This is a genomic window from Streptomyces sp. NPDC007264 (assembly GCF_042869095.1).
Lineage (GTDB): Bacteria > Actinomycetota > Actinomycetes > Streptomycetales > Streptomycetaceae > Streptomyces.
In genome coordinates, this window is sequence record NZ_JBIAFD010000016.1 from 54,526 (window position 1) to 108,854 (window position 54,329).

The 54,329-nt window shown below is 72.9% G+C and carries 54 protein-coding genes (2 of these 54 only partly in view); 21 read left to right on the forward strand and 33 right to left on the reverse strand.

Going from position 1 to position 54,329, the window contains the following annotated elements:
- The 3 genes from ACFYMU_RS25210 to ACFYMU_RS25220 all read right to left on the reverse strand — a co-directional run.
- Positions 1-3, reverse strand: partial view of a hypothetical protein gene (locus ACFYMU_RS25210; protein ID WP_388377284.1) — the beginning only. Its footprint begins 297 nt before the window's first position; 3 of the gene's 300 nt are visible here — the first part of the coding sequence; its start codon is at positions 1-3; its stop codon lies off the left edge, out of view.
- Positions 4-96: 93 nt separating this feature from the next.
- Positions 97-1,695: a cation acetate symporter gene (locus ACFYMU_RS25215; protein WP_388377287.1), complete on the reverse strand. Its 1,599-nt coding sequence runs from the start codon at positions 1,693-1,695 to the stop codon at positions 97-99.
- Positions 1,689-2,096 carry a DUF485 domain-containing protein gene (locus ACFYMU_RS25220; protein WP_388377289.1) on the reverse strand — a complete coding sequence of 136 codons (408 nt, stop codon included), beginning with the start codon at positions 2,094-2,096 and terminating at the stop codon, positions 1,689-1,691. Before ACFYMU_RS25220 ends, ACFYMU_RS25215 begins: the two co-directional genes overlap by 7 nt.
- A gap of 759 nt (positions 2,097-2,855) precedes the next feature.
- Here ACFYMU_RS25220 and ACFYMU_RS25225 point away from each other — a divergent pair.
- Positions 2,856-3,506: a DedA family protein gene (locus ACFYMU_RS25225; RefSeq protein WP_388377291.1), complete on the forward strand. Its 651-nt coding sequence runs from the start codon at positions 2,856-2,858 to the stop codon at positions 3,504-3,506.
- Positions 3,507-3,508: 2 nt separating this feature from the next.
- Here the strand turns inward: ACFYMU_RS25225 and ACFYMU_RS25230 are convergent, their stop codons facing one another.
- Positions 3,509-4,042, reverse strand: coding sequence for a gamma carbonic anhydrase family protein (locus tag ACFYMU_RS25230; protein WP_388377295.1), 534 nt, complete (start codon positions 4,040-4,042; stop codon positions 3,509-3,511).
- 73 nt (positions 4,043-4,115) lie between these two features.
- Here ACFYMU_RS25230 and ACFYMU_RS25235 point away from each other — a divergent pair, with 73 nt between their 5' ends.
- The gene (locus tag ACFYMU_RS25235) at positions 4,116-4,946 is read left to right on the forward strand and encodes an acyltransferase (protein ID WP_388377298.1); all 831 of its coding nucleotides are present in this window, start codon (positions 4,116-4,118) and stop codon (positions 4,944-4,946) included.
- Position 4,947: 1 nt separating this feature from the next.
- Here the strand turns inward: ACFYMU_RS25235 and ACFYMU_RS25240 are convergent, their stop codons facing one another.
- Entirely contained in the window at positions 4,948-5,805 is an 858-nt protein-coding gene (locus tag ACFYMU_RS25240) for an EamA family transporter (protein ID WP_388377301.1), read from the reverse strand.
- A gap of 93 nt (positions 5,806-5,898) precedes the next feature.
- Between ACFYMU_RS25240 and ACFYMU_RS25245 the strand changes: the two genes are divergently transcribed.
- Positions 5,899-6,471, forward strand: coding sequence for a helix-turn-helix domain-containing protein (locus ACFYMU_RS25245; protein WP_388377305.1), 573 nt, complete (start codon positions 5,899-5,901; stop codon positions 6,469-6,471).
- A 114-nt stretch (positions 6,472-6,585) separates the two neighbouring features.
- On the opposite strand, the gene ACFYMU_RS25250 is transcribed toward ACFYMU_RS25245, so the two are convergent.
- Positions 6,586-7,740, reverse strand: coding sequence for a cation diffusion facilitator family transporter (locus ACFYMU_RS25250; protein ID WP_388377308.1), 1,155 nt, complete (start codon positions 7,738-7,740; stop codon positions 6,586-6,588).
- Between the two features lie 64 nt (positions 7,741-7,804).
- Between ACFYMU_RS25250 and ACFYMU_RS25255 the strand changes: the two genes are divergently transcribed.
- Positions 7,805-8,194 carry an ArsR/SmtB family transcription factor gene (locus tag ACFYMU_RS25255; protein ID WP_388377311.1) on the forward strand — a complete coding sequence of 130 codons (390 nt, stop codon included), beginning with the start codon at positions 7,805-7,807 and terminating at the stop codon, positions 8,192-8,194.
- Positions 8,195-8,368: 174 nt separating this feature from the next.
- Here ACFYMU_RS25255 and ACFYMU_RS25260 read toward each other — a convergent pair whose 3' ends face one another.
- A complete protein-coding gene (locus tag ACFYMU_RS25260) occupies positions 8,369-8,923 on the reverse strand; it encodes an NADPH-dependent FMN reductase (protein ID WP_388377313.1) in 555 nt (184 codons plus the stop codon).
- Between the two features lie 148 nt (positions 8,924-9,071).
- Here ACFYMU_RS25260 and ACFYMU_RS25265 point away from each other — a divergent pair, with 148 nt between their 5' ends.
- From ACFYMU_RS25265 to ACFYMU_RS25275, 3 genes are all read left to right on the forward strand, one after another.
- Positions 9,072-9,731 (forward strand): TetR/AcrR family transcriptional regulator, encoded by a 660-nt coding sequence (locus ACFYMU_RS25265; RefSeq protein ID WP_388377316.1) that lies wholly within the window; start codon positions 9,072-9,074, stop codon positions 9,729-9,731.
- Between the two features lie 142 nt (positions 9,732-9,873).
- Entirely contained in the window at positions 9,874-10,284 is a 411-nt protein-coding gene (locus ACFYMU_RS25270; protein ID WP_388377318.1) for a hypothetical protein, read from the forward strand.
- Positions 10,265-11,275 carry a cation diffusion facilitator family transporter gene (locus tag ACFYMU_RS25275; protein WP_388377321.1) on the forward strand — a complete coding sequence of 337 codons (1,011 nt, stop codon included), beginning with the start codon at positions 10,265-10,267 and terminating at the stop codon, positions 11,273-11,275. Before ACFYMU_RS25270 ends, ACFYMU_RS25275 begins: the two co-directional genes overlap by 20 nt.
- A 41-nt stretch (positions 11,276-11,316) precedes the next feature.
- On the opposite strand, the gene ACFYMU_RS25280 is transcribed toward ACFYMU_RS25275, so the two are convergent.
- From ACFYMU_RS25280 to ACFYMU_RS25290, 3 genes are all read right to left on the reverse strand, one after another.
- A complete protein-coding gene (locus tag ACFYMU_RS25280) occupies positions 11,317-11,499 on the reverse strand; it encodes a hypothetical protein (protein WP_388377323.1) in 183 nt (60 codons plus the stop codon).
- A 672-nt stretch (positions 11,500-12,171) separates the two neighbouring features.
- Positions 12,172-12,834 carry a protein-L-isoaspartate(D-aspartate) O-methyltransferase gene (locus ACFYMU_RS25285; protein WP_388377325.1) on the reverse strand — a complete coding sequence of 221 codons (663 nt, stop codon included), beginning with the start codon at positions 12,832-12,834 and terminating at the stop codon, positions 12,172-12,174.
- Between the two features lie 208 nt (positions 12,835-13,042).
- Positions 13,043-13,450 (reverse strand): CoA-binding protein, encoded by a 408-nt coding sequence (locus ACFYMU_RS25290; protein WP_388377328.1) that lies wholly within the window; start codon positions 13,448-13,450, stop codon positions 13,043-13,045.
- 163 nt (positions 13,451-13,613) lie between these two features.
- Here ACFYMU_RS25290 and ACFYMU_RS25295 point away from each other — a divergent pair, with 163 nt between their 5' ends.
- The 5 genes from ACFYMU_RS25295 (at position 13,614) to ACFYMU_RS25315 (ending at position 20,073) form a co-directional block, all read left to right on the forward strand.
- On the forward strand, positions 13,614-14,297 hold the full coding sequence (locus tag ACFYMU_RS25295; protein WP_388377331.1) for a hypothetical protein: 684 nt from the start codon (positions 13,614-13,616) through the stop codon (positions 14,295-14,297).
- Positions 14,294-14,848 (forward strand): SixA phosphatase family protein, encoded by a 555-nt coding sequence (locus tag ACFYMU_RS25300; RefSeq protein ID WP_388377334.1) that lies wholly within the window; start codon positions 14,294-14,296, stop codon positions 14,846-14,848. The genes ACFYMU_RS25295 and ACFYMU_RS25300 overlap by 4 nt, the downstream gene beginning before the upstream one ends.
- A gap of 126 nt (positions 14,849-14,974) precedes the next feature.
- Positions 14,975-15,613: a YigZ family protein gene (locus ACFYMU_RS25305; RefSeq protein ID WP_388377337.1), complete on the forward strand. Its 639-nt coding sequence runs from the start codon at positions 14,975-14,977 to the stop codon at positions 15,611-15,613.
- A 265-nt stretch (positions 15,614-15,878) separates the two neighbouring features.
- Positions 15,879-17,042 carry an exonuclease SbcCD subunit D gene (locus tag ACFYMU_RS25310; RefSeq protein ID WP_388377340.1) on the forward strand — a complete coding sequence of 388 codons (1,164 nt, stop codon included), beginning with the start codon at positions 15,879-15,881 and terminating at the stop codon, positions 17,040-17,042.
- 37 nt (positions 17,043-17,079) lie between these two features.
- Positions 17,080-20,073 carry an AAA family ATPase gene (locus ACFYMU_RS25315; protein ID WP_388377343.1) on the forward strand — a complete coding sequence of 998 codons (2,994 nt, stop codon included), beginning with the start codon at positions 17,080-17,082 and terminating at the stop codon, positions 20,071-20,073.
- 7 nt (positions 20,074-20,080) lie between these two features.
- Here the strand turns inward: ACFYMU_RS25315 and ACFYMU_RS25320 are convergent, their stop codons facing one another.
- On the reverse strand, positions 20,081-20,527 hold the full coding sequence (locus ACFYMU_RS25320) for an Lrp/AsnC family transcriptional regulator (RefSeq protein WP_388377346.1): 447 nt from the start codon (positions 20,525-20,527) through the stop codon (positions 20,081-20,083).
- Positions 20,528-20,709: 182 nt separating this feature from the next.
- Between ACFYMU_RS25320 and ACFYMU_RS25325 the strand changes: the two genes are divergently transcribed.
- Together ACFYMU_RS25325 and ACFYMU_RS25330 are read left to right on the forward strand one after the other, a co-directional pair.
- Positions 20,710-21,225, forward strand: coding sequence for a rhodanese-like domain-containing protein (locus tag ACFYMU_RS25325; protein ID WP_388377617.1), 516 nt, complete (start codon positions 20,710-20,712; stop codon positions 21,223-21,225).
- Positions 21,226-21,275: 50 nt separating this feature from the next.
- Positions 21,276-21,791, forward strand: a complete 516-nt coding sequence (locus tag ACFYMU_RS25330) for an immunity 21 family protein (RefSeq protein ID WP_388377349.1) — start codon at positions 21,276-21,278, stop codon at positions 21,789-21,791.
- Between the two features lie 129 nt (positions 21,792-21,920).
- Here ACFYMU_RS25330 and ACFYMU_RS25335 read toward each other — a convergent pair whose 3' ends face one another.
- A complete protein-coding gene (locus tag ACFYMU_RS25335; protein WP_388377351.1) occupies positions 21,921-23,615 on the reverse strand; it encodes a DUF885 domain-containing protein in 1,695 nt (564 codons plus the stop codon).
- Between the two features lie 54 nt (positions 23,616-23,669).
- Positions 23,670-24,173: an Lrp/AsnC family transcriptional regulator gene (locus ACFYMU_RS25340; protein ID WP_388377354.1), complete on the reverse strand. Its 504-nt coding sequence runs from the start codon at positions 24,171-24,173 to the stop codon at positions 23,670-23,672.
- A gap of 60 nt (positions 24,174-24,233) precedes the next feature.
- On the opposite strand from ACFYMU_RS25340, the gene ACFYMU_RS25345 reads away from it, so the two are divergent.
- Entirely contained in the window at positions 24,234-25,460 is a 1,227-nt protein-coding gene (locus ACFYMU_RS25345) for a trans-sulfuration enzyme family protein (protein ID WP_388377357.1), read from the forward strand.
- Between the two features lie 96 nt (positions 25,461-25,556).
- Here ACFYMU_RS25345 and ACFYMU_RS25350 read toward each other — a convergent pair whose 3' ends face one another.
- The 3 genes from ACFYMU_RS25350 to ACFYMU_RS25360 form a co-directional block, all read right to left on the reverse strand.
- Complete coding sequence (locus ACFYMU_RS25350) at positions 25,557-26,987, reverse strand: GNAT family N-acetyltransferase (RefSeq protein ID WP_388377360.1); 1,431 nt, start codon at positions 26,985-26,987, stop codon at positions 25,557-25,559.
- Between the two features lie 307 nt (positions 26,988-27,294).
- Positions 27,295-28,881, reverse strand: coding sequence for an alkaline phosphatase D family protein (locus tag ACFYMU_RS25355; protein ID WP_388377363.1), 1,587 nt, complete (start codon positions 28,879-28,881; stop codon positions 27,295-27,297).
- Between the two features lie 151 nt (positions 28,882-29,032).
- Positions 29,033-29,863: an alpha/beta fold hydrolase gene (locus tag ACFYMU_RS25360; protein ID WP_388377366.1), complete on the reverse strand. Its 831-nt coding sequence runs from the start codon at positions 29,861-29,863 to the stop codon at positions 29,033-29,035.
- A 224-nt stretch (positions 29,864-30,087) separates the two neighbouring features.
- On the opposite strand from ACFYMU_RS25360, the gene ACFYMU_RS25365 reads away from it, so the two are divergent.
- A complete protein-coding gene (locus ACFYMU_RS25365) occupies positions 30,088-30,846 on the forward strand; it encodes a GntR family transcriptional regulator (RefSeq protein ID WP_388377369.1) in 759 nt (252 codons plus the stop codon).
- Between the two features lie 127 nt (positions 30,847-30,973).
- On the opposite strand, the gene ACFYMU_RS25370 is transcribed toward ACFYMU_RS25365, so the two are convergent.
- A complete protein-coding gene (locus tag ACFYMU_RS25370) occupies positions 30,974-32,131 on the reverse strand; it encodes an ROK family protein (RefSeq protein WP_388377372.1) in 1,158 nt (385 codons plus the stop codon).
- Positions 32,132-32,295: 164 nt separating this feature from the next.
- On the opposite strand from ACFYMU_RS25370, the gene ACFYMU_RS25375 reads away from it, so the two are divergent.
- Positions 32,296-32,739: a hypothetical protein gene (locus ACFYMU_RS25375; RefSeq protein WP_388377375.1), complete on the forward strand. Its 444-nt coding sequence runs from the start codon at positions 32,296-32,298 to the stop codon at positions 32,737-32,739.
- A gap of 101 nt (positions 32,740-32,840) precedes the next feature.
- Entirely contained in the window at positions 32,841-33,812 is a 972-nt protein-coding gene (locus ACFYMU_RS25380; protein WP_388377378.1) for a hypothetical protein, read from the forward strand.
- On the opposite strand, the gene purB is transcribed toward ACFYMU_RS25380, so the two are convergent.
- A complete protein-coding gene (purB, locus tag ACFYMU_RS25385) occupies positions 33,706-35,148 on the reverse strand; it encodes an adenylosuccinate lyase (protein ID WP_388377381.1) in 1,443 nt (480 codons plus the stop codon). The genes ACFYMU_RS25380 and purB overlap by 107 nt on opposite strands.
- 414 nt (positions 35,149-35,562) lie before the next feature.
- On the opposite strand from purB, the gene ACFYMU_RS25390 reads away from it, so the two are divergent.
- Positions 35,563-36,534 (forward strand): hypothetical protein, encoded by a 972-nt coding sequence (locus ACFYMU_RS25390; protein ID WP_388377383.1) that lies wholly within the window; start codon positions 35,563-35,565, stop codon positions 36,532-36,534.
- 73 nt (positions 36,535-36,607) lie between these two features.
- Here ACFYMU_RS25390 and ACFYMU_RS25395 read toward each other — a convergent pair whose 3' ends face one another.
- On the reverse strand, positions 36,608-36,757 hold the full coding sequence (locus tag ACFYMU_RS25395; RefSeq protein ID WP_388377386.1) for a hypothetical protein: 150 nt from the start codon (positions 36,755-36,757) through the stop codon (positions 36,608-36,610).
- A gap of 148 nt (positions 36,758-36,905) precedes the next feature.
- Between ACFYMU_RS25395 and ACFYMU_RS25400 the strand changes: the two genes are divergently transcribed.
- Positions 36,906-37,802: an aminoglycoside phosphotransferase family protein gene (locus ACFYMU_RS25400; protein ID WP_388377389.1), complete on the forward strand. Its 897-nt coding sequence runs from the start codon at positions 36,906-36,908 to the stop codon at positions 37,800-37,802.
- A gap of 213 nt (positions 37,803-38,015) precedes the next feature.
- Here ACFYMU_RS25400 and ACFYMU_RS25405 read toward each other — a convergent pair whose 3' ends face one another.
- The 14 genes from ACFYMU_RS25405 to bioB form a co-directional block, all read right to left on the reverse strand.
- The gene (locus tag ACFYMU_RS25405; protein ID WP_388377392.1) at positions 38,016-38,825 is read right to left on the reverse strand and encodes a class I SAM-dependent methyltransferase; all 810 of its coding nucleotides are present in this window, start codon (positions 38,823-38,825) and stop codon (positions 38,016-38,018) included.
- Positions 38,822-39,838, reverse strand: a complete 1,017-nt coding sequence (locus ACFYMU_RS25410) for an aminotransferase class I/II-fold pyridoxal phosphate-dependent enzyme (RefSeq protein WP_388377394.1) — start codon at positions 39,836-39,838, stop codon at positions 38,822-38,824. The genes ACFYMU_RS25405 and ACFYMU_RS25410 overlap by 4 nt, the downstream gene beginning before the upstream one ends.
- Entirely contained in the window at positions 39,835-41,175 is a 1,341-nt protein-coding gene (locus ACFYMU_RS25415; RefSeq protein WP_388377397.1) for a radical SAM protein, read from the reverse strand. Before ACFYMU_RS25415 ends, ACFYMU_RS25410 begins: the two co-directional genes overlap by 4 nt.
- Before the next feature lie 278 nt (positions 41,176-41,453).
- Entirely contained in the window at positions 41,454-42,293 is an 840-nt protein-coding gene (locus tag ACFYMU_RS25420; RefSeq protein ID WP_388377399.1) for an SGNH/GDSL hydrolase family protein, read from the reverse strand.
- A 221-nt stretch (positions 42,294-42,514) separates the two neighbouring features.
- Positions 42,515-43,528, reverse strand: coding sequence for a hemolysin family protein (locus tag ACFYMU_RS25425; protein WP_388377401.1), 1,014 nt, complete (start codon positions 43,526-43,528; stop codon positions 42,515-42,517).
- Positions 43,525-44,859: a hemolysin family protein gene (locus tag ACFYMU_RS25430; RefSeq protein ID WP_388377403.1), complete on the reverse strand. Its 1,335-nt coding sequence runs from the start codon at positions 44,857-44,859 to the stop codon at positions 43,525-43,527. The genes ACFYMU_RS25425 and ACFYMU_RS25430 overlap by 4 nt, the downstream gene beginning before the upstream one ends.
- A gap of 154 nt (positions 44,860-45,013) precedes the next feature.
- The gene (locus ACFYMU_RS25435; protein ID WP_388377406.1) at positions 45,014-45,439 is read right to left on the reverse strand and encodes a GNAT family N-acetyltransferase; all 426 of its coding nucleotides are present in this window, start codon (positions 45,437-45,439) and stop codon (positions 45,014-45,016) included.
- A 63-nt stretch (positions 45,440-45,502) separates the two neighbouring features.
- The gene (locus tag ACFYMU_RS25440) at positions 45,503-46,393 is read right to left on the reverse strand and encodes an LLM class F420-dependent oxidoreductase (RefSeq protein WP_388377409.1); all 891 of its coding nucleotides are present in this window, start codon (positions 46,391-46,393) and stop codon (positions 45,503-45,505) included.
- Between the two features lie 46 nt (positions 46,394-46,439).
- Positions 46,440-49,007 (reverse strand): ABC transporter permease, encoded by a 2,568-nt coding sequence (locus tag ACFYMU_RS25445; protein ID WP_388377412.1) that lies wholly within the window; start codon positions 49,005-49,007, stop codon positions 46,440-46,442.
- Between the two features lie 4 nt (positions 49,008-49,011).
- Positions 49,012-49,821 carry an ABC transporter ATP-binding protein gene (locus ACFYMU_RS25450; RefSeq protein ID WP_388377415.1) on the reverse strand — a complete coding sequence of 270 codons (810 nt, stop codon included), beginning with the start codon at positions 49,819-49,821 and terminating at the stop codon, positions 49,012-49,014.
- A 325-nt stretch (positions 49,822-50,146) separates the two neighbouring features.
- Positions 50,147-50,833 carry a class I SAM-dependent methyltransferase gene (locus tag ACFYMU_RS25455; RefSeq protein ID WP_388377418.1) on the reverse strand — a complete coding sequence of 229 codons (687 nt, stop codon included), beginning with the start codon at positions 50,831-50,833 and terminating at the stop codon, positions 50,147-50,149.
- A gap of 101 nt (positions 50,834-50,934) precedes the next feature.
- On the reverse strand, positions 50,935-51,651 hold the full coding sequence (gene bioD / locus ACFYMU_RS25460) for a dethiobiotin synthase (RefSeq protein WP_388377421.1): 717 nt from the start codon (positions 51,649-51,651) through the stop codon (positions 50,935-50,937).
- 1 nt (position 51,652) lies between these two features.
- Positions 51,653-52,933 carry an adenosylmethionine--8-amino-7-oxononanoate transaminase gene (locus tag ACFYMU_RS25465; protein WP_388377423.1) on the reverse strand — a complete coding sequence of 427 codons (1,281 nt, stop codon included), beginning with the start codon at positions 52,931-52,933 and terminating at the stop codon, positions 51,653-51,655.
- Entirely contained in the window at positions 52,926-54,119 is a 1,194-nt protein-coding gene (gene bioB, locus ACFYMU_RS25470) for a biotin synthase BioB (RefSeq protein WP_388377425.1), read from the reverse strand. Before bioB ends, ACFYMU_RS25465 begins: the two co-directional genes overlap by 8 nt.
- A 146-nt stretch (positions 54,120-54,265) precedes the next feature.
- On the opposite strand from bioB, the gene ACFYMU_RS25475 reads away from it, so the two are divergent.
- On the forward strand, positions 54,266-54,329 hold the 5' portion of the coding sequence (locus ACFYMU_RS25475; RefSeq protein WP_388377428.1) for an 8-amino-7-oxononanoate synthase. Its footprint extends 1,064 nt past the window's final position; only the first 64 of its 1,128 coding nucleotides appear in the window; its start codon is at positions 54,266-54,268; its stop codon lies off the right edge, out of view.

Consider the following 54,329-nt stretch of genomic DNA (forward strand, 5'->3'; position numbering starts at 1 on the left):
CATGGTGGTCCTTTCCGAGGGGTGCGCCGCGGCACCCGGTCCGCCCTTCTGTCGGGGCGCCGGATGCCGCGGCGGCGGTCGGAGGGGGCCCTGCCGTCAGTGCCGTCCCGCACCGACCAGCGAGCGGACCTCGAACTCCTCGTAGTCGTCGGCCTCCTGCCGCGAACCCGTGACACTGCCCACCCAGCCCAGCAGGAAGCCCGCCGGGATCGAGACGATGCCCGGGTTCTGCAGCGGGAACCAGGCGAAGTCCGCGTCGGGGTAGATGGAGGAGGGCGCGGAGGAGAACACGGGGGAGAACACCACGAGGAGCACGGAGACGATCAGGCCGCCGTAGAGGCTGAGCAGTGCGCCCCGTGCGGTGAAGCGGCTCCAGAACAGCGTGTACACGAGGGCGGGCACGATGGCCGACGCGGCGATGGCGAAGGCGAGGAACGCCAGGCTCGCCGCGCTGATCTCCCACGGCAGCAGGGCGAGCAGCATGCCCAGCACACCGATGAGGACGGCGGCCATCCGCGCCACACCCAACTCCTGGGCCTCGGTGGCCTGGCCCTTGCGGAGGACCTCGCCGTAGAGGTCGTGGGCGAGCGAGGTGGCCGCGGCCAGGGTGAGCCCGGCCGCGACGGCGAGCAGCGTCACGAAGGCCAGGGAGGAGAGCAGCGCGGTGAGCACGCCGCCGCCGATGGACTGCGCGAGCAGCAGGATCGCCACGTCGCCCTTGGAGTCGACCTGGGTGATGCCGTCCCGGCCCACGACCGCGGTGGCGCCGATGCCCACGATGCCCGCCGCCAGGCAGACGAAGCCGATGAGGCCCATGCCCCAGACGACCGAGGTGCGCAGGGTACGGCTGGTGCGGGGGGCGAGCAGACGCATCACCACGTGCGGGAGTCCGGCGAGACCGAGGACGATGGCCAGTTCGAGGCTGAGGAAGTCGAGCTTGCTGGTCATGCCGCCGCCGTAGCGCAGCCCGGACTCCAGGAAGCGCTGGCCGGCGCCGCTGTTGCGGGCGGCGGTGGACAGCAGCGCGTCGAGGTTCCAGTGGAAGCGGGCCAGCACGATGACCGCGGTGATCGCGATGCCCGCCAGCAGCATCACGGCCTTGATGATCTGGATGAAGGTCGCGCCGGGCATGCCGCCGAGCGCGGCGTACACCACGACGATGCCGCCGATGACGAGCACGCACAGGGTGCGGGTGGTCTGGCTGGGCTCACCGACGAACTGCGACAGCAGGGCGACGCTGCCGCTGAACTGGGCGACCAGGTACAGGGTGGTGAGGACCAGGGTGCAGACGGACAGGGCGATGCGCACGGGCCGCTGGAAGCGGGGCATGCGCAGGGCCATCGTGTCGCCGATCGTGAACCGTCCGGTGTTGTGCAGCGGCTCGGCGATGAGCAGCAGCACCATGATCCAGGCGACCGTGGTCCCGCTCAGGTAGAGGAGGCCGTCGTAGCCGGTGAGGGCGACGAGGCCCGTGCTGCCGAGGAGGGTCGCCGCCGACAGGTAGTCGCCGCACATCGCCAGGCCGTTGCGCAGCGGCGACATGTTCCGGTTCCCGAGGTAGAACTCGCTGATCTCGTCGCGCTGCGGAGCCATCAGCAGCGCGGTGAACAGCGTGACCACGACGACGGTCACGAAGAGGATGAAGGTCAGTTGCAGGCTGAACCGGTTGATGGCGCCTGCGGAGATCGTCACCACGAGCGGGACCGTCCCTCCTGCGGGGTGGTGGGCCGGCCGGGCTCGGCGCGGTCCAGATCGGCGCGCAGTCGGCGCGCCACCGGGTCGATCTGCCGGCGCATGTGCGCGGTGTAGCGCCACACCGTCACCGCCATGATGGCGAACTGAGCGAAGCCGATCGTGAGGCCGAGGGTGATGTGGCCGGCCAGCCGGAAGTTCATGAGGGGGGAGACGAAGTGCGACAGCAGCACGTACAGCAGAAAACCACCCACGACGACGGTCGCCGCCGTGGTCCCGAAGGAACGGAAGGCCCCGCGTATCGACTGGAATTCGGGGTGCCCGTGCAGGGACGCCTGCCGCGTGGAATCGCCGCCCGGGGGCGGTGGAGACCAGTTGGCGTGTTGCGGTGGATAGCCACTCATTGACGCACCTTCTTTGCTGCGTTGTACCGCGCTCCGGGCGTCGGGCCATGGGCCGGTCGGCTTTGGAGCACACGGAAAACCGAGCCGTCGTCGGGTCAACCCGCAGAAAGGCTCAAGGAGAACTTCTGGGTGCCGAAGCCGGGCTTGTATGCGGACTCTGTGGGGGGTTCGTGACGCCCCCGGCCTGCAAATTTGATAGGTCGGGGCAGCCCTGCCGGAGGGGTGTCGACGGGGCCGGATGCGGAGTATGGCAGTGGTGACCTTGAGCAATCAACTGCCTGCGGGAGGTGTGTATGTGAGCACTCTCATAGCGGATTTTCCTAGATCATTCTGAACCTCTCGCGCCGGCCGCCGGCGTGCCGTGACCGCTTCACGGATGGCTTCGGACCTTGTCGGCCGCTTTGCCTTTCTCGTTCACTTCGTTGAGGGGGGAGCGCCGGCGGCCGTGGTTTTGCAGCCCGCCCCGGGCCGCCTTTCGGCCTGGCGTGTGCTCCGCATCGGTGCCGTGTTCAACGATCGAACGCGGCGCATCGGGCGGTCGGCCGCTCTCTCCGCCGGGCCGGGCGTCGAGGGCGGCACCCCCGGGCGTTCCGGCCTCGTCCGGCGCACGTCCCGGCCTCGTCGTGAACGCCCGTGCGACCGGCGGTCCCCGTCCCGCCGCACCGACCGGGTAGGCTGCCCGACGGGTGCACGGGGACAGCGCACACCGGGCCGTCGAGCACGGCGCGGGCCACGCACGGCGAACGGGAGGAAGCGGCGGTGCACGTCCAGGAATGGCTCGACACGGTTCCCGCAACCGCCGTCTACGCGCTGGTGGCCCTGGTGATCGGCCTGGAGAGCCTGGGGATCCCGCTCCCGGGCGAGATCGTCCTCGTGTCGGCCGCGCTGCTGTCCTCCCAGCACGGCGGCATCAACCCGGTGGTCCTGGGCGCCTGCGCGAGCGCCGGCGCCGTCATCGGCGACTCCATCGGCTACGCGATCGGCCGCAAGGGCGGACGCCCGCTGCTGGCCTGGCTCGGGAGGAAGTTCCCCAAGCACTTCAGCGAGGGCCATGTCGCCACCGCCGAGCGGTCCTTCGAGAAGTGGGGCATGTGGGCGGTCTTCTTCGGCCGGTTCGTCGCCCTGCTGCGGATCTTCGCGGGGCCGCTGGCCGGTGTGCTCCGGATGCCGTACTGGAAGTTCCTGACCGCCAACCTCCTGGGCGGCGTGATCTGGGCGGGCGGCACCACGGCGGTCATCTACTACGTCGGCGTGGTCGCCGAGTCCTGGCTGAAGCGGTTCTCGTGGCTGGGACTGGTGGCGGCCGTGCTGGTCGGGCTCGCCTCGATGCTGGTCGTCAGGCGCAAGGCCAAGAAGGCGGCGGCCGAGCGGGCCGACGCCGAGCCGGAACCCGTCACGGCCGCAGAGTGACTTCAGGGACGCCGGTGCGCCTCGCGGTGCGCCCGTGCCAGATCCGCGTACAGCGTGCCGTTGAGGGTGATGCCCTCGCGCTCCTCGTCCGTCAGCTGCCGCTTGACCTTCGCGGGTACCCCGGCCACGAGTGAGCCCGGCGGTACCCGCATGCCCTGCGGTACCAGCGCCTGGGCGGCGACGAGCGAACCGGCGCCGATCATCGCGCCGTTGAGGACCGTGGCCCCCATGCCGATCAGGCAGTCGTCCTCGACCGTCGCCCCGTGGACCACGGCGTTGTGCCCGATCGACACCCGCTCCCCGACGGAGATCGGGAATCCCGGGTCGACGTGGAGGGTGCAGTTGTCCTGGATGTTGCTGTCGGCGCCGATGACGATCGGACCGCAGTCGGCGCGCAGCACCGCGCCGTACCAGACGCTGGCGCCCGGGCGGAGCGTCACCTCCCCGATCACCACGGAGGTGGGCGCGGTGAACGCCTCGGGGTCCACCTCGGGGTCCTTGCCGCCTATGCCTGCGATCAGCGCCTGATGCGTCATTGCCGTCTCCTCGTGGTCGCTCCACCGGCACCGTACGGCATCGGTGGGGTGAAGATCACAGCGGAAGGAGCTCATGGTGGCGCTCGGCGCTGAGTACGGTGAGCGGGTGCTCCGAAGCAAGAACACGTTCTCGTCATGGCGGCGCGGCCTCGTGCAGCGGGCCGTCCATGCGGGCTGGGCCTGGGTCCAGCGCGCGGGGTCCGTGACGGCGGAGCACCCCGGCCGCTTCCGGTTCGGTGCGATGGGAACAGGTACCAGACTCGCCTTCCCGCTCGGCACCGTCTTCGGCGAGCCCTGGATCCGGCTCGGCGCGCACTGCATCATCGGCGAACAGGTCACCCTGACCGCCGGGCTGATGCCCGACCTCGACCTCGGCCCCGACCCCATCCTGCGCATCGGCGACGGCGTGGTCCTCGGCCGCGGCAGCCATGTCATCGCCGACACGACGGTCACCATCGGCAGCGACTGCTATTTCGGCCCGTACGTCTACGTGACCTCCACCAACCACTCCTACGACGATCCGCACCAGCCCATCGGCAGGCAGTGGCCGCGGATGGAGCCGGTGGACATCGGCCCGGGGTGCTGGATAGGGACCGGCGCGGTGATCCTGCCGGGCGCGAGGATCGGACGGAACGTGGTGGTCGCGGCCGGTGCCGTGGTCCGGGGGACCGTCCCGGACCACGCGGTCGTGGCCGGGGCGCCCGCCCGGGTCGTGCGGCGCTGGACGCCCGACGTCGGCTGGCAGCCGCCGCTGCGGACGCCGGCCCCGGTGCCGATCCCCGACGGCACCACCCCCGAGCAGCTGCTGGCCCTGTCGGAGCTCGACGAGGAGACCGTCGCCCGGCTCGCCGAGTGGGACGGGGACGGCGCCGCGCCGCTCGCGGAGCTCGACGCGGAGTCGTGAGTCAGCCGGTGGCGAGCAGCACCGTGCCGACCAGGGCGAGGCCCGCGCCCGCCGCCTGCACGGCGCGCAGCCGCTCGCTGAGGAAGCCGCGCGCGGCGAGCGCCGTCACCACCGGGTAGAGCGAGGCGAGGACGGCGGCCACCGTGACCGGGCCGTGCCCGGCGGCGATCGCGTACGTGCCGTTGGCGGCGACATCGGCGAGCCCGACGAAGGCGAGTGCGGGCAGCGATCCCCAGGGCAGGCCCGCGTCCGGCCATGCCGGGGCGCCCCGGCGCACCGAGACGTGCAGGGCGACGCCGCCCGCGGCCACGTTGGCCACGCGCATCACGAAGAGCGCGAGGAACAGCCCGGTGACCGAGGTGGACGCCTCCGCGATCAGCGCGAAGACCGTGCCGAAGCCGAGCGCCGCGACGAGCGTGAGCAGGATGGTCCGCCGATGCACCGGTGTGCCCCTGAGCTGGGGCCCGCCGGCGAGGACGACCCCGGCGACCGCGACGGCGATCCCGGCGGCCTGCAGCAGGCCGGGGCGCTCCCCGAGGGCGAGCCCGACGCCGACGGGGACCGTCACGCTCAGCGTGGCGAGCGGGGAGACGACGCCCATCGGGCCCCGGGCGAGCGCCTCGTAGAAGGCCAGCAGGGCGACCGGTCCGATCAGCCCCGCCGCGAGCGCGAACCACAGCCGCGGGCCCGCCTCGCTCCAGCCGCCGGTGGCCACCACGAGCGCGCCGAGCACGGCCGCGGCGACGGTCTGCGAGACGACGACCACGGTCAGCGCGGGCATCCGCCGTGTCAGCAGCCCGCCGCCGAAGTCGGCCAGACCCCACAGCAGGCTCGTGGCCAGGGCGAAGAGTGCTGTCACGGGCTGCCTCGCAGTACAGTGCGGTGAACGATCGGGTGCACCACACCATAGTTCAGTCGAGTAAACCCTGTCATATAAAATATTGGACGGAATGTGTCGGACCTCGACCTGCTGACCCAGTCCCTGGCCCGTAACGTCAAGCGGTGGCGCACGGAGCGGGGCTTCACGCTGGAGACGCTCGCCGGCCGCGCCGGAGTCAGCCGCGGCATGCTCATCCAGATCGAGCAGGCCCGCACCAACCCGAGCATCGGCACCGTCGTCAAGATCGGCGACGCGCTCGGCGTCAGCATCACCACCCTGCTCGACTACGAGCAGGGCCCCACCGTCCGGATCGTCCCGGCCGACCAGGCCGTGCGCCTCTGGCACACCGACGCGGGCAGCTACAACCGCCTCCTCGCGGGCACCGAGGCGCCGGGCCCCCTGGAGATGTGGGACTGGCGGCTGATGCCGGGCGACCGCAGCTCCTCGGACCCCCACCCCGCCGGCACCGTCGAACTGGTCCATGTCACCGCCGGCGAGCTGACGCTCACCGTCGACGGCGCCGAGTACCGCGTGCCCACCGGTGCGAGCGCCTCCTTCGAGGCAGGCACCCCGCACACCTACGGCAATGACGGTGACGTGCCGATGGAGATGGTGATGGCGGTCTCGGTGCCGCCCGTGCGCTGAGCCGCCCGTGCGCTGAGCCGTCCGGCCGCCGCCTGCGCCGTGCTGTCGGCGTGGGCTCATGCGCGCAGTCGCCGCGGCGTCCGGCGCCGGGGCCGGGTCGGCGGGACCGGCCCCTCAGGGCCGGGTTCCGGCGTGGTGGGCCAGGGTCAGATGCGGATCCGTCCCGCCCGGTGCCGGGGCCGGGTCGGCGTGGACCAGGGCGGCGGTGAGCCGGGGGACCGCGTGCATCAGGGCGTGTTCGGCGTCGACCGCGATGTCGTGCGCCCGGCGCACGCTCACCTCGCCGTCGACCACGACCGCCACCTCGGCGCGCAGGCGGTGCCCGATCCAGCGCAGCCGCAGCTCGCCGACCTCACGTACGCCCGGCACCTCCCGCAGCGCACGCTCGGCCCGGTCCACCAGTGCCGGGTCGACGGCGTCCAGCACCCGCCGGAACACCTCGCGCGCCGCGTCCCGCAGCACCAGGAGGATCGCGGCGGTGATCGCCAGCCCGACGAGCGGGTCGGCGGCGTTCCAGCCGAGCGCCGCGCCGCCCGCGCCGACGAGCACCGCGAGTGAGGTGAATCCGTCCGTGCGGGCATGCAGCCCGTCGGCGACCAGCGCGGCCGAGCCGATCGCGCGCCCGACCCGGATGCGGTGGCGGGCGACCCACTCGTTGCCCGCGAAACCGACGACGGCCGCGGCGGCGACGGCGGGGAGGTGCTGCACGGGGCGGGGGTCCAGGAGGCGTTCGACCGCGCTCCAGGCGGTGAAGGACGCCGACGCGGCGATGGTCAGCACGATCACGATCCCGGCGAGGTCCTCGGCGCGGCCGTATCCGTAGGTGAAGCGGCGCGTGGCCGCGCGGCGGCCCAGCACGAAGGCGATGCCCAGAGGTACCGCGGTCAGGGCGTCGGCGGCGTTGTGCACGGTGTCGCCGAGCAGTGCCACCGACCCGGAGATCACCACCACGACGGCCTGCGCCAGTGCCGTCGCCCCGAGCACCGCGAGCGAGACCCACAGGGCCCGCATGCCCCGCGCGGACGACTCCAGCGCCGAGTCGAGCTTGTCCGCGGTCTCGTGGGAGTGCGGGGTGAGGAGGTGGCGGAGGCGGGTCAGGGGGCCACGGGAGTGCGCGTGCACGTGGTCGTGGTGATCGTGGCCGGGGGCGTGAGCGTCGCCGTGATCGTGATGGTGGCCGTGCGGGGGGTGGTGCGGGCGCGGGTGCTCGTGGCCGCCGCCGGTCGGCAGTGCCCGGCCGTGCTCGTGGCCTTCGTGGTGGTGTCGCATCCGGAGGGCCCCTTCCGCCGTGTGGCCGTGGACGCGGTCGCGTCCACAGGGCCATTATGTGCGTATGAGCGCACGCATGCACCTATCATCTGCACACCGTGTGCAGTCGCGCACCGACGGCACCGCCGAGGACCACCCCCGTCGCCCGGGCGAGGAGCAGTTCGCGCTCGCCGCCGAGCTGCTGGCCCTCCTCGGTGACCGCACCCGCCTCGCCCTGCTGCACGCCCTGACGGGCGGCGAGGCCGATGTCTCGACGCTCACGGAGGCGTGCGGCGCGGCGCGGCCCGCCGTGAGTCAGCACCTGGCCCGGCTCCGGCTCGCGGGCCTGGTCGACGCGCGCAAGCAGGGTCGCCGCGTCTTCTACTCGCTCCGCGACGGCCATCTGCGCCGGGTCGTCGACGAGGCGCTCAGTCTGGCCGACCACCGGCTCAGCGGCCGTCCGGCGCACGACTGACCGCGGGCCCGGCCCGGTGTGTGGCTGACCGCGGGCCCGGCCCGGTGCGCGGGGCGCACCGCCCGGTTGCCGTCGTGCGCCGCGGACACGGCTGTGGGCCAGGACGGGAGGTCCTGGCCCACAGCCGTGCCGGATGCCGCAGGTGGGCCGGGCGGTGCGCCGGGCCCCGGAAGGTCAGGCGGCGGGCGCGGCCTCCGAGAGCTGGGCGATCACCTTGGTGATGCCCTCGACGACCTCGGAGTCGTCGGCCGGGTGGGTCTCGGCGAAGCGGGTCACGGAGCCGGGGATGGACAGCTTGGCCTCCTGGAGGACCGAGGCGCCGGCGATGCCCAGGGACTTGCGGGCCTCGTCCTGCGCCCACACGCCGCCGAACTGGCCGTACGCCGTGCCGACGACGGCGACCGGCTTGCCGGTCAGGGGTGCGGCGCCGTAGGGGCGGGACAGCCAGTCGATCGCGTTCTTCAGGACGGCCGGGATGGTGCCGTTGTACTCGGGCGAGAAGAGCAGCAGGCCGTCCGCCTCGGACGCGGCGCTGCGCAGCGCCGTCGCGGCCTGCGGCGCGGCGCCCTCGACGTCGATGTCCTCGTTGTAGAAGGGCACGTCGGCCAGTCCCTCGAAGAGCGACACCTCGACGCCTTCGGGGGCGTGCTTCGCCGCGGCCTCGGCGAGCTGGCGGTTGTGGGACCCGGCGCGAAGGCTGCCGACCAGGGCGAGGATGCGTACGGACATGGCGAGAACTCCCAGGAATGTATGCGTAGCGGAAAGGGCTGAAGCGGACCGGATGAGTCCGTTTAACGTTCTACCACCTTAACCGGACCGCGGTCCACATCATAAACGGACCGGGGTCCGATTTTCTTCCGGGCGCTACGCTGAGCCCATGACCGAGCCGCTCCCGCCCCGACTCGCCCCCCAGGAGGACCGGGGGGATCCGACGGATCTCGCCCTCATGCCGACGGGTGGGACGCCCCATCTGCGCGCCGACGCCGCGCGCAACCGCACCCGGCTGCTCGAGGTCGCCACCCGTCTGGCCGCCGAGCACGGCATCGCGAACGTGAGCATGGACGCCATCGCCTGTGGGGCGGGAGTCGGCAAGGGCACCGTCTTCCGGCGGTTCGGCGACCGCACGGGCCTGCTGGTGGAACTGCTCAGCCACCACGAAGAGCAGTTGCAGGCCGCGTTCTTCTCGGGGCCGCCGCCGCTGGGTCCGGGTGCGCCCGCCCCGGAGCGGCTGCGCGCCTTCGGCACGGCGGTCATCCGTCACGAGCACGCGCACCGGGACCTGTATCTGGCCGCGCACAGCGAGCCCGGGCGGCGCCGCGCGAACCCTCCGGACCAGTTCCGGCTGGCCCACCTCCGCATACTGCTGCGCGAGGCCCGGGTGGAGGGCGACATCGAGCTCATCGCGTACACGATGCTCGGCTACCTGGAGACGGTGCTGGTCGACCACCTGCTCTCCCATCGCGGGATGTCCCTGGAGCGGGTCGAGGCCGGCTGGTGCGACCTGGTCGGGCGGTACACCGGCCGATGTCCCGGCTGACGCGGACTCCCGGTGCCCCATGACGGCCGTCCGGTGGGTGCGGTCCGGTGCGGTCCGGTGCGGTGCGGTGCGGTCCGGTCCTGTGCGGTGCCGTGCGGTCCGGTCCCGCGACGGTCGTGTGACCGGTGACCGCCTTCGCCCGATGACGGTGCGGCACCCGGCCGATGTGGAACACCGCTCGGTTCCGGCGGTCCTTGTCGGCCAGGACGCGCCGCCCCTGTTCTCCTCGCCGTCCGACCCCGACGGCGACTCCTCCGGCACGGTTCCCGACACCGAGGCGGTGGCCCGGGCCCGGGAGGCACGGCGCGCCGAGGTCGCCTTCGCCGGTTCGCCGAGCCGCCACCGCCTGGCCGGGCGCTCGGCGTACGACGCGCGGGCGGACTCCGGCGCTCCCTTCGGTGTCATCACGTTCGCGCAGGTCAGCGCCGTACTATCGGACATGACAACGGTCACCGGTGCAGCCTTTGCCCGGCGGCACCGCCATGCGTTTCACTGCGGTCGAGGCAACCGATCCGAGGGGGAAGGCAGCGCACATGCACGCTCACGGTCATGAGCACGACCCGGGCGGCCACGCCGGGCACTCCCACGGCGTGGCGGCGGACACCGACCGCCGCTGGCTGGCGGCCGCGCTCGGCCTGATCGCGGTGTTCATGACGGCCGAGGTGACCGTGGGCGTCGTCGCCGGTTCCCTGGCCCTGATCTCCGACGCGGCCCACATGCTCACCGACGCCGCGTCCATCGTGCTCGCCCTCGTCGCGATGAGGCTCGCCGCCCGCCCGGCCCGCGGCGGCTTCACCTACGGACTCAAGCGCGCGGAGATCCTCTCCGCCCAGGCGAACGGCCTCACGCTGCTCCTGCTGGGCGCCTGGCTGGCGTACGAGGCCGTGCGTCGGCTCATCGACCCGCCGCAGGTCGCGGGCGGACCGATGCTGGCCACGGCGCTCGTCGGCATCGTCGTGAACGTGACGGCCGCCTGGTGCATCTCGAAGGCCAACCGCACCTCCCTGAACGTCGAGGGCGCCTACCAGCACGTCCTGAACGACCTGTTCGCCTTCATCGGCACCGCGGCCGCCGCGTTCGTCGTCCTCCTGACCGGGGCCGACCGCGCCGACCCCGTCGCCACCCTGGTGGTCGTCGCCCTGATGGCGAAGGCCGCGTACGGGCTGCTGCGCGACTCCGGCCGCATCTTTCTGGAGGCGGCGCCCGCCGACGTCGACCCGGACCTGCTCGGCGACCGGCTCGTGGCCCGGCCGGACGTCGTCGAGGTGCACGATCTGCACGTCTGGCAGATCACCTCAGGCCAGGCCGCGCTGTCCGCCCACGTCCTGGTGGAAACGGGCGGCGACTGCCACGCCGTACGGCGGGACCTGGAGCAACTCCTGCGTCACGACTACGGCATCACCCACACCACCCTTCAGGTCGACCACGCTCCGGAACAGGTCCTGCAGGTGGCCCTGCCGGGCGACCGGACCGGGGCCGGCGACCCCGGCCACTGCGAGGCACCCCACGGCCCGGTCCACCGGGAGGAGCCGCACCCCCACTGAGGGCGAGGCCGTCGCGCCCGCGCGGTCACCGCTTCTTGCGGTCATCGCTTCTTCCAGAACGCCATGAGGTCCGCGAGAGCCCTGATGATCTCGGGGCGCTCCGACGCCTCCGCCCGGCGCAGGCTGATGGCCAGGGAGAGGAGGATCATCACCACGAACAGGCCGATGGTGCAGAAGAAGAGCTGCGGCGCGGCCACGGCCACTTGCTCCAGTACGGTCCACATGTGCCGCCTCCCGGAAGGTGTCAGCCGCTGCTTCCGAGAGACTTCGTCACGGTGCGAAGATCACGGTGCGAAGACCTCGACGAAGACAGGCGGACGCCTCTGATCACGCAGCGCCCGCCGACTGCGAACCCACATCCTCGAGGATTCCTCGTCCAGATCGGTTGATCTTCGTGGTGCTCTGTGCGGGCTGGGGACGCCGGGCCTCGGTGCCCGTGCGTCGGTCCGTCGCGATACCGAGCGGCGCAATCCCGGAGGAGGGGCGCTCCGACCGTTTCCGCCACTGGTCGGCAAGATGCGGGCCCGCACGTCGAGCGGCACGATGCCCGTGACCGCGTCGTCCTGCTCCGCGAGTGGGCGCGGACGGCGTCATCGGGTCCGGCGAGCTCGGCGCCTGGGCGGTCCATCTCATCGACGCCGGCGGAGACGGGGGCGAACTCCTCGTCGCCGCCTGACCAGTTACTTACCGGTATCAAGATATCCGCGCGGGCCACGCCGACCGGCCCGACCCGCACATCCGTTCACCCGTAAGGGCGCTTGCCGCCCACCCGTACGGGTAAGTCGCGCGCATGTGCGCCGTGCCGGGGCGACCACGCTCGCGGGGCTGCGGCACGCCGGACGGCGCCGTTCCCGGACGGGGGCGGGGGCTCCCACGGGCGGAAGCCCCTGCGGCCCTCAGGCGGAGTCCGTGTCGTCCGGCGGAAAGCCGTACCGTCCCTGCAACCGGACGAAGCACGCCCCGGTCAGCACCCGCCGCTCCTCGAGCCCCGACGCCGTGCGCACGAAACACACCACCCGCTCGTGCCCGCCCGGTCCGATCGGCTGCACGAGGCGGCCGGACGGCCGTACCTGCTCCACCAGCGGCGCGGGAACCTCCGGGAAAGCGGCCGACACCACGATCCCGTCGTACGGGGCCCGGTCCGGCACACCGCCGCTGCCGTCACCGACCCGGAGCTCCACGTTCCGCACGCCCTGCCGCGCGAGGTTGTCCCGCGCCCGCCGGGCGAGGTCGGGCCGCACCTCGACGCTGACCACGTCGGCCGCCAGCCGGGCCAGCAGCGCGGTCTGGAAACCGAGCCCCGTACCGACCTCGAGGACGTGCTCGCCGCCCTCCAGACCGAGGCCCTCGATCATCATCGCGGACAGCGACGGCTGCGTCGTGACCTGCCCCTCACCGATCGGCACGGGTACGTCCCGGTAGGCGGTGGCCGCCCGGTCGGCCGGGACGAAGTCGGCGCGGGGCGTCGTCCGCACGGCCTCGAGCAGCCGCTCGTCCCTGATGCCCACTGCTCGCAGGGCCCGCACGAGATCCTCGGGCCCGCTGGGTACGGAGTCCACGGCGGTTCACCTCACCGCCAGCCTAGGCCCAGGGCCCAGTGCCGTGCCGGGCGTCGCGAGACGGTGAACCTCTCCGGTCACGGCAGCTGAGCGGCCGTGCGCGGCGCGACCTCCTTGCGCGCGTCGTCAGGAGACCGCCGGGGCTCCGCTGCGCACGAGAGGTGGCCCGGCCGAGCGGTGCCGGAGAGGACACCGGCGGCCGGCGTGGTTACCCGAGCAGCGGGATCTCGACGGCCGGGCACCGGTCCATGACCATCTCGAGGCCCGCGGCGCGGGTGCGCGCGTACGCGGCCTCGTCGATCACGCCGAGCTGGAACCAGACCGCCTCGGCGTTCCTGGCCACGGCCTCGTCGGCGACCGCGCCGGCGAGTTCGCTGTTCACGAAGACGTCCACGACGTCGATGTCGAAGGGGACGGCCTCCAGGGACGGGTAGCCCCGTTCGCCGTGGACGGTCTCGGCCTTCGGGTGGACCGGCACGACGCGCTTGCCGAAGCGCTGGAGGACGGCCGCGACCCCGTGGGCCGCACGGCGCCGGTTCGTGGACAGGCCGACGATCGCCCACGTGTCGCCCAGCTCGGTGAGGATCTTGCGGATCGTTGCTGAGTCGCCGTACACGGCCGTTCTCCCTCGATGTCCCGCGGCGCGGCACTCCCGCGTCGCCTGCTGTGGGAGCCAACAGCGGCCGGGAGGGGGCGATTCCCCGGCAGACGGCGCGCGTCCGTCCGGAACGGCACCCTCCTCCCTGCGCGGGGGGCCCGGCACGCCTACGCTCACCTCTGTGCTCCGTATCACCGACGCCCGCAGCGGCGAGCCCGTCGACGTCCGCCCGGGCCTGACCCGCGTCCACGCACACGTGGCCGGGGCCGACACCTCGGCCCTCCGGGTGCTGCTGGTGGCCGATGCGCTGGCCCGAGCCCTGGAACTCGGCGGAACGCCCGTCGTCACGGTCGCCGCGCCCGCCGCCGCGCTCCGGGAGCGCGCCGACGACCTCGGCATCCGCCCCGGAGAGCCGGACGCGCCGGGCGTCGGACGGGCCCTGCACGTCGTCGGGGCGCAGGGCGGCGCGCCCGACGGTGTACGCGTCGAGGTCGCCCCGGCGACCGGACCCGCGGGCACCTCCACGCCGCCGTCCGCCCTGCGCCTCGCCCTGCTCGCCACCCCACGCGGGCTTCCCGTCGACCTGGACACGGGCACCTTGTCCGACGCCCGGGACACCCTCGTGCGCTGGCGCATGGCGGTCGCCTCCTGGGCGACCCGCCCCTCCAGGCCCATCCCCGAGCAGGTACGGCGCGACCTGCGCGCGGCCTGGGAGGACGACCTCGACGTGCCGGCCGTCCTGGAGGTGCTGCGGCGAGTGGAGGGCGCCGACGACGTACCGGACGGGGCGCGCTTCGAGACGTTCGCGCACGCCGACCGGCTGCTCGGTCTCGACCTCACCCGCGACATCGGGGCCAGACCGTGATCACCCGCCCCGCCGCGGGCCCGCTGCGCCGACTCGTCGTCCTGCGGCACGCCAAGTCCGCCTGGCCCGCCGGTGTCCCCGACCAGGAACGGCCGCTCGCACCGCGCGGCCGCCGGGACGCCCCGGCCGCGGGGCGCGCGCTCGCGGAGACGGACTGCCTGCCCGACCTCGCGCTGTGCTCGACGGCCGTCCGCGCCCGCCAGACGTGGGAGCTGGCCTCGGCCCAGTGGGGCACACCGCCGCCGGTGCGGCTGCAGTCCCGGCTGTACGCCGCCGATGTGCCGGACCTGCTCGACTCCGTGCGCGAGGTGCCCGCACCCGTGAGGACCCTGCTGCTCATCGGGCACAACCCCGGCCTCGCGGACCTCGTGCTCACCCTCGCCGGGGACGGGCTCGACGACACACTGGAGCGGGTCCGCGCCAAGTTCCCCACCTCCGCGATCGCCGTCCTCGCCTGGCACGGCAGCACCTGGGAGGCGCTCACCCCCGGCGCGGCACTCCTGACGGACCTGATCGTGCCGAGGGGCAGGAAGCCGAAGGGCGCCCCGTAGCGGCCTCTTGCCCCGCGTCGGGCCGCTCGGCCACCCGGGTGACCAGGGTGCAGGCGAGGACGGCGGTGACGGCCGAGGGCCCGGCCCGGATGCCCCACGCGTCCGGGCGCCGCATACGCTGGCCCGATGCAGGACGAGTACCGCACAGTCGCCCGCGCGGGCGTGCACGAGACCGACGTCAACCGCTCCCGCTTCCTGTGCGCCCTCGCCCCGGCCGCCACGGAGCAGGAGGCCCAGGACTTCATCGCGGGCGTCCGCAAGGAACACGCCGACGCCACCCACAACTGCTACGCCTATGTCATCGGGGCCGACGCCGCTATCCAGAAGGCGAACGACGACGGTGAACCGGGCGGCACCGCGGGCGTCCCCATGCTGCAGATGCTGCTGCGCCGCGACATGCGGTACGTCGTCGCCGTCGTCACCCGGTACTTCGGTGGCGTCAAACTCGGCGCGGGCGGACTCATCCGGGCCTACGGGGGAGCGGTGGGCGAGGCGCTCGACACGCTCGGCACGGTCACCCGGCGCCGCTTCCGGCTCGCCACGCTGACGGTCGACCACCAGCGTGCGGGCAAGGTGCAGAACGACCTGCGGTCCACCGGACGCGAGGTGCGGGACGTGCGGTACGGGGAGGCCGTCACGATCGAGATCGGGCTGCCGGACGCCGATGTGGACGCGTTCCGGGCGTGGCTCGCGGACGCCACCGCGGGCACCGCCGGCTTCGAACTGGGCGGGGAGGCGTACGGTGACGCGGACTCAGGACGGTGACGGTTCCCGGGCCGGTTTCTCCCCGTGACGGTTCCCGGGTCGGTTTCTCCCCGTGACGGTTCCCGGGTCGGTTTCTCCCCGTGACGGTTCCGGCGTGGGCTCTCCCCCGTGCCGCACCGCGTCGGGCTCGTGGAACCGCCCGGGGCGGGTGAGCCCTCCGAATCGGACATGCCCGGCCGGGCGGCGCCGCCCCGTGCGCCTGGGCGCGGCCCGGTTCGGGAGTGACCGCCCGTGATGTCGGACCCGGCCGTTAGTCTCGGGGATCATGAGGCTGCTGCACACTTCCGACTGGCATCTGGGCCGGGCGTTCCACCGGGTGGACATGCTCGGCGCCCAGGCCGAGTTCATCGCCCACCTCGTCGCCACCGTGCGCGGGCGGGGCGTGGACGCGGTGGTCGTGTCGGGGGACGTGTACGACCGCGCGGTGCCGCCGCTCCCCGCCGTCGAGCTGTTCGACCACGCCCTGCACCGCCTCGCCGACGCGGGCGTGCCCACCGTGATGATCTCCGGCAACCACGACTCGGCGCGCCGCCTGGGCGTCGGCTCCGGGCTCCTCGGCCGCGCGGGCATCCATCTGCGCACGGAACCCGCGGCCTGCGGAACGCCGGTGGTGCTGGCCGACGCCCACGGAGACGTCGCCTTCTACGGCCTGCCCTATCTCGAACCGGGCCTGGTCAAGGACGAGTTCGGGGTCGAGAAGGCGGGCCACGAGGCGGTGCTCGGGGCCGCCATGGACCGGGTCCGCGCCGACCTCGCCACGCGCGCGCCGGGCACCCGTTCCGTCGTCCTCGCCCATGCCTTCGTCACCGGCGGCGAGCCCAGCGACAGCGAGCGGGACATCACCGTCGGCGGGGTCGCCGCGGTGCCCGCAGGCGTCTTCCACGGCGTGGACTACGTGGCACTGGGGCATCTGCACGGCAGCCAGACCATCACCGGACGCGTGCGCTACTCCGGTTCACCGCTGCCGTACTCCTTCTCGGAGGCCGGCCACCGCAAGGGCATGTGGCTCGTCGACCTGGGGGCCGACGGCTCGGTGACGGCCGAGCGTGTCGACTGCCCGGTGCCGCGGCGACTCGCCCGGATCCGGGGGCGGTTGGCGGAACTGCTCGCGGACCCGGGGCTCGAACTACATCGGGAGGCATGGGTCGAGGCCACCCTCACCGACCCGGTGCGGCCCCCCGAGCCCATGGCACGGCTGACCGAGCGCTTCCCGCACACGCTCAGCCTCGTCTTCGACCCCGAGCGCGGCCCGCGGGAGGCCGCGGTGTCGTACGCACGCCGGCTGGCGGGCCGCTCCGACCGGCAGATCGCGGAGGACTTCGTGGCCCATGTGCGCGGAGCGGGCCCCGACCCGCGCGAACGGGCCCTGCTCCAGGACGTGTTCGACGCGGTACGCGCGGACGAAGCGATCAGTGAGGCCGCCCGGTGAGGGCCGCCACGACGGTCGGCGACGGGGAGAGGAACCGATGAGGCTGCACCGGCTCGACATCACCGCCTTCGGCCCCTTCGGCGGCACCCAGACGGTCGACTTCGACGAACTGTCCGCCGCCGGCCTGTTCCTGCTGCACGGACCCACGGGCGCCGGCAAGACGTCCGTCCTGGACGCCGTGTGCTACGCGCTGTACGGGGCCGTGCCCGGCGCCCGGCAGAGCGGTCAGGGCACGACCCTGCGCAGCGACCACGCCGCGCCGGGGACGCGTACCGAGATCCGTCTCGACCTCACGGTCGCCGGGCGCCGGCTGGAAGTCACCCGGCTGCCGCCCTGGGAACGCCCGAAGAAGCGCGGCACGGGCACGACCACCGACAAGGCGGAGAGCCGGCTGCGCGAGTACGACGCGACGGGCGGCGCCTGGAAGGACCGCAGCCGCTCCCACCAGGAGATCGGCGAGGAGATCACCCGGCTCCTCGGCATGAGCCGCGACCAGTTCTGCCAGGTCGTGCTGCTGCCCCAGGGCGACTTCGCCCGATTCCTGCGCGCCGACGCCGAGGCACGCGGCAAGCTGCTCGGCCGCCTCTTCGACACCCACCGCTTCGCCGAGGCGGAGAAGCGCCTCGCCGAGCGGCGCCGCACCGCGGAGACCGATGTGCGCGACGGCGACACCGCGTTGCTCGCCGACGCGCACCGGATGCAGCAGGCGGCAGGCGACGTCCTGCCGCTGCCGGACCTCGCCCCGGGCGACCCCGGGCTGGCCGAGGCCGTCCTGGGCTGGGCCGCCGTCGCCCGCAGCACGGCCCGTGAGCGGCTCACCGTCGCGCACTGCGCCCGTACGGCCGCCGAGTCGGCCCGCACCACCGCCGAGCGCCACCTGGAGGACATACGCGAACGTGCGCGGCTGCAGCGGAGGTTCGCCGAGGCCCGGGAGCGGGCGGCGCTGCTTCAGGACGGGGCCGACGCCCATCGTGAGGCGCAGGCGCGTATGGAGCGCGCCCGCAAGGCGGAGGCCGTGGCGCCCGCACTGGACCTGCGGGATGCCGCGGAGGCCGAGCACCGGCGAGCCGCAGCCGAGGAGGCACGCACGCGTGCCCGGCTCCCGCAGTCCCTCGCCGGAGCCGGGGCCGCGGGGCTCGCCGCCGCGGCGCGCCGGGCCGCCGAGGAACTCGGCGGTCTGGCCTCCGCCCGCCGCGCCGAGCGCCGCCTGGCCGAACTCGCCGTGGAGCGGACCGACCTGGACCGTGAGGAGCGCGCCGACGAGGCGGTCCTGCAGGACGCCGAGGACTGGCTCGCCGACTGGGAGGGCACCCGATCGGGCCTGCAGCAGCGGATCGAGGCCGCCCGGCAGGCCGCCGCCCTGGCCGAGCAGCTCGCGGCGCGGCGTGAACCCGCGCAGCAGCGGCTGGCGGCGGCCCGCCGGCGCGACGAACTCGCCCGGCACGCCGAAGCGGCCGAGACCCGTGCCCTCGCCACCCGCGAACGCGCGCTGAAAGCCCGGGAACACTGGCTGGAGCTGAAGGAACAGCGCCTCCAGGGCATCGCGGCGGAACTCGCCGCCGGCCTCGTCGAGGGCGAACCCTGCGCCGTCTGCGGCGCCGTCGACCACCCGGCGCCCGCGCGGAAGGTCGCCGGGCACGTGGACCGGGAGGCGGAGGAGCGGGCGCTCGCCGCCTGCCGGAGCGCCGACGAGGAACTCGCCGAGGACGAACGGCGCCACGGCGCCCTGCGCGAGGCACTGGCCGCCGCCACCGCGGAGGCCGGCGACACACCGGCCGCGCGGCTGACGGAGGAAGCCGAGGAGCTGGAGCGGCTCCACGGCGCCGCCCGGCTGGGCGCCTCGCACCTGCACGCCGCGCAGGAGGAGCTCAGACGGGCCGAGCACGAGCACGAGCGGCGTACCGCGGCCCGGCAGGAGGCCGCGCTGCGCGGTGCGGCCCGCCTCTCCCGACGGGAGGCACTCGGGCAGGAACGGACCGCGCTGGAAGGGGAGTTGGCGCGCGCCCGGGGCAACGCAGCGAGTGTGGCGGCCCGCTCGGCGCAACTGGAGCGCGACGCTGCCCTGTTCTCCGAGGCGGCGGACGCGGTGCGCGCCGCCGAGGACACCGCGCAGCGCCTCAAGGACGTCGACGCACGCCTCGCCGACGCCGCCTTCCGCGCCGGATTCGACACCCCGCAGGCCGCGGCCGCCGCCCTCCTCGACGACGACGCCCACCGCGAACTGCAACGGCGGCTGGACGCCCGGCAGCAGGAGGAGGCCGCCGTGCGCGCGGTGCTGGCCGAGGCCGGCACGACGGCCGCCGCGCAGCAGCCGCCCGCGGACCTTCCGGGCGCCGAACGGGCCGCCGGGGCGGCGGCCCGCCGGCTCCAGGAGGCGGTCTCCGCCCGGGACGCGGCGGCCCGCCGCTGCGCCGAGCTGGACCGGCTGTCCGCGCGCGCCACCGCTGCCGTCCGGCGGCTGGCGCCACTGCGTGAGAAGTACGACCGGGTGGCCCGGCTGGCGTCCCTGGTGGCCGGCACCTCCGCGGACAACGACCGCCGGATGCGCCTGGAGTCCTACGTGCTCGCCGCCCGCCTCGAACAGGTGGCCGCCGCCGCGACCGTACGGCTGCAGCGCATGTCCTCGGGCCGCTACACCCTCGTCCACTCCGACGACCGCTCCGGACGCGGCCGCAGCGGCCTCGGACTGCACGTCGTCGACGCGTGGACCGGCCGGGAGCGCGACACGGCGACCCTCTCCGGCGGCGAGACGTTCTTCGCCTCGCTCGCCCTCGCCCTCGGCCTCGCCGACGTCGTCTCCGACGAGGCCGGCGGGGTCCGTCTCGACACCCTCTTCATCGACGAGGGGTTCGGCAGCCTCGACGACCAGACCCTCGACGAGGTCCTCGACGTGCTCGACGCCCTGCGGGAGCGGGACCGCAGCGTGGGCATCGTCAGCCATGTGGCGGACCTGCGGCGGCGCATCCCCGCGCAGTTGGAGGTCGTGAAGGGCCGGACGGGCTCGGTCGTGCGGCAGCGCGGAGCGGGATGAGGGCGGCTCAGCGGCCGACGGGGCGGCGGGGCAGGGGCGAGGAGTAGACGACGCTCGTCGTCACCGAACCCAGCGTGCCGATCCTGCCGGACACCTCCTCCAGATGCCTCATCGAGCGTGCCGCGACCTTGATGACGAAGCAGTCGTCGCCGGTGACGTGGTGCGCCTCCAGGATCTCGGGCGTGGCGGCGACGAGGTCGTGGAACGGCTTGTAGTTGCCGGTGGGATAGCGCAGCCGCACGAACGCCAGAACCGGCAGGCCCAGCCGTTCCGGGTCGACGATCGCCGCGTATCCCTGGATGACACCGGCCTCCTCGAGCCGGCGCACCCGGTCGGTGACCGCGCTCGGCGACATGGAGACGGCACGGGCCAGCTCCGCGAAGCTGGCGCGGCCGTCCCGCTGGAGGACATCGAGAATGCGCCAGTCGGTGGCGTCCGGGGAATATGCGGTCATCCACGGTGCATAGCAGGGGAATCCCCGGTGGATCAAGTGGAGGGCCGTGGATCTCTCCTTCAACCGACGACGTCGCGCCCGTAGATTTCCCGTTGTCGGAGCCCGCGGCGGCCGGAGCGGACGGCGCTCGGAGCCGGGGGACAGGGAAGGACCACGGAACGATGACGACCACGACGACCGACATGACCGCGACGGCCGCGACGGCCGCGACGGCCGAGGTGACCACGGCGACCGACGTGAACCCCGTGCTGCGGGTGCCGCCGGCCGCCCCGGCCACCGCGGCCGCCCACTTCCGGGCGAGCCTCGCCCTTCACACCGACGTCTCCGATGTCGCCGCCGCGCTCTCGGCCGGCGGCGACCCCGGCTTCGTCGTCCTCGACTCGCGGTCCACCGCGTCCTGGGACCAGGGCCGCATCCCCGGGGCGGCGCACCTGCCCACCGCGCTGATCCCCGAGCAGGCCGGAGAACTCCTCGACAGGGCCGTCCCGGTGGTCACCTACTGCTGGGGGCCGGGCTGCGACGGAGCGACCCGGGCGGCCCTGGCCCTGGCCGAACTCGGCTTCCAGGTCAAGGAGATGCTCGGCGGCTTCGAGTACTGGGTGCGCGAGGGGTTCGAGTACGAGACCGGCAGAGGCCGTGAACGCCGCGCGGCCGACCCTCTCACCGCCCCCGAGGAGACGGCGGATTGCGGGTGCTGACCGAACGGAAGCCGTGACTCCGCCACCGTCCGTGCGTGTAGCTTCTGGGCATGGTCAGATACGCGGATCCAGGTGCGGTCGAATGGGTGGAGTCGGGCGGCGGGCCACTGATCGCGATACCCGAGGTGGTGCTGCCGTTCTGGGCGGGCGCCGACGGCGACGAACTGTCCTCCGACTACGACCGGGCCTGCGAGGTCGACGGGCAGATCGGGCTGCTGCCGGTCGGCGACACCCGCGCCCTGGTGCTGGGCGACGATCCCGCCTCCACCGCCTTCCTGCCGGAGCACGGCACGTTCGTACGGTGGTGTGCCGCGGACTCCGAGGCCGCGCTGCTCGCCCGCGTTCCCGAGGCGCTCGACGTCGCGCAGTGGGAGCCGGAGGTGCAGTGGGACGTGCCGGGCGCGTTGGTGCTCTTCGACGCCGCCTGGCCGGGGAACGAGTCGGTGCGCACCGACCATCTGCGCGTGTCGCTGGAACCGGGGCGGTACACGGTACGGGCGGCGTACGTCGAGCCCGGTCCTGAAGTGTGGGTGGGCCTGGTGCAGATGCGTCGGGCGGGGGCCTGAGCCCGGAACCGGTGGTGCGCCGGACGGTGGCCCCGCGCGGACGGTGACGCCCTCGACGCGGAGGGCGGCTGCCGGTGAAACGGTGGCCGGGCCCGCGCCGACGGCACGGTCCGGCCACCGGACGCGCGGTCAGAGCCGGGACAGCTCGTCCACCAGGTCGTCCAGGCCCAGTGAGCCCTGCGAGAGCGCCGCCATGTGCCACGCCTTCGCGTCGAACGCGTCGCCGTGGCGCTTCCTGGCGTTCTCGCGGCCCAGCAGCCAGGCCCGCTCGCCCAGCTTGTAACCGATCGCCTGGCCCGGCATCGACAGGTAGCGGATCAGCTCGCTCTCGACGAAGTCCGCGGGACGGCTGCTGTGGGCGCCGAAGAACTCGTGCGCCAGCTCCGGCGTCCAGCGCTCGCCCGGCCGGAACGGCGAGTCCGCCGGGATCTCCAGCTCCAGATGCATGCCGATGTCGATGATGACGCGGACCGCCCGCATCATCTGGGCGTCCAGGTAGCCGAGCCGCCGCTCCGGATCGGTGAGGAAGCCCAGCTCGTCCATGAGGCGCTCCGCGTACAGGGCCCAGCCCTCCGCGTTGGCGCTGACGCCGCCCACCGTCGCCTGGTACCGGGAGAGGTCGTCGGCCACGTGTGCCCACTGGGCCAGCTGGAGGTGGTGGCCGGGGACGCCCTCGTGGTACCAGGTCGAGACGAGGTCGTAGACCGGGAACCGGGTCTGCCCCATGGTCGGCAGCCAGGTCCGGCCGGGGCGGGAGAAGTCGGCCGACGGGGCCGTGTAGTAGGGCGCGGCCGCGCTGCCGGGCGGTGCGATGCACGCCTCCACCTTCCGCACCCGCTCGGCGAGTTCGAAGTGTGTGCCGTCGAGCGCCTCGATCGCCTCGTCCATCAGGCCCTGCAGCCACACGCGGACCTCTTCGACGCCCTCGATGTGCGTGCCGTGCTCGTCGAGGTGCGCGAGTGCCACCCACGGGGTCTCGGCGCCGGGAAGGACCTTCTCGGCCTCCTTCTTCATCTCGCCGAGCAGGCGGTGGTACTCGGACCAGCCGTACGCGTACGCCTCGTCGAGGTCCAGGTCCGTGCCGTTGAAGTAGCGCGCCCAGCGGGCGTAGCGCTCGCGCCCCACCGTGTCGGGCGCGCCCGCGATCGTGGGCGCGTACACATCACGCACCCAGTCCCGCAGCTCGACGACGGCCGCGGTCGCCGCGCGGGCGGCCTCGTCCAACTCCGTACGCAGGGACTCGGGACCCTGGGCCGCGAAGTCCTCGAACCAGCCGCGGCCCTGCCCGTCCAGGTCGGACCACTCCGTGAGCTGCTCGACGAAGGTGGCGGTCGGCCGCGGGCCGGCGTACAGCTTGCGCTCCAGACCCAGGGCGAGCGAGTCGCGGTAGCCGAGCACGGCGGCCGGTACGGCGCGCAGCCGCTCGGCGACCGCGGCCCAGTCCTCCTCCGTCGCGACGGGGGTCAGGGTGAAGACCTCCCGCACGCCGTGCACCGCGGTGTGCATGTTGCCCACCGTCCGCAGACCCTCGTCGGCCTCGTGGACGGTCAGTTCGGCGGTGAGCCGCTCGCGCAGCAGGCGTGCGCACCGGCGCTCGATGTCGCTGTCCGCCCCCGGGCGGCGCTCCGCCTCGTCGAGCCGTGCGAGGGTCTCCCGCGCCAGCTCGGCGAGTGCCTCCTGGCCCGCGGGCGAGGTGTCGGGCAGTCTGCTCGAACTCTCCTTCACGCCGAGGTACGTGCCGGTGATCGGGTCGAGGGCGACGAGGGCGTCGACGTAGGCGTCGGCGACCTCCCGTGGCAGGAGGCTCTTGGTGGTGTCTGACATGCGGACCATATTCATACGGCGACGTGGTCCGCGTCACGAGGATTCCTCGCCCGGTCACGCCTGTTCAGCGGGTTTCGGCAAGGCATGGCCGGGCGGCAGCAGCGGGCCGCAGTCCCACTGCTGGAAGATCAACCGGGTCTCCACCCGTGCCACTTCGCGGCGGGCGGTGAACTCGTCCAGCACCAGCCGCTGCAGATCCGTCATGTCCGCCACCGCCACATGCACGAGATAGTCGTCGGGTCCGGTGAGATGGAAGACGGTACGGGACTCGGGCAGCGCACGGATCCGCTCCACGAACGGCCCCACGAGCTCCCGCCGATGCGGTCTGACCTGCACCGACAGCAGCGCCTCGAGGCCGCGGCCCAGCTTCGCCGGGTCGAGCCGCAGCTGATGGCCGAGAATCACTCCCGAGCGGCGCAGCCGGGCCACCCGGTCGAGGCACGTCGAGGGCGCGACCCCGACCTGCGCGGCGAGGTCGCGGTACGTCGCCCGTGCGTCGTTCTGCAACAGCCGCAGCAGATGGAGATCAACCGGGTCCAGTACGACTGATGCGGCCATGCGTCGAACGTAACACGGGATTCCGCGCTGCGACCCCGTTCACTGTTCAGGCTGCCACCCATGGATCTCCGTACTCATGACGCGTACGACGCGCAGGACGGATGCGGCGCCGCGGGCCACCCCGCCCGCCGGGCGTTCGCCACCGAGGCCGTGCACGCCGGGCGCGAGGACCTCGCCGCCCAGGGCCTGCACGCCGCGCCCCTGGACCTCTCCACGACCTACCCCTCCTTCGACAGCCGGGGCGAGGCCGCGCGGCTCGACGCCTTCGCGGCCGACGGCGCTGAGCTGACGGGCATGCCCGTCTACGCGCGGCTCGGCAATCCCACCGTCGCCCGCTTCGAGACCGCGCTCGCCCGGCTGGAGGGCACCGAGAGCGCGGTCGCCTTCGCGAGCGGCATGGCCGCGCTGAGCGCCGTCCTGCTCGCCCGGAACGCGCTCGGGCTGCGCCATGTCGTCGCCGTACGACCGCTGTACGGTTGCAGCGACCATCTGCTCACCGCCGGGCTGCTGGGCTCGGAGGTGACCTGGGTCGACCCGGCGGGTGTCGCGGACGCGCTGCGTCCCGACACCGGCCTCGTCCTGGTCGAGTCCCCGGCCAATCCGACGCTCGCGGAGATCGACCTGCGCGCGGTCGCCCACGCCTGTGGTTCGGTGCCGCTGCTCGTCGACAACACCTTCGCCACCCCCGTGCTGCAGCGCCCCGCCGGGCAGGGGGCCCGGCTGGTGCTGCACAGCGCCACGAAGTACCTGGGCGGGCACGGTGACGTGATGGGCGGCGTGGTGGCCTGCGACGAGGAGCTGGCGCGCCGGCTGCGGCAGGTGCGCTTCGCGACGGGCGGGGTGCTCCACCCGCTGGCGGGCTATCTGCTGCTGCGCGGCCTGTCGACGCTGCCGGTACGGGTGAGGGCCGCGTCCGCCACCGCGGCGGAACTCGCCCGGCGGCTCGCGGCGGACCCGCGGGTCGCCCGTGTCCACTACCCCCGGATCGGCGGCGCGATGATCGCCTTCGAGGTGCACGGCGATCCGCACGCGGTGATCGCCGGCGTGCGGCTGATCACCCCCGCGGTGAGTCTCGGCAGCGTCGACACGCTCATCCAGCACCCCGCGTCCATCAGCCACCGCATCGTGGACGCGACCGACCGCCGGGACGCCGGGGTGAGCGACCGTCTGCTGCGGCTCTCGGTGGGCCTGGAGGACGTCGAGGACCTCTGGGCCGATCTGGAGGGCGCGCTGGGTGCCGGGCGGGCCGGGGGCGGGACGCGGCCGAAGGAGGCCGCGCGGCGGTAGGACCGGGACGCGGGACGGTGGCGGGCGACCCGCCCCGCGGCCGCACGCCGGACGGCCCGGCGGGGCACGCCGGGCCGTCCGTGTCAGCGCCTGCCGTCAGTCCCGTGCGCCCCGCGTGCCGTGCTCGCACGCCTGCCCGTACGGCGGGCGCGAGGCCACCGGGGTGGCGTCCAGCCGGGCCGTGATCACAAGGGTGCCCTCCTCGATCTGGTAGTCGAGGGGCAGCCCGAGGCCGCGCATCGCGGCGACCATGCCCGTGTTGGACGCCTGGGTGACCGCGTAGACGCTCTCGCAGCCGGCCTCGACCGCCATCGCGACCAGCCGCCCGAGCAGTTCGCCACCGATCCCGCGCCGCTGCCAGGCGTCCTCGACGAGCAGCGCGACCTCCGTCTCCTCCCCGTCCCACAGCAGGTGGCCGAGGCCGACGACGCGGCCCGACGCCGTCTGCACCGCGAGCGTCCGGCCGAAGCGGGGGCTGAGGAGATGGTTGAGGTAGCGGTCCGCGTCCTTGACCGGGCCGTGGTAGCGCATCCTCAGCGTGTGGGGCGAGCAGCGGGTGTGCATCTCCTTGGCGGCGTCGAGGTCCGAGGTGTCGGCCCGCCGCACGGTGATCGCGTTGCCCTCCGGGAGCGTCAGCACGTCCTGGCTGCGCGGGATGCGCGGACCGAGCCGCGCGTCCAGCTCCGTGAGCGCCCGCGCTCGCGCGAACTCGGTCGGCGTGAACGGCAGATACGGCCGCTCCACCGTGATCACCCCACCCTCCGGTGCCCGCAGCCGCATCACTGTGTCCTCCAGGGCCCCCTCGAAGGGAGCGCCGTCCTGCGCCGGGCCGGAGCCGGAGGCGGCGGCGGGGAGTGAGCGGATGGTGCACCGGCCAAGCAACTGCCGCAATGCTAGCGGAAGTTCCGCGGCGTCCAGCGCGGTGCGGGTGGCCAGCCCCAGCACTCGGGTCGGCGTGTCGACCAGATCGTGCGCGTCGGCCCGCTCGATCCAGGTCCCGGCGCCGCCGGCCAGCGCGACGGCCCGCGAGATGGCGGCCGCGTCCCGCTCCGCCGGGGCACGCAGCAGGAACTCGTCGACGGTGCCCTGCGCCAGCGGATGCGTCTGCAGGGTCAGGATGTCCACGCGCAGCCCGGCCAGCGCCGTGCACAGTGCGGCCAGAGAACCCGGTTCGTCCCTGACCGTCGTCCGCATCCGCCACAGCGCGGTCGCCCCGTCGGCCGTGTCGGTGTCGGACGGCCCGGCCTGCTGCCCCTCGGTGAGCGGCCGGGCGCCGGTATGGCTCGTGGGCGGTGCGTGACCGTGGCGGCGTGCCCACCAGATGTGGAAGCCGGCCGTCGCGGCCAGCACCGCCGCGGACAGCACCAGCAGCGCGGGGCCGTCGGGTCCGTGCCCGATCAGATTGGCCGTCACGTCCGCCACCGCGACCGCCGTGAAGAGCGCGGCGAGTTCGACCACGTCCCGTCGCCAGTGGTGCACCGGGCGGCCGTGCCTGGTCCTCGTCACATCAGATACGTCTGGAGTCATGCAATCACTGTGAAGGAAGGGTGTTGCGTGATCACAAACGCTTTGTGACCGATCGGTTAAGTGTCGTTCTGCCCCTTTTGTTGTTCTCTTGGCGAACACCGGGACTGCGGGCCCGCCCGGCGCTCCGGCTCCGGCAGGCGGAACGCCGCGCACCGGGGGATGACTCCGGTGCGCGGAGTGGTGTTCGAGGGTACGCGAGCCGGCGGCGGCCCGGGCGACCGGCGCGGACGCGGCCGGGCCCCGGCCGTCCGGTCGGCCACGCCCTCAGGCCGGCCCCGCCCTCAGGCCGGCGGTCCTTCCGGGCCGGTCACTGGCCCACGCGCCCCGGCTGGAGCACCTGTGTGAACAGCACGGTCCCGTCCTGTTCGCGGAGCCGGACCGTCAGTTCCCCGCTGTCCCCGTCGATGTCGACCTGGCCGAAGAACTGGTAGCCGCCTGCGGGCGACACGTTCGACGCGGTCGGTGCCTTCACGAAGACGCGCTCCGGACCGAAGGTGCCGTCGAGCGTGTTCGCCGGGAACGCGCCGGCGTTCAGCGGCCCCGAGACGAACTCCCAGAACGGTTCGAAGTCGGTGAAGGCGGCGCGCGAGGGCTGGTAGTGCTGTGCCGAGGTGTAGTGCACGTCGGCCGTCAGCCACACCGTCCCCGTGATCCTCCGGTGCTTGATGAACCGGAGCAGTTCCGCGATCTGCAGCTCCCGCCCGAGCGGCGCGCCCGGATCGCCCTGCGCCACCGCCTCGATGTGCGGCTTGTTCTCCGTGGTGTCCGGTACGACCAGCCCGAGCGGCATGTCGGCGGCGATCACCTTCCACACGGCACGCGAGCGCACCAGCTCCCGCTTGAGCCACTCCAGTTGCTCGGCGCCCAGGATGCCCTGCGGGTCGACGGTCTGGTCGTCGGGCGAGTTGGCGTTGCGGTAGGTGCGCATGTCCAGGACGAAGACGTCCAGCAGCGGACCGTGCCGCACGACCCGGTACACCCGGCCCTCGCGGTCGCCCGGCCGCAGCGTCGGGATCGGGACGTACTCGCTGAACGCGCGCCGGGCCCGGGCCGCGAGCACATCGATGCTCTTCTCGGTGTAGCGGGTGTCCGAAGAGGCGATGACCTCGCCCGGGTACCAGTTGTTGCGCACCTCGTGGTCGTCCCACTGGATGATCGACGGCACCTGGGCGTTGAACCGCCTGAGGTTGTCGTCCAGCAGGTTGTAGCGGAAGTTGCCGCGGTACTCGGCCAGGGTCTCGGCGACCTTGGACTTCTCCTCGGTGGTGATGTTCCGCCAGGTGCCGCCGTCGGGCAGGGCCTGGGTCGGGGAGATCGGCCCGTCGGCGTAGACGTTGTCGCCGCTGTGGAGGAAGAAGTCCGGGTCGAGCCGTGCCATCGCCCGGTAGATCCGGTAGCCGCCGAGGTCCGGGTTGATGCCCCAGCCCTGGCCCGCCAGGTCGCCGGACCACAGGAAGCGCACTCCGCGGCGCCGTCCGAGCGGCGTCGTGCGGAAGGTGCCCTGCACGGGCTCACCGGTGCGCCGCGGGTCGTCCGGGTCGGCCAGGAGCACCCGGTAGTGGATCTGCTCGCCCGCCGGCAGCCCGTGCAGTCGCGTGGTGCCCGTGAAGTCCGTGTCCGCGCCGATCAGCGGGCCCTGCCATCTGCGCGGGCTGCCGAACGACTCCGTCGCGGCGGTCTCGACGATCATGCGGGCCGGGCGGTCGGAGCGCACCCACACGAGACCGGAGTGGGCGCTCACGTCTCCGGCCTGCACCCCCCATCCGGCCTTCGGCCGTCCGGACAGGGCGAACGCCGGCGCCGCACCGAGCGCGGTGGGCAGGGTCAGGGCCGCCGACGCGGCCAGCGAGCCGCGCAGGACGCTGCGGCGGCCGGGGAAGGGACGGTGTGACATGGATGCGCCTCCAGAGACGTGTTCCGGCCGATGGGCACTGCCACACCTACTGGTGCGCCGCAGCGCACACGCAAACCACAAGTGAACAACTGACCGCGGGCACACGGGAACCACGCCGAGCGTGTAGCCGGGCGCACCGTCCCGCGGACGCTCAGCGGCTGCCGTCCAGAACGACCCGCGCGACCAGCGCGGGGTCGTCGTTCATCGGGACGTGTCCGCAGCCCGGCAGGCGCACCAGCCGGGCCTTGGGGATGATCTGCTTGGCACGGACACCCTGACGGCGCACCAGGAGCCGGTCCCTGGTGCCCCACGCCACGGTGACGGGCAGCCCGGGCACGTCCTCGGTGAACCGGACGGACGTGCCCGCCCGAAGGGTCTCGGCGAACCCCTCGGCGCGCGCCAGCGCGAGCGTCTCGGCGACGACGGCCTCCGGTGAGCGGCGGTGCGGGCGGGCATAGATGGTGCTCGTGAGCACCGTGCGCCCGGCCGCGGTGCGTGACAGCCGCTCCACCACCGGCAGGGGCATCCTGCGCGCGGCGTGCCGCATCGCGAGGAGCACCGTGAACGCGTACCGCCGCTCGGCCGGGGTCCAGAATCCGGCGGGGGAGAGCGCGGTGACGGACCGTACGAGCTTCTGGCGCCCGAGTTCGAGGGCCAGCAGACCTCCCAGGGAGTTGCCCGCCACATGCGGCCGGTCGATCTCCAGCGCTCGGCACAGCGAACCGAGGGCGGGCACCACGGTCGACAGGTCGTAGGAGAGTCCGTCCGGGAGGGCCGGGGACGCGCCGAAGCCCGGAAGGTCGACCGCGATCACGTCGCGCTCGGTCGCCAGGATGTCCACCACCGGGTCCCACGCCTGCCGGTGATGGCCTATGCCGTGCAGCAGGAGCAGCGGCTCCCCGGTACCCACGCGCGCGTAGGAGACGGTCACGGTCCGCGGGCCGTGCGGAGAGGGGACGCTGAAGGAGACCGTGGCGGCCATGCTGCTGCTCCTCGTCTGGAGACACACCGGCAAACGTGCGTAGACAGCTTGTCAGCAACTGCTACTGACGGGTAGCCCCGAGTGGCGCCGCGCCGCCGGCAAGCGATCGAGGATTGGTCTTGACCAAGGGGGGGTGCCGCCCTATGGTCGCAGAGAAGTGCAACAACCTTTAATAAACAAGGGCGCTAAAACGCCGCCGGGCCACGGCGATTGCGGAGGACAGGGTGGGGACCACGCAGCTGGAATCGGTGCCGGAGCCCAAGTACTGGCACCTCAAGACCGTGCTCACCGAAGCACTCGACTCCGAGTTCTCCGTAGGGCAGATCCTGCCGAACGAGCGGGAACTCGCGGCCCGTTTCGGCGTCGCCCGCGCCACGCTCCGCCAAGCCCTCGAACAGCTCGAGCTCGAAGGCCGGCTGCACCGCCGCCGCGGCGTCGGGACGACCGTCGCCCCGCCGCGCGTGGGGGTGGCCGTCGGCTCCGAGCAGCACGCCTGGCCGGGTGCCGACGACGCCTGGCGGCCCGTGGACTGCACGGTCGCGGTCCCGCCCGGCGCGGTGGCCGGCCTCCTGGAGACCGGCAGGGACGAGCAGGTGCAGACCGTGCGCCGCTCCCGTGTGACACACGGCCAGCCCGTCGCCGCCGAGCTGCTCTACGTCCCGGACGTCTCGGTGCCCGACCTGTCCGCCATCGACGCGCCCTCCGGTGCGGCACGCGCGGGTGCCGTGCTGCGCGAGCTCCAGCATCTGCACCTCGAGGGCCGTGACCAGGCCGTCGAGCTGGGTTCGGCCAGCGCCGAGGACGCCAAGGAACTCGACCGGCTGCCCGGCGCGCCCGTCCTCGTCGTCACCACCCGCTACTACGCCGAGGGCCGTACGGCGGCCGTCTCCGTCGCGACGTACCGCGCGGACACATGCCGCCTCACCTTCGGCGACGCGGGGGGCGTCGAGATCCACCACGACCCGGAGCGCCGCGCCTCCTGACCGTCGCGCGCCGGACACCGCGGCACGTCGTGAGGGCGCACGACTTCATCGGGGCGGGTTGCCCGGGCGCGCCGCGGGACCCCGGCGCGCCGACGCGTCGGCGACCGGACACCCCGGTGCGCCGCGATCAGCGCCGTCCCGTCACCGTGCCCTCCACCGCGAACAGTTGCTCCTCCACGTGGTCCAGCGCCAGCCGCAGCGCCCCCGTCGCCACCGCGGCCTCACCCAGCCGGGACAGCGCCACCTTCGGCGGGCGCAGACAATAGCGGGCCAGCTCCCGGCGCAGCGGGTCCAGTACGCCGTCCAGGCCCGTCGCCCAGCCGCCGATGACGACCACTTCGGGGTCGAGGGCGAGGACGAGTGCCGCCACGTCGTGCACGAGCCGCTGGATGAAACGCTCCACGGCGGCGCGGGCACGCTGGTCGCCGTCCCGGGCGAGCGCGAACACGTCGGCGACCTGCTGCTCGTCCAGCGGCTGCAGCGGCTCGTCCGTCGTCGACAGCAGCGTCTCCGGACTCGCCTCGCGGCCCAGCAGGTGCAGCGCCCCGATCTCCCCGGCCGCCCCGCCGTAGCCGCGGTGCAGCCGCCCCCCGATCAGCGACCCCGCGCCGGGGCTCAGCCCGGCCAGCACGAACACCACGTCGTCGGACTCGACGGCGGCACCCTTCCAGTGCTCGGCCACCGCCGCCGCGTTGGCGTCGTTCTCGACCAGCACCGGGCACCTGAAGGAGCGACTGAGGCGTTCACCCAGCCGCAGACCGGTCCAGTCGGGCAGGGCGGTCCCCAGGCGCACGGTGCCGTCCGCCTCCACGATCCCGGGGCTGCCCACACCGACCGCGCGCAGCGAACCGCGGGCCACGCCCGCCCGGCGCAGCAACTCGGCGACCGTGCCCCGCAGCCGCTCCAGACGCTCGTCCGCCGACGCCGTCTCGGCCACCTCCCTGGACAGCGTGCCCAGTTCCCGGCCGTCGAGGTCGGCGAGGAGCGCCGTCACCCGGTGGGCCCCCACGTCCAGGCCCAGCAGATGACCCGCCTCCGCCCGGAACCGGAACCTGCGCGCGGGGCGGCCCTGGCGTCGCGCGGCGCCCTCCTCGGCCGCCTTCTCGACCACCAGCCCGGCCTCGATCAGCCCCTCGACCACACCCTCGACGGTCGGCCGGGACAACCCGGTCACCCCGGTGATCTCGGTGAGGGTCGCGCAGTCCGTGGCGCGCAGCGCGTGCAGCACCACCGCGGAGTTGATCCGCCGCAGCAGAGAGGGATCCCCGCCGGTCAGCCGCCCCAACGTAAGTCCTCCCAGCTCGTGCGCGTGTGGGGCGGATCGTACCCGGCCCGGTGCACCCCCGCGAGAGCCGGGCTCCCCGGCGTGCGGACCGGCGCCGGGACCCCTGGGGCCGCGAGACGGCTGAGGCCCCGCCAGATGTCAGTGGGCGCTGGTCTACTGGAGCCATGACCATCGACCAGGACCTGGCCGCCATCGACCTGCTGTGCGCGCGGGAGTTCCCCGCGCGGTGCGGCGGGTCGGACGCGGGCTTCGGCGGACCCCGGTTCCATGTCGTCGCGTTACGGACGAGTGTCGGTCTCCGGACGGGAGACGGTGGTGAGCGGGAGCGGACGGCGGAGGACTTCGACGCCTGGAAGGAGGCGATAGCCCGGCGGCTGGACGACCGGTGGGGGCAGGGCCGGTTCTGGGGGCCGCTGACCGCCGGCGTGCGTCTCGCGCGGGGCGAGGAGATCCCGGAGCCCTGGGCGACGCTCGGCGTCCTGGTGCACCAGCTGTGCCTGTGGCAGGTGGACGGCGCCGGACGGTGGGTGGCCCTCGGCGTGGCCGAGCGGGACGAGACGGACGAGATACGCCTTCTCGCGGCCGTCACGGACGAGGACCCGCCATGACGGCCACGCCGCCGCGGCTTTCGCAGCCACCCGAACTCCTCGGCCGTCGTCGCGGCCGTCCCACGCAACCCCGATACGGCCATTCACGAAAGCGGTGACAGATGTCGGATTTCCCGTTCGTGTATCTCAACCACGGTCCACTGGACCCGGACACCTTCGGCAAGGCGGACGGGGCCTGGATCGCGTTCCGCGAGCCGGTCTCCGAGGCGGACCTCGCGCTGGTCGCCCGCTCCTGCCCTGAGCCGATCCACGGCTTCTTCCACGGCGACGACGGGCTGTTCTCCTGCGAATCGCCGGGTGACGTCTACGACTTCACGGTCGCGCACGGCTGGGGCGGCGGCGAGCACCCCGTCACCGAGGAGGCGGCTGCGGCGTTCGGCGCCGAGGTGGAGCGGTGGGTGCTCGAGATCCACCGGCGCACCCCGATCGCCTTCTTCGTGGGGCCGGGGGCAACGCTGGACGAAGACGCCTGGGAAACCTGGAGCCGGCAGCAGGTCGGCGCCGTCGCGATACCCTGGCTCGAGCGTTACCTCGACTCCCATCCTGATCTGCCGCAGGACGATCCCGGCGATGCGGTCACCGACCCGGACGACGAGGGGGACTGGGAGGAGCCGATCACTCCGATGAACCGCGAGTGGCTCCGATGTCTTCTTGAAGAGCTGGAGTTCGAGTTCGACGTGGACGGAGACGAAGGGCCGCCCGGGTACGTCCAGCGGCTGGAGACGCTGATCTCCCGGTTCGGCGGATCCTTCCCGGCGTCTTCCCGGAGTGCGACGACCGGCCCGGGGCTGCGGATGCGGCCCTCACCTCCTGGCCGTCGTGGTCATCGTCGAGGCCGACGGCGTCCGGGGCGCGGAGAGGCCGCAGGCCCCGGACCGGCGCAGAAGAGCAGGGTGAGGCCGTCCGCGACCACGTCCGGTAGCAGACGGCCGCGGGCGGCCTCCGGCTCCGCCGGGGTGAACCGGGTCAGAGGATCGCCCCAGGGGTGTAGCCGGCGGCCTCCGGGTACCGCTTCACGATCTCCTCGACCCGACCGACGACCGAGGCCACCTGGTCGGCCGCGGCGCCCGTGAAGGAGAGCTTGTCCGCCATCAGCTCGTCCAGTCCGGCGCGGTCGAGCGGGATGCGCTCGTCGGCGGCCAGCCGGTCCAGCAGTTCGTTGCGCTCGGCTCCCTGCTCGCGCATCGCGAGGGCGCAGGCGACCGCGTTCTCCTTGATCGCCTCGTGGGCCACCTCGCGGCCGACGCCCGCACGCACCGAGGCCATCAGCACCTTGGTCGTGGCCAGGAACGGCAGATAGCGGTCGAGCTCACGGGCGACCACGGCGGGGAAGGCGCCGAACTCGTCGAGCACCGTCAGGAACGTCTCCAGCAGGCCGTCCAGCGCGAAGAAGGCGTCCGGCAGCGCGACGCGGCGCACCACCGAGCAGGACACGTCGCCCTCGTTCCACTGGTCGCCCGCCAGCTCGCCGGTCATCGACGCGTAGCCGCGGAGGATCACCATCAGGCCGTTGACGCGCTCGCAGGAGCGAGTGTTCATCTTGTGGGGCATCGCCGACGAGCCGACCTGACCGGGCTTGAAACCCTCGGTCACCAGCTCGTGCCCGGCCATCAGCCGGATCGTCTTCGCCAGCGACGACGGCGCGGCCGCCAGCTGCACCAGTGCGGTGACGACCTCGTAGTCGAGCGAGCGCGGGTAGACCTGGCCGACCGACGTGAAGGCGTGCGAGAAGCCCAGGTGCCCGGCGATCCGCCGCTCGAGCTCCGCGAGCCTGCCGGCGTCCCCGCCCAGCAGGTCGAGCATGTCCTGCGCCGTGCCCATCGGGCCCTTGATGCCGCGCAGCGGATACCGGCCCAGCAGCTCCTCGACCCGGGCGAGGGCGACGAACAACTCGTCCGCTGCGGTCGCGAAACGCTTGCCGAGGGTGGTGGCCTGCGCGGCCACGTTGTGGGAACGGCCGGCCATGACCAGCTCGCCGTACTCGCCGGCGAGCTTTCCGAGGCGCGCCAGCACGGCCACCGTACGGTCGCGCATCAGCTGCAGCGAGAGCCGGATCTGCAGCTGTTCGACGTTCTCCGTCAGATCGCGGGAGGTCATGCCCTTGTGCACGTGCTCGTGCCCGGCGAGGTCGTTGAACTCCTCGATCCGTGCCTTCACATCGTGCCGGGTGACCTTCTCGCGCTCGGCGATGGAGGCGAGGTCGACCCGGTCGAGGACGCGCTCGTAGTCGGCGATCGCCGCGTCCGGGACCTCGATCCCCAGGTCCTTCTGGGCCCGCAGCACGGCGAGCCAGAGCTGCCGCTCCAGCCTCACCTTCTGCTCCGGGGACCAGAGCGTGGCGAGCTCGGCGGAGGCGTAGCGTCCGGCGAGGACGTTCGGGATACGGGGCTTTGCGGGCGCAGCAGTCACGTGTACGGATTCTACTGGCGAATCGTGCAGGCCAGCGCCATGGGGCGATCCGGCGGAAGCTACGAGACCCGCGTCACGACAGGGGCCCGGCGGCGGCCCCCGTCTGCGACGGCCCCTCCGGGCGTCTGCCGCCCCTATGCGGCGGGTCCCTGAGCGTCGTGCTGCCGAGGCGATCGGCTCTCAGCGCGGGCGGAGTGCGGTCCCTGTGCCGTCCCCGTCGCACCCCTGAGCGTGCATGTCCCTTCTCGAGGGTGGCAGCCGTCGGTCGTGTCCGGCCGGAGCGGTCCTGTACCGGGTTCTTCCTGTGGAGGGCTGACTGCCCACGGATCGAGTTCTTGTGCTGGACCGCTCGCCGGGGATCCCACGACAGGGCTCGTCCCCGTGGAGGAGGATGGGCGACAGGAGGGGATTTGAATGCGTTCAAAAATGCGGGCGCCGGTGCAACGGCAGGCGCGCGTGCGGGACCGGTTCGGCGCGGTGCTGACGGCTGCGATGTCGGTGCTGTCCGTCGAGGCGGTGATCGGGGCGATCGCGCTCCTCGTATGGGGACAGACCCAGGAGAGACCGGATGATCTTCCCTACAACGCGTTGGGGGTCCTCTTCCTGATCCTGATGGCGCCGTTCGCGGCGGCGGCCGGAGCCGTTGTCGCCGCCGTGCTCTCGATCGGCGTGGTGATGCCGCTGCTGGTCATGACCGGATGGTTCGGCCGCCGATTCTCCGGGCGCGAGGCGTGGTGGTGGGTTCCGGCGCTGGCGGCCGCCGGAACTGCCCCAACGATCCTGGCCGCAGCGGTGATCGGGGATGCCGATGTCCTGGCGGGCCTCGGCGGATGGCTCGCGGTGACGGTCGCGCTCGCCACCACGGCGCTGGTCGCCCGCAGGCTGCTGCTCCCGGACCGCCCGTGGCTCTCCGGCGGTGCGATGTTCGGGCGGGTGGCGTCGTACGGAGCACTCGCTGTCACCATCGCAGGCCTGCTCGGGATCAGCCTGTGGGCCGGAATCGGGTACGAGCCTCCGCGGCTGGGCGCGGAAGGGGTGAGCGGGACGTGGTCCGACGGAAAGGGCGGCACGCTCACCCTCACGGCGGGCGGCAAGGCCACCGCGACCCGCGTTGAGACGTTCGAGCTCGACGACTCCTTCGAAACCGTCGTGCACAAATGCACCGGCACCGGGACCTGGAAGTACGACCCGGGTGCAGGTCCCTGGTCCCAGGAGGTGGCCGTGTTCGTCGGCGACTGCCGCCTGGACACCTGGCGGGTGTTCGGCACTTCCGAGCACCCGAAGCTGTTCGTCTACATCGGCGACCCCGATAGCTCGGACCTCTACGTCCTGCAACGCCGCGACCAGGCCGTACCTTCCGGACCTCGCCCTGAGCCCGAGTCGTGACACCGCGGGCAACAGGGGCCTGCTGCCCAAGGCGAACCCGGCGGAAGCAGCCTGACGCTGAGCACGTTCACGCCTACCCTCCTGAGTACATTGCTGCGTACGCCGACACCCGGATGTCGTCAGTGCGTCGTTCGCCAAGGGCCAGGGCCTCTCTGAGCTCGCGGTTCTCGGCCTCCACCTCGCCGATCACGTGTTCGAGGTTGTCGGCGACCTGCTGGTCCATCTCGGCGACGCGGGTGTGTCGGGGCCGGTCCGTCCCATAGCCTCTGATCGGTAGCTCTCTGGAACCGAATCGGTGATGTCAGAGGCATCAAGCGCGATGTTCCGTAGAGAGAGCCGCTCCGCCTGCCGCCTCAGTACTGTGACTTCGCATGACCGACGCCGAGATCGAGATCACCGCAGACCTGGTTCGCGACCTGCTGCGTGAGCAGCATCCAGACCTTGCAGGACTGGTCATCCGCGAGGTGGCGGGCGGTTGGGGCAACCAGATGTGGCGTCTCGGGGACGAGCTGGCGGTGCGCGTGCAGCGCATGGACCCCACCCCTGAGCTTCAGCTCAAGGAGCGGCGGTGGCTACCCGTGCTGGCTCCGCGCCTTCCGCTCCCGGTGCCGACTCCGGTGCGGTTCGGCGAACCGTCCGAGCGCTTCCCCAAGCACTGGACCGTGATGACGTGGGTTCCCGGCGAGCCGCTGGACCACGGTTCGATCAGCCGCGGCGCCCACGCGGCCGACACGCTGGCGGGCTTCCTCCGGGCGCTCCATGTGGAGGCGCCCGCCGACGCTCCGATCGCTACGGACCGTGGTGCCCATCCCAGGAACTGCGCGGACGGCTTCGAGAACTTTTTCAAGGCCGTTGCCACCGATGACGTCGCTGCCGACGTCCGGGCCGTCTGGGACGACGCCGTTGCGGCCCAGGCGTGGGACGGCCCGCCGGTGTGGGTGCACGGCGACCTCCATCCCGCGAACGTCGTCGTCTCGGACGGAACGCTCTCGGGCATCGTCGACTTCGGTGACATGTTTGCCGGCGATCCGGCGTGGGACCTCGCCGCCGCGTGGGTGCTGCTCCCCGCGGGCACGGCCTCACGGTTCTTCGACATGTATGCGCATGCGGACGAGGCGGCCATCCGTCGTGCCCGCGGGCTGGCCGTCATGAAGAGCCTCTTCCTGATGCTCATGGGGCAGAACGGAGATCGGGGTCTTCCCGGCGGCAAGCCGAACTGGGGACCTGTGGGCCGGGCGGCACTTGACCGTGTCCTGAAGGGCGTTTGAGGAGGCTCCGGGTCAGGGCCTCACCTGGCGCAGTCGGTCACAGGGTCGGGGTTTGTGTGGTCCGCAGGGGTGATCCCAAAGGCTTTGCCCAGCTCAGCACCCTGCTGTCTGCGGCAAGCGCGGCGCAGGAGGTCGCGCCGAGCGGGGGCGACAGGGAGAGTCATCGCTCGTGCGGCCTCCGAACGGGCATGTTGCCCGGAAGGCGGTGCCGGCTCAGCTCGAACGTATGACCGGTGCCGACGGCGGATCGCCGGTCTGGCCGTCGGCGGTCTGGGAGCGGCAGAACAGGAGCTGCTTGGGCGAGGTGCTCGTGAACGGGGATCGATCGTAGTCCCCGTAGCGCTGCGTGACGTCGAGACCGGCCAGCCGGCAGAGCGCCAAGAGTTCCTCGGGAAAGAAGCAGCGCATGCTGACTTTCTTGGTCCGCACGCACACGCCGCCGCGCAGGTAGTCCAGCGTGAAGCGCAGTACTTGGGCGGCCGCGTCGTAGCTGGTCGTCGCTTGCACGTCGAGCCTCGCCCCGTCCCGGTCCACGACCGACTTGTGGTGGTAGGGCGACTCGGGGCGCCGGCACAGCTTGGCGATGTCGGGGTTGAACACGTCCAGGATCAGGGTCCCGCCCGGACGCAGCACGTTGCGCGCCGAGGCGAGGAACGCGACCACGGAATCCAGGTCGTGCAGGTGCTGCATCGCGTTGGTTGCCGAGAACACCAGGGCGAAGCGCCTGTCGGAGCGGATGTCTCGGCAGTCCTGTTCCAGCCACTCGACCGGCAGTCGCTCGTCCTCGGCCCGCTGACGGGCACGCGCAAGCATCGAGGGCATGATGTCCAGCCCTGTGACCTCGACACCCGCCCGCGCGATCGGCAGGGTGATGCGCCCGGTTCCGCAGGCCACCTCCAGGACCGGACCGCCCGCACGGACCGCTTGGCCGAGGAAGAACGGGATGTCGTGGGTGCGTGCGGTGAACTCCTGATCGTAGAAGTCCGCATCGTCGTATACGGCCAGGTCCTCCAGTGGCTTCATCGCGCCACCGCCGGCGTCGGGCCGAAAGCGTCGGCAAGGCTGGTCAGGACGGAGCCGGACCAACTGCTCTCCCCGAACACGCTGGCCGGCATGGCGAGCACGCCGTACTCACGCCGGAGCGTCTCCACCGGGATGTCAACCGGGAAGAAATAGTTGCCGGGACACGTTCGGCTCGCCGTGGGAATCGCCCCGAGCACCTCGTCCGGCAACCGTTCGAACAACCGCTCAGCCCGCGCGGCCAGTTCGTCGACGACCTGCCGTGGCACGTCGCCGTGCTCGGTCAGCAGGCGGTCGGCGAGCCGCAGCTGTGCCGGCGTCGGCGGATCCGCCCGGAACGCTTCGGCCGATTCGGCGTGCGCCGGACCCAGCAGGACCACGCCGAACGTGCGTGGCCACAGCCATCCCTTGGTGACCGAATGCAGCAGGACCGCACAACCGGTGTCCAGCAATCGCCGTGTGCCGGCAGCGAACGGGGCTCCCAGGTCGTAGACGCTGTCGATCAGCAGGCGGCGGCGTGGTGATTCCCGCAACCACGAAATCACCGCGGCGCACTCGGCGTCGGACAGGTACCGGCCGAGCGGCTTGCTGGGATTGGCGAGCAGCAGATATTCGGGCCGGTGGTCCGCCGGTGAACTCGGCAGGGCCGGCGCCGGCAGCGTCGGGTAGGACGCGGGCGCCAGGCCCGCGGCGCGGGCCAGCTCGAGGTAAACCGGGTACACGTCGCTGGGCAGCCACAACCGCGCGTGCACGGCGCGCAGCCGGTGGAACACCACACCGAGCCCGTGCCGGACCCCCCGACAGACCATGGCGCGGCCGGACCACTCTTCCGGCAGCTCGAAGCGCCGCAGCCAGGCTCGGGCGAGATCGCACCGGTGCACCGTACTCATATCGGTCGGCGGTTCCGGTCGCATCGGAGCAAGCGCCCGGTACACGTTGGTCTCGGCGGCGTCCAGGAGCGACGAGGAAGCACTGAGTCGCCGTTGCCGGAATTCCTGGAACTCCTTGAACCTCATGCCACCGCGCCTTCCGGCACGATCTCGCTGGCCCGGTCTTCCAGGGAGGCGTAACAGCGTCCGTCGGCCATGACGTTCCAGCTGCGGGCGATCCCGCTGGTGCGTTCCCAGAGCACGCTGGGTTCGGTGTAAGCGGCGATCCGCATCGGCCGTCCGTCCCAGCTGCCGTGGTAGACCGGCGCCCCCCAGGGCAGGCGGCTCGCCAGTTCGAAGCCGTGCTGCTCGGCGAACCGGGTGACGATGGACAGCGACACCTGGCGCTCGCGGCTCCAGACGTTGGCGGCGCGGTCGAAGTAGAGCGACTCAGTGCTGGTGGATACGTAGAGTTCTTTGAAGCAGACTTCCTCGACACCGAGCGCCGCGGCCCACGAAAGGTACTCGGCGACCTCGGCCGAGTCGGCGACGCCGCCGCGCTGGAGCACACAGATCAGCCTCATCCGCAGCCTCGGCCAGCGGTCACGTGCCACGCGCCAGGTGTCGATCACAGAGCTCACCGGCGTCCGCAGCATCATCAGCCGCTCGCTGACGGCGTCGTCCTGATGGTGCCGGGAGACCGCCAGCACGCTCAGGCCTGCGGCGCTCAGGGCTGTGAGGCGGTCGGCCCGATCAGTGTGCCGGCCCCTCGCCAGATTGTGCGCGTTGGTGATCAGGACGACCTTCGGGAAGGCCGCCGAGCAGGCGGACACCAGTCGCAGCTGCTGTTCGAACGGTATGAGCGTGGGCTCCCCGCCGCCGGTGATCACTGCACGCTCGGCACCCGCCGCACGGGCGCGCTCCAGCCACTGGGCGACCGCGTCCCACGGGACCGGTGCCGGTGCCTGGTCGCTGGAGATCGAAGCCGAGGAGAAGCAGAACGAACACCGGGCTTGGCAGGCGGAGGCGACCGGCAGAAGCGACACCGAGCGCGGTCGCGTGTCGGCATAGCGACGCTGTGCCGATCCGTGCAGGTGCAGGGAGGCCGCCATCGCATCCTCGACGGTCGTCGGGCGCAGAGTGAACTCGTCGCCCGCTTGGTCGAGCTCGTGGACTGCTGACAACCGGATACGAGCCTCGTGCAGTTCCATGCCGAGGCCGGTCGACACGTTGGGCACCAGCTTGTCGGGGTCCACCGTGGTTTCCAGCACCAGCAGCCGGTCGCCCGGAACGGCCAGACGATCCAGCAGGCGTCGCGCCTTGCCGATGCCGATTCCCAACTCCGCACGGGTCAGCAGGTGGAACCGGTCGGGATAGGTGCTCTCCGGAATCCCCGCCTTACCGTAAGCGAACGCGTACTTGTCGAAGCCCTTCGCGAAGTTGGACAGCACGATGACGTGGAAGCGCTGGTCGCCATGGGTCATGTCGCCATCATGCATCAACGGGCCCGGACGGCATGGGCCGAACTGCAGGGTTGAACCACTCGATGCCCTCTGACATCGGGCGCGGCCCCTGCGCGAGTCGGTCGAGCAGGACCTCGCGTTCGTTCATGACTGCCTCCTGTGGGACGGACGCCTCTCCGCCGCGCTGATCAGGATGTCGAGCAGCGCCGCCGGACGGGCCGCGCCTTCGGCATCGTCGGCCCAGCGGGCTCCGCGGGGATTCTCTCGATCGGTGCATGGGATCGGGACGAGACTCCGGGTCAGGGCCCCACCTGTCGCCAGTCCGTCACAGGGCCGGGGTTCGTGTGGTCCACAGGGGTGACCCAGAAGGCTCGTCCCAGCTCAGCGCTGAACTGGGCACCTGCGCGGCCGTCGCCCGAGGAGCGGCCGGTCAGCCGCCGTCCTATCCAGGGCAGCAGATGCCGGTGGGTGAAGCGGACGTCCGCGGTCCGGCGGGCGAGCCAGCCCGGCGGCGCGGTCGGCGGCGGTGGCGTCCGCCAGTCCGTGTCCTCCGCCTCGTAGCCGAGCGCCTGCCATACGGCCTCCGCCACCCGGCGGTGTCCGTCGGCCGTCAGATGCAGCCGGTCGACGTCCCACAGACGCGGGTCGGCCAGGGACGGTGCTCCGTACAGGTCGACCACGAGGGCGCGGTGCCGCGCGGCCAGCTCGTCGACGCAGGCGAACAACTCCTCCATGCGGGGCCGGAAGCGTTCGAGGACCGGGCCCTGACGGCCGGGGCTGCGCATCAGCACGAGCTGTCTGCACGACGGGGCCAAGCGCTCCACGGCCTCGGTCAGCAGGTCCCGCACGCGCCCCATGTCGCACCTGGGCCGCAGCGTGTCGTTGAGTCCGCCGACCAGCGTGATCACGTCGGCTCCCATCGCGGCGGCGGGACCCACCTGCTCGTCGACGATCTGCGCGATCAGCTTGCCCCGTACGGCAAGGTTGGCGTACCGGAATCCGGGTGTCCGCAACGCCATCCGGCTCGCGAGGACATCGGCCCAGCCGCGGTACGAGCCGTCGGGCATCACGTCCGACATGCCCTCGGTGAAGGAGTCGCCGACCGCGACCAGGCTGGCGTGGGTGGGGTTCGTCTGCATGGCGTCGTCGATGGTATCCCGCGGGGCATACCCGTCGGTCGGTCGCCCGTCGGTCGCCCGTCGGTCGGTCGCACGGCCGTCGCCCGGCCGGGCACGCACACCGCGCCCGGCCCGCGCCACCCCGCGGGTACGCGCCGGCCGGTGGTGATCGCCCGGCAGGAGTGGCGGGCGGGGCGCAGGGGCCGGCCGACCGCGTGGGCCGCCGGACGCGTGGGCCCGGCTCAGGCCGGCCGGCCGAAGAGCTCGCGGAGGACGTCCTCCATCGTCACCAGCCCCGCCAGCCTGCCGTCCGCGCCCAGGACCGCCGCCAGGTGGGTACGGCTGCCGCGCATCGCCGTGAGCACGTCGTCCAGCGGGGTGGTCTCCCGTACCCGTGCGATGGACCGCATGTCCGGCACACGGAAGGCCACATCCCGTGGGGAGGCGTCCAGCGCGTCCTTGACATGCAGATAACCGATGATCCGCCGGCCCTCGTCGACGACGGGGAAGCGCGAGAAGCCGGAGTCGGCCGACAGCCGTTCGAGCTGCTCCGGCGTGATGCCGACGTGCGCGTAGACGACGCGTTCCAGCGGCACCACCACGTCGCGCACGGGCCGCCGCCCCAGCTCCAGGGCGTCGTGCAGCCGCTCCCGGGCACGGTGGTCGATCAGACCCGCGTCGAGGGAGTCCTTGACCAGGCGTGCCAGCTCGTCGTCCGAGAAGGTGGCCGTGACCGCGTTCTTCGTCTGCACGCGCAACAGCGCGAGCAGCCCGTTCGCGAACGCGTTCACGGTGAAGATCACCGGGCGCAGCGCACGGGACAGATCGACCAGCGGCGGCCCCAGCAGCAGAGCCAGCCGCACCGGCTCAGCGAGCGCCACGTTCTTCGGCACCATCTCGCCGAGCAGCATGTGCAGATAGGTCGCCAGGGTCAGCGCGATCACGAACGACACCACGCGACCCGCGCCCGCCGGGACCCCCACCGCGTGGAACACCGGCTCCAGCAGGTGCTCGATCGCGGGTTCGGAGACCACACCGAGGACCAGGGTGCACAGGGTGATGCCGAGCTGCGCCGCCGCCAGCAGCGCCGAGACGTGTTCCAGGCCCCACAGCACTCGGCGCGCCCGCCGGTCACCCGCCTCGGCGTGCGGCTCTATCTGGCTGCGGCGGACCGAGATCAACGCGAACTCGGCGCCCACGAAGAAGGCGTTCGCGACGAGCGTCAGCAGACCGATCAGCAGCTGCACCAGGGTCACCGGTCGTCTTCCTCCCGTTCCTCCCCGGCCGGCGGCGCGTGCAGGAGGACGCGCGCGGCCCGGTGCCCCGACACCTCCAGCACATCGAGGCGCCAGCCGGCGACCTCGACCGTGTCCCGCTCGGCGGGGATGCGGCCGAGTTCCGTGGCGACGACGCCCGCCAGCGTCTCGTACGGCCCCTCGGGCACCCGCAGCCCGACGCGTGCGAGCCGGTCGACGCGGGCGGAGCCGTCGGCCGAGTACAGCGTCCGGCCGGCGGCGTCCGTGCCGGCCGGGGCCAGGTCGGGCGTCTCGTGCGGGTCGTGCTCGTCGCGCACCTCGCCGACGACCTCCTCGACGATGTCCTCCAGCGTGGCCACGCCGGCGGTGCCGCCGTACTCGTCGATGACGACGGCCATGGTGTTCCTGCCGGAGAGCCGGTCCAGCAGCCGGTCGACGGTGAGGGACTCCGGTACGAACAGCGGTTCGCGCAGAACCTGGGTGACCGAGCGGTGCGGCCGCTCCTCGGCGGGCACGGACACCACGTCCTTGATGTGTGCGATGCCGACGACCGAGTCGAGGCTGCTCCGGTAGACGGGGAAGCGGGACAGCCCCGTCGCGCGCGTCGCGTTCGCCACGTCCTCGCAGGTCGCCAGGACGTCCAGGGCCACGACCTGGACGCGCGGGGTCATCACGTTCTCCGCGGTCAAATCGGCGAGGTTGAGCGTGCGCACGAACAGTTCGGCGGTGTCCGCCTCGAGGGCGCCCGCCTTCGCCGAGTGCCGGGCGAGTGCCACCAGTTCCTGGGGGCCGCGGGCCGAGGCCAGCTCCTCGGCCGGTTCGAGGCCGAAGCGGCGGACGACGCGGTTGGCCGTGTTGTTCAGATGCGTGATGAACGGGCGGAACGCGGCGCTGAACAGGCGCTGCGGCGTGCCCACCCGCTTGGCCAGGGCCAGCGGGGAGGAGATCGCCCAGTTCTTCGGGACCAGCTCGCCGACCACCATCAGGAACAGGGTCGACAGGCCCGTGCCGATGACGAGGGCCACGGACGTCGACGCGGAGGACGACAGGCCCAGCGACGCCAGCGGGCCGGCGATCAGCTTGGCGATCGACGGCTCGGCGAGCATGCCGACCACCAGGTTGGTCACCGTGATCCCCAGCTGGGCGCCGGAGAGCTGGAACGTCAGGCTCCGTACCGCCTCGAGGGCGCCCGACGCCCCGCGCTCACCGCGCTGCGCGGCCCGTTCCAGCTCGCTTCGCTCGACCGTGGTGAGCGAGAACTCCGCCGCGACGAAGCCGCCGCAGGCGAGCGAGAGCAGGACCGCGACCAGCAGGAGGAGCACTTCGGTCATCGGGTCACCTCCGTCCCATCGTCGGGCAGGGACGCGAGGACCGCGCGATGTCGGCCACGGGGACGCTCGCCCATCGGCGGACGCTCAGGATGCTCACACCTTTCCATGGTGGGGACGACCCGGCCCTTCCATGGTAAAGGATCGGCAAAGTGATTCAGGTGGTGAGCGGCTTCACCCAGCGTCGCCACTGCTCCTGCGGCGCATAGCCCGCCGCCTGCCACGCATGGTGCGCCGTTTCGTTGCGCCGCAGCACCATCGCGTCGCCGCGGCGCCCCCCGAGCCGCACGAACCGCTCCTCCGCGGCGGCCAGCAGCGCCGAGCCGATGCCCTGGCGCCGCCGCTCCGGGTGCACCGCGAGCCGGTACAGATGGCAGCGCCAGCCGTCGAAGCCCGCGATCACCGTGCCGACCAGAGCGCCGCCCTGCTCGGCCAGGAGCAGCGCCTCGGGATCGCGGGCGACGAGCCGCTCCACGCCGTCACGGTCGTCGCTGATGCTGGTGCCTTCGGCGGCCGCCTTCCAGAAGGCCAGCACCCGGTCGAGGTCCTCGGGCCGAGCGGCCCGTATCCGCACATCGGTCATGGACCGATCCCATCACGCGCGGCGGCACCGGACCCGCCGTTCCGGCATGCGGACTGCGGACCGCTACGTGCCGCGCAGCGCCTCGATCACCGGGGCGAACGCCTCCATGAACGGCTCCAGGACGGTCAGGTACGAGAACCCGTACCGCTCGCGCTGCGCCCGCACCTGCCCGGCGATCTGCTCCACGGTGCCCGCCAGGACGATGGGCAGGGCCAGGGCCCGATCCACGGTCAGGCCCGGCACGCGGTCCGCCAGCGGCCGGACCGCGCCCTCGCGGTCCTCGGTGACCGCGACCAGCTGGATGAGCAGGTTCAGCTCGGCCGGCTCCGCACGGCCCGCCGCGAGTGCCCGGTACCGGGCCACGCGCTCGTCGAGTTCCTCGGCCGTGATCGGTGCCAGCCGCCCCGTGCGGCTCCCCGGCACGGTGCGTGCCCCCGTGAACGCCGCGATGTCGGCGTGCTCGGCGGTGAGCCCCAGCATCCGGTCGCCGTTCGCCCCGATCAGCAGCGGCACCCGCGGCTTCTGCACCGGTCGCGGCCGGAACTCCGGGGAGCCGAGCAGCCGGTCCAGTTCCTCGACCGTGCGGCGCAGATGGTCCACGCGCTCGCCCGGCGAGCCGAACGGCAGACCCGCCGTGTCGTGCTCCGCCCGGACGTAGCCGGTGCCGAGCCCCAGCTCCAGCCGGCCGCCCGTGAGCGCGTCGGTGGCCGCCACCTCGCGGGCCAACAGGGCCGGGTTCCAGAAGCCCGCGTTGAGCACGAAGGTGCCCAGCCGCGGCCGCTCGGTGGCCTCGGCGGCCGCGACCAGCGCCGGGAACGGCGCCACCATGCCGAGATGGTCGGGCACCAGGATCACGTCGTAGCCGAGCTCCTCGGCGCGGCGGCAGGTGGCCCGCCACTCCCCGGCCGGTGCGGCGCCGAGCAGATTGACGCCGAAACGGAACGGACGCGGCATGAACTCTCCCCACAGGTGAGTGACTTGAGCACGTGCCGCGATTCCATCACTCGTGTGCGATCGCCGCCAGCACATTCATGCGCGACGCACGCAACGCCGGCAGCAGGGCCGCCACCACGCCCACGACCGCCGAGCCCACCACGACCGCGACCATGGTCCCCCACGGGACCGCCAGCGCCTTCATCCCCTGCAGGGCCAGCACCTGCTGGGTGCACACGCCCCACACGAGCCCCAGCGCCAGCCCGAGGACGGCGCCGAACACGGCGATCACCACCGACTCCAGCCGGATCATGCGGCGCAGCTGCCGCCGGGCGAGGCCGATCGCGCGCAGCAGCCCGATCTCCCGGGTGCGCTCGACGACCGACAGCGCCAGGGTGTTGACCACACCGAGCACCGCGATGACGATCGCCAGGCCGAGCAGCGCGTACACCAGGTACAGCAGCACCGCGATCTGGTCGTGCACCAGCTTCTTGTAGTCGGCCTGGTCGCGGACCTGTACCTGGGGGTAGGCGTCCAGGGTGGCCGCCAGGCGGGAGCGCAGCCGGTCCTTCGGAGTACCGGGCGCGGCGTTGACGTACAACGCCGAGTCCTGCCCGGTCGGCAGGGACTTCTGCAGCGTCGCCATCCCGAAGAACAGCCCGCCCCGCATGCCGTAGCCGCCCGAGCCGCCCTGGTCGGTCAGCGCACGCACCCTCAGCTCGGTGTGGCGCCCGGCCGGGAACTGGACGGGGACGGTGCTGCCGACGCGTACGCCGTGCTCCTTCGCGAACTTCACGTCCATGGCGAGGGCCCCGTCCGCGAGTGCGGCGGCGGTGTCCCCCTGCGCATAGGTGATGTGGGCGACGTCGTCGAGCGGCTGGTCGTAGCCCGCGGCGGTCGTCTCGACGCGCTTGCCGTCCGGCAGCCGCACCGCGACCGGGGCGAACCGCTGGCGCACGACGAGGCCGACGCCGTCCGTGGCTCGGATCTTCCCGGTGACCTCCTCGGGGAACGGCTGGAAGTTGGTGTTCTGCACCACGAAGTCGGCGCCCAGCGTCTTGTCGATCTGCTGGTCGAAGGACGCCGACATGGACGCGCTCGCCACCGACATCCCGCCCACCAGCGCCAGCCCCACCATCAGGGCGGAGGCGGTGGCGCCGGTGCGGCGCGGGTTGCGCAGGGCGTTGCGCTGGCTCATGCGTCCGATCGAGCCGAACAGGGCGGGGAAGGCGCCGCCCAGCACCCGGATCACCGGCCGCACCAGCAGCGGCCCCGCGATGACGGTCGCCACGAGCGTGAGGACCACGCCGAGCCCGAGGAAGGAGGCGGCCGACGCGGTCTTGGTCGCCCCCGCGCACCCCGCCAGCGCGGCCAGGCCCAGCGCGCCCACGACGCCGCCCGCCACCGCGCGGACCTTCAGCGGCCGTCCCGCGCCGGCCACCTCGGCGTCCGTCAGGGCCGCCATGGGGGAGACGCCGGCCGCGCGGCGGGCCGGGAGGTAGGCCGCGACGAAGGTGACGCCGACCCCGACGACGTACGCCGCGACGGGAGTCGCCCAGCCGATCACCATCTCGGTGGACCTGATGTTCATGCCGAACGCGCTCATCAGCCGGATGAGCCCGGCCGCGAGCCCGATGCCGGCGGCGAGACCGAGCGTCGAGCCGACCAGGCCGAGCAGCAGCGCCTCCGTCAGCACGGAGCGGCGCACCTGGCGCCGGTCGGCGCCCAGGGCGCGCAGCAGGCCCAGTTCCCGGGTGCGCTGGGCGATCAGCATGGAGAACGTGTTGACGATGAGGAACACACCCACGAGCACGGCGATCCCGGCGAAGCCCAGCATCACGTACTTGATCACGTCGAGGAACGCGCCGAGCCGGTCGGTGTCCGACTTGGCCTGTTCGCTCGCGGTCTTCAGGTCGTAGGCGGAGGAGTGGAGCTCCGCGGCGATGCGCTGCTTGAGCCGGGCGTCGTCGACACCGGGCGCCGCGTCGACCGAGACGGCGGTGGCCAGACCGGTCCCGCCCAGCAGCCTGGTCTGGGCGGTCGGGGTGTCCAGGAAGACCAGGGCCGCGCCCGGATTGGTGGTGGTGAAGGTGGCGATCCCGACGACCCGCACCGGGAACGAGCCGGGCCGGGCGAGCACCGTCAGCGTGTCGCCGATCCGTACGTGCTTGTGCCGTGCGGTGTCCGCGTCCAGCAGCGCCTCGCCCGCACCCCGCGGCGCGTGCCCGGAGGTCAGCTCCACCGGGCTGCGGTCGGTGACGTACCAGTTCCTGGCGATGGTGGGCGCGCCGGTGGTCGGACCCACCGGATCGTTCTTGCGGTCGACGACCGTGATGTTCTCGACGACGGTGTCCACATGGGTGGCCGCGACGCCGTCGACCTCGGCGACCCGGTCGGCCAGTGCGGCCGGGAGGGTCGCGGTCGCCCCGGACGGGACCCGCGAGGTGAGGTCCTGCCTGGGACTGATGGTGACGTCGGCCGCCGTGGAGGCGAACAGCCGGTCGAAGGTCCGGGTGACCGTGTCGGAGAAGATCAGGCTGCCCGCGACGAACGCCACGGACAGGAGGACGGCCAGGGCCGAGAGCATCAGCCGTCCCTTGTGCGCGAGGAAGCTGCGCAGCGTCGCCTTCAGCACGGTCTCAGTCCTCGGTCCGGGCCGCGTCGCCGGCGGCCGCCCGTACGGTGTCGAAGCGCTTCATGCGCTCCAGCACGGCCTCGGCCGTCGGCCGTTCCATCCGGTCCACGATCCGCCCGTCCGCGAGGAACAGCACCAGGTCGGAGTGGGCCGCCGCGCCCGGGTCGTGGGTGACCATGACCACGGTCTGCCCCAGCTCGTCCACGGCCCTGCGCAGAAAGCCCAGGACCTCGAGTCCCGCCCGGGAGTCGAGGTTGCCGGTCGGTTCGTCGGCGAAGATCAGCTCGGGGCGCGAGGCGAGCGCCCGGGCGCAGGCCACCCGCTGCTGCTGACCGCCGGACAGCTGCGAGGGCCGGTGCTTGAGCCGCTCCCGCAGGCCGAGCGTGTCGATCACCTGGTCGAGCCACTTCTGGTCGGGCTTCTGACCCGCGATGTCCATGGGGAGCGTGATGTTCTCGGCCGCGTTCAGCGTCGGGATCAGGTTGAACGACTGGAACATGAAGCCGATCCGGTCCCGGCGGAGCCGGGTCAGCTCGCGGTCCTTCAGACCCGTGATCTCGGTGTCGCCGAGCCACACCTGACCGGAGGAGACCGTGTCCAGCCCCGCCAGGCAGTGCATCAGGGTGGACTTCCCCGAGCCCGAGGGGCCCATGACCGCGGTGAAGCGGCCGCGCGCGATGTCCACGTCCACCCCGTCGAGGGCGAGCACCGCCGTCTCGCCCGAGCCGTACGCCTTTGTCAGACCCCTGGCACGGGCGGCGACCCCGTCCGCTTCCGCGCGGCCACGGGCATGCTCGGCAGCAGCAGTGGACAAGACCGCCTCCTCCGTCGTGGACGTCCCCACGTCCTCGTCTCCTGGTGTGTCCCGGCCGAGCCTAGTGGGGGGCCGAGAGCACCCGGTATCCACCCGAGGTCCAGGCGCGTCTCCCCCGCAGGTCGTGCCTGTGACACCGGTGTAGGGGGCATTCTCCACCCAGCGGTGGAGCCCCGACCGGGCGCCCCCGTCGTGGGCGCCCGTCGCCCGGAGATCCCGGGTCACCGAAGGGGTGCGCTCGTCGCCACCCGGCTGCGGGCGTCCGGCACCGACCGCCGCCCCGCCCCGTACGGGGACCACGGCGCGGCCGCTCCACGACGCGTGACTACTCCTGTGGGCCGGGTCGCCAGGCGGTGCCCAGCACGCAGTACGACGTCGGCAGGCGCGGTCCGTTCTCCGGCATCAGCAGCGGCCGATGAGGGCCCAGCTCGAACCCGGCGTCGCGCAGGGCCGCGACCGGCTCGCGGGAGAGGTGGCAGCCGCCGCCGAGCGGAGGCCACACCGTGCGGTCCAGGGCGCGCTGTGTGAAGCGCATCACCGCACCGCCGCCCGCTCCGTGCTCGAAGTAGCGCAGCACGCCGCCGGGCCGCAGCACCCGCCGCAGCTCGCCGAGGGCCCGCGGCACGTCCCGCACGCTGCACAGCACCAGCGAGAGGACCGCCGCGTCGAACGCCTCGCTCTTGACCGGCAGCGCCTCCGCCGAACCCGGCACCACGTCCACGGGAACGTCCGCGCGCAGGGCCGCCTCGACGGCCATCTGCCGCAGCAGCCGCTCGGGTTCGATCGCGACGACCTCCGAGACGGTGCGCGGATAGTGGGCGAAGTTGAGGCCGTTGCCCGCGCCGATCTCGATCACCCGGCCGGAGAGGCCGGCGAGCAGCCGCTCCCGTACGGCGCCCATGCCGGCGTGTGTCTCGGCCGCCACGCTGACCCGTGCGTACCAGCGGGCGAAGAGGGGGTGGTGCACAGAGCCCCGCGACAGGGCGCGGCGGCGGGCGGACCGGAGCGGCATGGCACCTCCCGGGCTGGACGGACCTTACCCGGAGTCTCCCCCGGGCGGGCCCCGCGCATCCCCGCCGCGGGGCGTCGGGGCGGGGCGATCGCGTCCCGTCCCTACGGTGCGAACGCCGAAGCGAACGCCTGTGCGTCCCACGTCCCGCCCAGCCGGGGCGCGAGCCAGCCGGGGGCGGCGGTGCGGAAGCCGGCGGGCTGGTGCGCCCCGGCTCCCTCGGGCAGCGCCCCGAGCAGCGGTGCCCCGGCCACCACCGGAAGGTCGGCGAGGTTGCACCGCGACGCGAGGTCGGCCGCGGCGGGCCAGCTGCCGATGACGACGCCCGCCGTGCGCAGCCCTTGGCGCCGCAGTTCACGCGCCGTCAGCTCGGTCGTGTTCAGGGTGCCGAGGCCCGCCGACGCGACCACGAGCACCGGCGCCCCCAGCAGCCGTGCCGCGTCCGCGAGGGTGCCGCCCTCCTCGTCGAACCGTACGAGCAGCCCGCCCGCCCCCTCCACGAGGACGAGGTCGTGCCCGGCGGCCAGTTCGGCGGCCGCCTCCGCCACCGCGCGCGGGCGCACCGGCGGCAGACCGGAGCGCCGTGCCGCCGTCGCGGGCGCCAGCGGCTCGGGATACCGGGCCAGTTCGCGGGCCGTCACGGCACCCGAGAGCCGGGCCACCTCCCCGGCGTCACCCTGTTCCCCGGGGGCCACCCCCGTCTGCGCGGGCTTGAGCACGGCCACGGACCGTCCCGCGGCCACGGCGACCGCCGCGACGGCGGCCGTCGTGATCGTCTTGCCGACCTCGGTGCCGGTCCCCGTGATCACCAGAACAGGCATGTCAGCCCTCCCGAGCCGCCGCGCACACCGCGCGCGCGATCCGTGCCAGGTCCGCGTCGCCGGTCACGTACGGCGGCATCGTGTAGACGAGGTCGCGGAACGGCCGCAGCCACACGCCCTCGCGCACCGCGGCCCGCGTGGCCGCCGCCATGTCCACCTCGTGGTCCAGCTGGACGACGCCGATGGCGCCGAGGACCCGCACCTCGCGCACCCCGGGCAGGTCGGCAGCCTCCGCGAGCCCCTCCTCGAGACCCGCCTCGATCCGCTTGACCTCCGCCCGCCAGTCCTGGCCGAGCAGCAGGCCCACCGAGGCGCAGGCCACGGCGGCCGCCAGCGGGTTGCCCATGAACGTGGGGCCGTGCGCGAGCACCGGCACCTCGCCCCGGGAGATCCCGTCGGCCACCCGCGGTGTGCACAGCGTCGCCGCCAAGGTGAGATAGCCCCCGGTCAGCGCCTTGCCCACGCACATCACGTCCGGCGTCACCGCCGCGTGGTCGGCGGCGAACAGCGCTCCCGTGCGCCCGAACCCGGTCGCGATCTCGTCGAGGACGAGCAGCACGTCGTGTGCGTCGCAGGCCTCGCGCAGCACCCGCAGGTAGGCGGGGGAGTGGAACCGCATCCCGCCGGCCCCCTGCACCACCGGCTCGACGATCACCGCGGCCAGCTCGTCCGCGTGGCGTGCGACCAGGGCGCGCAGACGGTCGGCGTACCCCTCGTCGTAGTCGGCCGGGGGCGCGTCCGCGAACACCTGGCGGGGCAGGACGCCCCGCCACAGCTCGTGCATGCCGCCCTCGGGGTCGCACACGGACATCGGCTGCCAGGTGTCGCCGTGGTAGCCGCCGCGCCAGGTCAGCAGCCGGTGTTTGCCGGGCCGGCCGAGCGAGCGCCAGTACTGCAGGCACATCTTGACCGCGACCTCGACGGACACCGAGCCGGAGTCCGCGAGGAAGACATGCTCGAGACCGGCGGGCGAGATGTCGACGAGGAGCTTGGCCAGCCGGACGGCGGGCTCGTGGGTGAGCCCGCCGAACATCACATGGCTCATCCGCGCCAGCTGCTCCTGCGCGGCCTCGTTCAGCACCGGATGGTTGTAGCCGTGGATCGCCGACCACCACGACGACATGCCGTCGACCAACTCGCCGGAGCCGTCGGCCAGGCGCAGTCGCACCCCGCTCGCCGACGCCACGACGAGCGGCTCCTGGCGGCCGGGCATGGGGCCGTACGGGTGCCACACGTGCTGCCGGTCGAGCGCCAGCAGCTCGTCCACGGACGGATCACGCATTGGGCGCGAGATCCGTCCCCGCGCCCCGGCGGCGCACGGCGACGAGGTCCGTACGGGGCTCGCCGGCGGGCGGTACGGCCGCGGAACCGCACACCCCGCCGCCCTGGTGGGACCCGCACCCGGCGTCGTCCTGGTGCGAGCCGCAGCCGGCGCCTTCGTGGGATCCGCAGCCGCCGGATGCCGCGCGGTGCTCGGGGAGCGTGACCTGGTCCGCGCCCTCCACCTCGAACCCGGCGTCCGCGATCATCTCCAGGTCCGCCCTGCCCGCCTGGCCCTCACTGGTGAGGTAGTCGCCCAGGAAGATCGAGTTGGCCAGGTGCAGGGCCAGCGGCTGCATCGTACGGAGGTGGACCTCCCGGCCGCCCGCGAGGCGCACCTCGACGTCGGGGCACACGAACCGCACCATCGCCAGGATCCGCAGACACCGCTGCGGGGTGAGGTTCCACTCCTTGCCGAGGGGGGTGCCCTCGAACGGGATCAGGAAGTTGACCGGGACCGAGTCCGGGTCCAGCGCCCGCAGGGAGAAGACGACGTCGACCAGGTCCTCGTCGCTCTCGCCCATGCCCGCGATCAGTCCCGAGCAGGCCGACAGGCCGGCGTCGTGCGCCTTGTGCACCGTGTCGACCCGGTCGGCGTAGGTGTGGGTGCTGGTGATGTCGCCGTAGGTCGCCTCGGACGTGTTCAGGTTGTGGTTGTACGCGTCGGCGCCCGCCGCGCGCAGCCGCTCGGCCTGGCCGTCGGAGAGCAGGCCGAGGCAGGCGCACACCTCGACGCCCTCGTTCTGCTCCTTGATCGTCTTGATGGTGTCGGAGACCCGGTCCACGTCCCGGTCGGTGGGCCCGCGACCGCTCGCCACCAGACAGACGCGCTTGGCGCCGCCCGCGACGCCCGCCGCGGCGGCCTCCGACGCCTCGTCCGGCTTGAGCCAGGTGTACTTCAGGATGTCGGCCTTCGAGCCGAGCCGCTGGGAGCAGTAGGAGCAGTCCTCGGGGCACAGGCCGGACTTCAGGTTGACGAGATAGTTGAGTTTCACCCGCCGTCCGAACCAGTGGCGGCGCACCTTGCCGGCCGCGGCCACCACATCGAGCAGGTCGTCGTCGGACGTGTCGAGGACGGCCAGAGCTTCCTCGCGGGTCGGCGACTCACGCCGCAGCCCCTTGTCCACCAGGGTGTTCAGCAGGTCCATGAGAGCCGATCCTGGCGTACGGAACCGCCCCGGGCCAAGGAGGGACCACACAACGGACACGGTTCGACGTGTGGGTATTGCCACACGCTGGGTGGCCGGCCGTCCCGTTAGGGTCTGTGCACTGCCTACAAAAGCCTGGAGGACCGATGGTGTTCGGCTGGATCGACGAGCAGGCGGGAACGCGCCGTCGGGCCGGGCTCGAGCGCATCC

What these genes read in the sequence shown, in the direction of transcription:
- ACFYMU_RS25390 (WP_388377383.1), top strand. Translation starts at nt 35,563, where the DNA reads ATGCGTTCAAAAATGCGGGCGCCGGTGCAACGGCAGGCGCGCGTGCGG.
- ACFYMU_RS25275 (WP_388377321.1), top strand. Translation starts at nt 10,265, where the DNA reads ATGCACGCTCACGGTCATGAGCACGACCCGGGCGGCCACGCCGGGCAC.
- ACFYMU_RS25335 (WP_388377351.1), bottom strand. Translation starts at nt 23,615, where the DNA reads ATGTCAGACACCACCAAGAGCCTCCTGCCACGGGAGGTCGCCGACGCC.
- ACFYMU_RS25305 (WP_388377337.1), top strand. Translation starts at nt 14,975, where the DNA reads ATGCAGGACGAGTACCGCACAGTCGCCCGCGCGGGCGTGCACGAGACC.
- ACFYMU_RS25270 (WP_388377318.1), top strand. Translation starts at nt 9,874, where the DNA reads ATGACGGTGCGGCACCCGGCCGATGTGGAACACCGCTCGGTTCCGGCG.
- ACFYMU_RS25250 (WP_388377308.1), bottom strand. Translation starts at nt 7,740, where the DNA reads ATGCGACACCACCACGAAGGCCACGAGCACGGCCGGGCACTGCCGACC.
- ACFYMU_RS25380 (WP_388377378.1), top strand. Translation starts at nt 32,841, where the DNA reads ATGTCGGATTTCCCGTTCGTGTATCTCAACCACGGTCCACTGGACCCG.
- bioD (WP_388377421.1), bottom strand. Translation starts at nt 51,651, where the DNA reads ATGCCTGTTCTGGTGATCACGGGGACCGGCACCGAGGTCGGCAAGACG.
- ACFYMU_RS25400 (WP_388377389.1), top strand. Translation starts at nt 36,906, where the DNA reads ATGACCGACGCCGAGATCGAGATCACCGCAGACCTGGTTCGCGACCTG.
- ACFYMU_RS25430 (WP_388377403.1), bottom strand. Translation starts at nt 44,859, where the DNA reads ATGACCGAAGTGCTCCTCCTGCTGGTCGCGGTCCTGCTCTCGCTCGCC.
- ACFYMU_RS25375 (WP_388377375.1), top strand. Translation starts at nt 32,296, where the DNA reads ATGACCATCGACCAGGACCTGGCCGCCATCGACCTGCTGTGCGCGCGG.
- ACFYMU_RS25230 (WP_388377295.1), bottom strand. Translation starts at nt 4,042, where the DNA reads ATGACGCATCAGGCGCTGATCGCAGGCATAGGCGGCAAGGACCCCGAG.
- ACFYMU_RS25440 (WP_388377409.1), bottom strand. Translation starts at nt 46,393, where the DNA reads ATGCCGCGTCCGTTCCGTTTCGGCGTCAATCTGCTCGGCGCCGCACCG.
- ACFYMU_RS25355 (WP_388377363.1), bottom strand. Translation starts at nt 28,881, where the DNA reads ATGTCACACCGTCCCTTCCCCGGCCGCCGCAGCGTCCTGCGCGGCTCG.
- ACFYMU_RS25255 (WP_388377311.1), top strand. Translation starts at nt 7,805, where the DNA reads ATGAGCGCACGCATGCACCTATCATCTGCACACCGTGTGCAGTCGCGC.
- ACFYMU_RS25220 (WP_388377289.1), bottom strand. Translation starts at nt 2,096, where the DNA reads ATGAGTGGCTATCCACCGCAACACGCCAACTGGTCTCCACCGCCCCCG.
- ACFYMU_RS25435 (WP_388377406.1), bottom strand. Translation starts at nt 45,439, where the DNA reads ATGACCGATGTGCGGATACGGGCCGCTCGGCCCGAGGACCTCGACCGG.
- ACFYMU_RS25360 (WP_388377366.1), bottom strand. Translation starts at nt 29,863, where the DNA reads ATGGCCGCCACGGTCTCCTTCAGCGTCCCCTCTCCGCACGGCCCGCGG.
- ACFYMU_RS25235 (WP_388377298.1), top strand. Translation starts at nt 4,116, where the DNA reads ATGGTGGCGCTCGGCGCTGAGTACGGTGAGCGGGTGCTCCGAAGCAAG.
- ACFYMU_RS25260 (WP_388377313.1), bottom strand. Translation starts at nt 8,923, where the DNA reads ATGTCCGTACGCATCCTCGCCCTGGTCGGCAGCCTTCGCGCCGGGTCC.
- ACFYMU_RS25465 (WP_388377423.1), bottom strand. Translation starts at nt 52,933, where the DNA reads ATGCGTGATCCGTCCGTGGACGAGCTGCTGGCGCTCGACCGGCAGCAC.
- bioB (WP_388377425.1), bottom strand. Translation starts at nt 54,119, where the DNA reads ATGGACCTGCTGAACACCCTGGTGGACAAGGGGCTGCGGCGTGAGTCG.
- ACFYMU_RS25325 (WP_388377617.1), top strand. Translation starts at nt 20,710, where the DNA reads ATGACCGCGACGGCCGCGACGGCCGCGACGGCCGAGGTGACCACGGCG.
- ACFYMU_RS25315 (WP_388377343.1), top strand. Translation starts at nt 17,080, where the DNA reads ATGAGGCTGCACCGGCTCGACATCACCGCCTTCGGCCCCTTCGGCGGC.
- ACFYMU_RS25455 (WP_388377418.1), bottom strand. Translation starts at nt 50,833, where the DNA reads ATGCCGCTCCGGTCCGCCCGCCGCCGCGCCCTGTCGCGGGGCTCTGTG.
- ACFYMU_RS25320 (WP_388377346.1), bottom strand. Translation starts at nt 20,527, where the DNA reads ATGACCGCATATTCCCCGGACGCCACCGACTGGCGCATTCTCGATGTC.
- ACFYMU_RS25330 (WP_388377349.1), top strand. Translation starts at nt 21,276, where the DNA reads ATGGTCAGATACGCGGATCCAGGTGCGGTCGAATGGGTGGAGTCGGGC.
- ACFYMU_RS25410 (WP_388377394.1), bottom strand. Translation starts at nt 39,838, where the DNA reads ATGAGGTTCAAGGAGTTCCAGGAATTCCGGCAACGGCGACTCAGTGCT.
- ACFYMU_RS25405 (WP_388377392.1), bottom strand. Translation starts at nt 38,825, where the DNA reads ATGAAGCCACTGGAGGACCTGGCCGTATACGACGATGCGGACTTCTAC.
- ACFYMU_RS25280 (WP_388377323.1), bottom strand. Translation starts at nt 11,499, where the DNA reads ATGTGGACCGTACTGGAGCAAGTGGCCGTGGCCGCGCCGCAGCTCTTC.
- ACFYMU_RS25345 (WP_388377357.1), top strand. Translation starts at nt 24,234, where the DNA reads ATGGATCTCCGTACTCATGACGCGTACGACGCGCAGGACGGATGCGGC.
- ACFYMU_RS25415 (WP_388377397.1), bottom strand. Translation starts at nt 41,175, where the DNA reads ATGACCCATGGCGACCAGCGCTTCCACGTCATCGTGCTGTCCAACTTC.
- ACFYMU_RS25395 (WP_388377386.1), bottom strand. Translation starts at nt 36,757, where the DNA reads ATGGACCAGCAGGTCGCCGACAACCTCGAACACGTGATCGGCGAGGTG.
- ACFYMU_RS25265 (WP_388377316.1), top strand. Translation starts at nt 9,072, where the DNA reads ATGACCGAGCCGCTCCCGCCCCGACTCGCCCCCCAGGAGGACCGGGGG.
- ACFYMU_RS25340 (WP_388377354.1), bottom strand. Translation starts at nt 24,173, where the DNA reads ATGGCCGCATCAGTCGTACTGGACCCGGTTGATCTCCATCTGCTGCGG.
- ACFYMU_RS25310 (WP_388377340.1), top strand. Translation starts at nt 15,879, where the DNA reads ATGAGGCTGCTGCACACTTCCGACTGGCATCTGGGCCGGGCGTTCCAC.
- ACFYMU_RS25420 (WP_388377399.1), bottom strand. Translation starts at nt 42,293, where the DNA reads ATGCAGACGAACCCCACCCACGCCAGCCTGGTCGCGGTCGGCGACTCC.
- ACFYMU_RS25350 (WP_388377360.1), bottom strand. Translation starts at nt 26,987, where the DNA reads ATGACTCCAGACGTATCTGATGTGACGAGGACCAGGCACGGCCGCCCG.